General features: G+C 66.5%; 57 protein-coding genes and 1 riboswitch (1 of these 58 running past the window's edge). Of the genes, 24 read left to right on the top strand and 33 right to left on the bottom strand.

The genetic code is table 11. The annotated features are described in order from the left end of the window. Positions 1–107 precede the first annotated feature (107 nt). Complete coding sequence (locus tag ABIB26_RS16060) at positions 108–587, bottom strand: hypothetical protein (protein ID WP_354245201.1); 480 nt, start codon at positions 585–587, stop codon at positions 108–110. Between the two features lie 160 nt (positions 588–747). Between ABIB26_RS16060 and ABIB26_RS16065 the strand changes: the two genes are divergently transcribed. From ABIB26_RS16065 to ABIB26_RS16075, 3 genes are all read left to right on the top strand, one after another. Then, positions 748–1,044, top strand: coding sequence for a hypothetical protein (locus ABIB26_RS16065; protein ID WP_354245204.1), 297 nt, complete (start codon positions 748–750; stop codon positions 1,042–1,044). 151 nt (positions 1,045–1,195) lie between these two features. Continuing rightward, the gene (locus ABIB26_RS16070) at positions 1,196–1,426 is read left to right on the top strand and encodes a hypothetical protein (RefSeq protein WP_354245207.1); all 231 of its coding nucleotides are present in this window, start codon (positions 1,196–1,198) and stop codon (positions 1,424–1,426) included. Then, positions 1,423–1,833, top strand: a complete 411-nt coding sequence (locus ABIB26_RS16075) for a hypothetical protein (RefSeq protein WP_354245210.1) — start codon at positions 1,423–1,425, stop codon at positions 1,831–1,833. Before ABIB26_RS16070 ends, ABIB26_RS16075 begins: the two co-directional genes overlap by 4 nt. 676 nt (positions 1,834–2,509) lie before the next feature. On the opposite strand, the gene moeB is transcribed toward ABIB26_RS16075, so the two are convergent. After that, a complete protein-coding gene (gene moeB / locus ABIB26_RS16080; RefSeq protein ID WP_354245213.1) occupies positions 2,510–3,733 on the bottom strand; it encodes a molybdopterin-synthase adenylyltransferase MoeB in 1,224 nt (407 codons plus the stop codon). Positions 3,734–3,816: 83 nt separating this feature from the next. On the opposite strand from moeB, the gene ABIB26_RS16085 reads away from it, so the two are divergent. The 3 genes from ABIB26_RS16085 to ABIB26_RS16095 all read left to right on the top strand — a co-directional run bounded on the left by ABIB26_RS16085 (position 3,817) and on the right by ABIB26_RS16095 (position 5,148). Then, positions 3,817–4,485 carry a TetR/AcrR family transcriptional regulator gene (locus ABIB26_RS16085; RefSeq protein WP_354245216.1) on the top strand — a complete coding sequence of 223 codons (669 nt, stop codon included), beginning with the start codon at positions 3,817–3,819 and terminating at the stop codon, positions 4,483–4,485. Between the two features lie 59 nt (positions 4,486–4,544). After that, positions 4,545–4,769, top strand: coding sequence for a DUF3107 domain-containing protein (locus tag ABIB26_RS16090; RefSeq protein WP_354245218.1), 225 nt, complete (start codon positions 4,545–4,547; stop codon positions 4,767–4,769). 76 nt (positions 4,770–4,845) lie between these two features. After that, positions 4,846–5,148, top strand: a complete 303-nt coding sequence (locus ABIB26_RS16095; protein ID WP_354245221.1) for a hypothetical protein — start codon at positions 4,846–4,848, stop codon at positions 5,146–5,148. Between the two features lie 46 nt (positions 5,149–5,194). Here ABIB26_RS16095 and ABIB26_RS16100 read toward each other — a convergent pair whose 3' ends face one another. The 4 genes from ABIB26_RS16100 to ABIB26_RS16115 all read right to left on the bottom strand — a co-directional run bounded on the left by ABIB26_RS16100 (position 5,195) and on the right by ABIB26_RS16115 (position 8,379). After that, the gene (locus tag ABIB26_RS16100) at positions 5,195–5,869 is read right to left on the bottom strand and encodes a 4a-hydroxytetrahydrobiopterin dehydratase (RefSeq protein WP_354245224.1); all 675 of its coding nucleotides are present in this window, start codon (positions 5,867–5,869) and stop codon (positions 5,195–5,197) included. Between the two features lie 49 nt (positions 5,870–5,918). Then, positions 5,919–6,737, bottom strand: a complete 819-nt coding sequence (locus tag ABIB26_RS16105; RefSeq protein WP_354245226.1) for a thiazole synthase — start codon at positions 6,735–6,737, stop codon at positions 5,919–5,921. A gap of 5 nt (positions 6,738–6,742) precedes the next feature. Next, complete coding sequence (gene thiS / locus ABIB26_RS16110) at positions 6,743–6,979, bottom strand: sulfur carrier protein ThiS (RefSeq protein ID WP_354245229.1); 237 nt, start codon at positions 6,977–6,979, stop codon at positions 6,743–6,745. After that, complete coding sequence (locus ABIB26_RS16115) at positions 6,976–8,379, bottom strand: FAD-dependent oxidoreductase (RefSeq protein ID WP_354245232.1); 1,404 nt, start codon at positions 8,377–8,379, stop codon at positions 6,976–6,978. Before ABIB26_RS16115 ends, thiS begins: the two co-directional genes overlap by 4 nt. After that, positions 8,373–8,505: riboswitch (TPP riboswitch) on the bottom strand. It overlaps the preceding gene by 7 nt. Positions 8,506–8,531: 26 nt before the next feature. On the opposite strand from ABIB26_RS16115, the gene thiE reads away from it, so the two are divergent. Next, a complete protein-coding gene (thiE, locus tag ABIB26_RS16120; protein WP_354245234.1) occupies positions 8,532–9,263 on the top strand; it encodes a thiamine phosphate synthase in 732 nt (243 codons plus the stop codon). Between the two features lie 41 nt (positions 9,264–9,304). Here thiE and ABIB26_RS16125 read toward each other — a convergent pair whose 3' ends face one another. Next, positions 9,305–9,976: a ferritin-like fold-containing protein gene (locus tag ABIB26_RS16125; protein ID WP_354245236.1), complete on the bottom strand. Its 672-nt coding sequence runs from the start codon at positions 9,974–9,976 to the stop codon at positions 9,305–9,307. 41 nt (positions 9,977–10,017) lie between these two features. On the opposite strand from ABIB26_RS16125, the gene ABIB26_RS16130 reads away from it, so the two are divergent. The 3 genes from ABIB26_RS16130 to ABIB26_RS16140 all read left to right on the top strand — a co-directional run bounded on the left by ABIB26_RS16130 (position 10,018) and on the right by ABIB26_RS16140 (position 14,553). Then, the gene (locus tag ABIB26_RS16130; protein ID WP_354245239.1) at positions 10,018–11,526 is read left to right on the top strand and encodes an RNB domain-containing ribonuclease; all 1,509 of its coding nucleotides are present in this window, start codon (positions 10,018–10,020) and stop codon (positions 11,524–11,526) included. Positions 11,527–11,866: 340 nt separating this feature from the next. Further along, on the top strand, positions 11,867–13,672 hold the full coding sequence (locus ABIB26_RS16135; protein ID WP_354245241.1) for a DEAD/DEAH box helicase: 1,806 nt from the start codon (positions 11,867–11,869) through the stop codon (positions 13,670–13,672). An 8-nt stretch (positions 13,673–13,680) separates the two neighbouring features. Continuing rightward, positions 13,681–14,553 carry a DNA-methyltransferase gene (locus ABIB26_RS16140; RefSeq protein WP_354245243.1) on the top strand — a complete coding sequence of 291 codons (873 nt, stop codon included), beginning with the start codon at positions 13,681–13,683 and terminating at the stop codon, positions 14,551–14,553. Positions 14,554–14,620: 67 nt separating this feature from the next. Here the strand turns inward: ABIB26_RS16140 and ABIB26_RS16145 are convergent, their stop codons facing one another. Further along, on the bottom strand, positions 14,621–15,466 hold the full coding sequence (locus tag ABIB26_RS16145) for a PHP domain-containing protein (RefSeq protein ID WP_354245246.1): 846 nt from the start codon (positions 15,464–15,466) through the stop codon (positions 14,621–14,623). 71 nt (positions 15,467–15,537) lie between these two features. Between ABIB26_RS16145 and ABIB26_RS16150 the strand changes: the two genes are divergently transcribed. Then, entirely contained in the window at positions 15,538–17,121 is a 1,584-nt protein-coding gene (locus ABIB26_RS16150; RefSeq protein WP_354245249.1) for an aminopeptidase P family protein, read from the top strand. Positions 17,122–17,260: 139 nt separating this feature from the next. Here ABIB26_RS16150 and ABIB26_RS16155 read toward each other — a convergent pair whose 3' ends face one another. After that, on the bottom strand, positions 17,261–18,127 hold the full coding sequence (locus tag ABIB26_RS16155; protein WP_354245251.1) for a YflT domain-containing protein: 867 nt from the start codon (positions 18,125–18,127) through the stop codon (positions 17,261–17,263). A gap of 77 nt (positions 18,128–18,204) precedes the next feature. Between ABIB26_RS16155 and ABIB26_RS16160 the strand changes: the two genes are divergently transcribed. The 3 genes from ABIB26_RS16160 to ABIB26_RS16170 are packed head-to-tail and all read left to right on the top strand — an operon-like array spanning position 18,205 to position 21,426. Further along, positions 18,205–19,488, top strand: a complete 1,284-nt coding sequence (locus tag ABIB26_RS16160) for a magnesium transporter MgtE N-terminal domain-containing protein (protein ID WP_354245254.1) — start codon at positions 18,205–18,207, stop codon at positions 19,486–19,488. Beyond that, a complete protein-coding gene (locus ABIB26_RS16165) occupies positions 19,481–20,248 on the top strand; it encodes a DUF1003 domain-containing protein (protein ID WP_502913690.1) in 768 nt (255 codons plus the stop codon). The genes ABIB26_RS16160 and ABIB26_RS16165 overlap by 8 nt, the downstream gene beginning before the upstream one ends. 11 nt (positions 20,249–20,259) lie before the next feature. Then, complete coding sequence (locus ABIB26_RS16170) at positions 20,260–21,426, top strand: Mrp/NBP35 family ATP-binding protein (RefSeq protein ID WP_354245256.1); 1,167 nt, start codon at positions 20,260–20,262, stop codon at positions 21,424–21,426. Positions 21,427–22,035: 609 nt separating this feature from the next. On the opposite strand, the gene ABIB26_RS16175 is transcribed toward ABIB26_RS16170, so the two are convergent. The 3 genes from ABIB26_RS16175 to sigE form a co-directional block, all read right to left on the bottom strand. Beyond that, positions 22,036–22,434 carry a twin-arginine translocase TatA/TatE family subunit gene (locus ABIB26_RS16175; RefSeq protein ID WP_354245259.1) on the bottom strand — a complete coding sequence of 133 codons (399 nt, stop codon included), beginning with the start codon at positions 22,432–22,434 and terminating at the stop codon, positions 22,036–22,038. Positions 22,435–22,514: 80 nt separating this feature from the next. Then, positions 22,515–23,714 (bottom strand): hypothetical protein, encoded by a 1,200-nt coding sequence (locus ABIB26_RS16180; protein WP_354245261.1) that lies wholly within the window; start codon positions 23,712–23,714, stop codon positions 22,515–22,517. Between the two features lie 8 nt (positions 23,715–23,722). Further along, positions 23,723–24,346, bottom strand: a complete 624-nt coding sequence (sigE, locus tag ABIB26_RS16185) for an RNA polymerase sigma factor SigE (RefSeq protein WP_354245263.1) — start codon at positions 24,344–24,346, stop codon at positions 23,723–23,725. Between the two features lie 326 nt (positions 24,347–24,672). Here sigE and ABIB26_RS16190 point away from each other — a divergent pair, with 326 nt between their 5' ends. Next, positions 24,673–25,305, top strand: coding sequence for an O-methyltransferase (locus tag ABIB26_RS16190; protein WP_354245479.1), 633 nt, complete (start codon positions 24,673–24,675; stop codon positions 25,303–25,305). A 153-nt stretch (positions 25,306–25,458) separates the two neighbouring features. Here the strand turns inward: ABIB26_RS16190 and ABIB26_RS16195 are convergent, their stop codons facing one another. The 4 genes from ABIB26_RS16195 to ABIB26_RS16210 all read right to left on the bottom strand — a co-directional run bounded on the left by ABIB26_RS16195 (position 25,459) and on the right by ABIB26_RS16210 (position 28,589). After that, on the bottom strand, positions 25,459–25,626 hold the full coding sequence (locus ABIB26_RS16195) for a DUF3117 domain-containing protein (protein WP_354245265.1): 168 nt from the start codon (positions 25,624–25,626) through the stop codon (positions 25,459–25,461). A 232-nt stretch (positions 25,627–25,858) separates the two neighbouring features. Beyond that, the gene (locus ABIB26_RS16200) at positions 25,859–27,157 is read right to left on the bottom strand and encodes a putative hexosyltransferase (protein ID WP_354245481.1); all 1,299 of its coding nucleotides are present in this window, start codon (positions 27,155–27,157) and stop codon (positions 25,859–25,861) included. 89 nt (positions 27,158–27,246) lie between these two features. Beyond that, positions 27,247–27,603: a DivIVA domain-containing protein gene (locus ABIB26_RS16205; protein ID WP_354245268.1), complete on the bottom strand. Its 357-nt coding sequence runs from the start codon at positions 27,601–27,603 to the stop codon at positions 27,247–27,249. A gap of 44 nt (positions 27,604–27,647) precedes the next feature. Beyond that, positions 27,648–28,589 carry an LOG family protein gene (locus ABIB26_RS16210; RefSeq protein ID WP_502913691.1) on the bottom strand — a complete coding sequence of 314 codons (942 nt, stop codon included), beginning with the start codon at positions 28,587–28,589 and terminating at the stop codon, positions 27,648–27,650. Between the two features lie 182 nt (positions 28,590–28,771). Here ABIB26_RS16210 and ABIB26_RS16215 point away from each other — a divergent pair, with 182 nt between their 5' ends. The 4 genes from ABIB26_RS16215 to ABIB26_RS16230 all read left to right on the top strand — a co-directional run bounded on the left by ABIB26_RS16215 (position 28,772) and on the right by ABIB26_RS16230 (position 32,057). Beyond that, complete coding sequence (locus ABIB26_RS16215; protein WP_354245272.1) at positions 28,772–29,527, top strand: amino acid ABC transporter ATP-binding protein; 756 nt, start codon at positions 28,772–28,774, stop codon at positions 29,525–29,527. 60 nt (positions 29,528–29,587) lie between these two features. Beyond that, positions 29,588–30,475 (top strand): glutamate ABC transporter substrate-binding protein, encoded by an 888-nt coding sequence (locus ABIB26_RS16220; RefSeq protein ID WP_354245274.1) that lies wholly within the window; start codon positions 29,588–29,590, stop codon positions 30,473–30,475. Positions 30,476–30,570: 95 nt separating this feature from the next. Continuing rightward, positions 30,571–31,221 (top strand): amino acid ABC transporter permease, encoded by a 651-nt coding sequence (locus ABIB26_RS16225; RefSeq protein WP_056343998.1) that lies wholly within the window; start codon positions 30,571–30,573, stop codon positions 31,219–31,221. After that, positions 31,218–32,057, top strand: a complete 840-nt coding sequence (locus tag ABIB26_RS16230) for an amino acid ABC transporter permease (RefSeq protein ID WP_354245277.1) — start codon at positions 31,218–31,220, stop codon at positions 32,055–32,057. Before ABIB26_RS16225 ends, ABIB26_RS16230 begins: the two co-directional genes overlap by 4 nt. A 57-nt stretch (positions 32,058–32,114) precedes the next feature. Here ABIB26_RS16230 and dapE read toward each other — a convergent pair whose 3' ends face one another. Beyond that, positions 32,115–33,188, bottom strand: coding sequence for a succinyl-diaminopimelate desuccinylase (gene dapE / locus ABIB26_RS16235; RefSeq protein WP_502913693.1), 1,074 nt, complete (start codon positions 33,186–33,188; stop codon positions 32,115–32,117). Positions 33,189–33,411: 223 nt separating this feature from the next. On the opposite strand from dapE, the gene dapD reads away from it, so the two are divergent. Both dapD and ABIB26_RS16245 read left to right on the top strand, forming a co-directional pair. Continuing rightward, a complete protein-coding gene (gene dapD / locus ABIB26_RS16240; protein WP_354245282.1) occupies positions 33,412–34,458 on the top strand; it encodes a 2,3,4,5-tetrahydropyridine-2,6-dicarboxylate N-succinyltransferase in 1,047 nt (348 codons plus the stop codon). A 63-nt stretch (positions 34,459–34,521) separates the two neighbouring features. Continuing rightward, positions 34,522–35,373, top strand: a complete 852-nt coding sequence (locus ABIB26_RS16245) for a hypothetical protein (protein WP_502913692.1) — start codon at positions 34,522–34,524, stop codon at positions 35,371–35,373. 15 nt (positions 35,374–35,388) lie between these two features. On the opposite strand, the gene ABIB26_RS16250 is transcribed toward ABIB26_RS16245, so the two are convergent. Then, positions 35,389–36,000 carry a hypothetical protein gene (locus ABIB26_RS16250; RefSeq protein WP_354245284.1) on the bottom strand — a complete coding sequence of 204 codons (612 nt, stop codon included), beginning with the start codon at positions 35,998–36,000 and terminating at the stop codon, positions 35,389–35,391. Between the two features lie 48 nt (positions 36,001–36,048). Then, entirely contained in the window at positions 36,049–36,717 is a 669-nt protein-coding gene (locus tag ABIB26_RS16255; protein WP_354245286.1) for a TetR/AcrR family transcriptional regulator, read from the bottom strand. A 105-nt stretch (positions 36,718–36,822) separates the two neighbouring features. Between ABIB26_RS16255 and galE the strand changes: the two genes are divergently transcribed. Further along, the gene (gene galE, locus ABIB26_RS16260; RefSeq protein WP_354245288.1) at positions 36,823–37,836 is read left to right on the top strand and encodes a UDP-glucose 4-epimerase GalE; all 1,014 of its coding nucleotides are present in this window, start codon (positions 36,823–36,825) and stop codon (positions 37,834–37,836) included. A gap of 81 nt (positions 37,837–37,917) precedes the next feature. Here the strand turns inward: galE and ABIB26_RS16265 are convergent, their stop codons facing one another. From ABIB26_RS16265 to fdxA, 3 genes are all read right to left on the bottom strand, one after another. After that, positions 37,918–39,201, bottom strand: coding sequence for a citrate synthase (locus ABIB26_RS16265; protein ID WP_354245290.1), 1,284 nt, complete (start codon positions 39,199–39,201; stop codon positions 37,918–37,920). A 193-nt stretch (positions 39,202–39,394) separates the two neighbouring features. Next, complete coding sequence (gene dapC, locus ABIB26_RS16270; RefSeq protein WP_354245292.1) at positions 39,395–40,579, bottom strand: succinyldiaminopimelate transaminase; 1,185 nt, start codon at positions 40,577–40,579, stop codon at positions 39,395–39,397. A gap of 13 nt (positions 40,580–40,592) precedes the next feature. Further along, the gene (gene fdxA, locus ABIB26_RS16275) at positions 40,593–40,919 is read right to left on the bottom strand and encodes a ferredoxin (protein WP_354184727.1); all 327 of its coding nucleotides are present in this window, start codon (positions 40,917–40,919) and stop codon (positions 40,593–40,595) included. A 166-nt stretch (positions 40,920–41,085) separates the two neighbouring features. Here fdxA and ABIB26_RS16280 point away from each other — a divergent pair, with 166 nt between their 5' ends. After that, positions 41,086–41,322: a putative acetyltransferase gene (locus ABIB26_RS16280; protein WP_354245294.1), complete on the top strand. Its 237-nt coding sequence runs from the start codon at positions 41,086–41,088 to the stop codon at positions 41,320–41,322. A gap of 288 nt (positions 41,323–41,610) precedes the next feature. On the opposite strand, the gene ABIB26_RS16285 is transcribed toward ABIB26_RS16280, so the two are convergent. The 3 genes from ABIB26_RS16285 to typA all read right to left on the bottom strand — a co-directional run bounded on the left by ABIB26_RS16285 (position 41,611) and on the right by typA (position 44,995). Continuing rightward, positions 41,611–42,420 carry a type IV toxin-antitoxin system AbiEi family antitoxin domain-containing protein gene (locus ABIB26_RS16285; RefSeq protein WP_354245297.1) on the bottom strand — a complete coding sequence of 270 codons (810 nt, stop codon included), beginning with the start codon at positions 42,418–42,420 and terminating at the stop codon, positions 41,611–41,613. A gap of 232 nt (positions 42,421–42,652) precedes the next feature. After that, positions 42,653–43,030, bottom strand: a complete 378-nt coding sequence (locus ABIB26_RS16290; RefSeq protein ID WP_354245300.1) for a hypothetical protein — start codon at positions 43,028–43,030, stop codon at positions 42,653–42,655. A 36-nt stretch (positions 43,031–43,066) separates the two neighbouring features. Beyond that, positions 43,067–44,995, bottom strand: a complete 1,929-nt coding sequence (typA, locus tag ABIB26_RS16295) for a translational GTPase TypA (protein WP_354245303.1) — start codon at positions 44,993–44,995, stop codon at positions 43,067–43,069. 272 nt (positions 44,996–45,267) lie between these two features. Here typA and ABIB26_RS16300 point away from each other — a divergent pair, with 272 nt between their 5' ends. Next, a complete protein-coding gene (locus ABIB26_RS16300; protein WP_354245306.1) occupies positions 45,268–46,104 on the top strand; it encodes an SGNH/GDSL hydrolase family protein in 837 nt (278 codons plus the stop codon). Positions 46,105–46,241: 137 nt separating this feature from the next. Here the strand turns inward: ABIB26_RS16300 and ABIB26_RS16305 are convergent, their stop codons facing one another. The 8 genes from ABIB26_RS16305 to ABIB26_RS16340 form a co-directional block, all read right to left on the bottom strand. Continuing rightward, entirely contained in the window at positions 46,242–47,957 is a 1,716-nt protein-coding gene (locus ABIB26_RS16305) for an ABC transporter ATP-binding protein (protein WP_354245309.1), read from the bottom strand. An 11-nt stretch (positions 47,958–47,968) separates the two neighbouring features. Continuing rightward, complete coding sequence (locus ABIB26_RS16310; RefSeq protein WP_354245312.1) at positions 47,969–48,961, bottom strand: ABC transporter permease; 993 nt, start codon at positions 48,959–48,961, stop codon at positions 47,969–47,971. Beyond that, positions 48,951–49,880 carry an ABC transporter permease gene (locus tag ABIB26_RS16315; protein ID WP_354245314.1) on the bottom strand — a complete coding sequence of 310 codons (930 nt, stop codon included), beginning with the start codon at positions 49,878–49,880 and terminating at the stop codon, positions 48,951–48,953. The genes ABIB26_RS16310 and ABIB26_RS16315 overlap by 11 nt, the downstream gene beginning before the upstream one ends. A gap of 217 nt (positions 49,881–50,097) precedes the next feature. Further along, entirely contained in the window at positions 50,098–51,741 is a 1,644-nt protein-coding gene (locus tag ABIB26_RS16320; RefSeq protein WP_354245317.1) for a peptide ABC transporter substrate-binding protein, read from the bottom strand. Between the two features lie 279 nt (positions 51,742–52,020). Beyond that, positions 52,021–53,781, bottom strand: coding sequence for an ABC transporter family substrate-binding protein (locus ABIB26_RS16325; protein ID WP_354245320.1), 1,761 nt, complete (start codon positions 53,779–53,781; stop codon positions 52,021–52,023). Positions 53,782–54,299: 518 nt separating this feature from the next. Then, positions 54,300–54,596 carry a HigA family addiction module antitoxin gene (locus ABIB26_RS16330; protein ID WP_354245323.1) on the bottom strand — a complete coding sequence of 99 codons (297 nt, stop codon included), beginning with the start codon at positions 54,594–54,596 and terminating at the stop codon, positions 54,300–54,302. Positions 54,597–54,605: 9 nt separating this feature from the next. Continuing rightward, the gene (locus ABIB26_RS16335) at positions 54,606–54,887 is read right to left on the bottom strand and encodes a type II toxin-antitoxin system RelE/ParE family toxin (protein WP_354245326.1); all 282 of its coding nucleotides are present in this window, start codon (positions 54,885–54,887) and stop codon (positions 54,606–54,608) included. A gap of 362 nt (positions 54,888–55,249) precedes the next feature. Further along, positions 55,250–55,397, bottom strand: partial view of a type II toxin-antitoxin system VapC family toxin gene (locus ABIB26_RS16340; protein ID WP_354245329.1) — the end only. The gene runs 224 nt beyond the window's last position; only the last 148 of its 372 coding nucleotides appear in the window; the start codon falls outside the window, past its right edge; it ends in the stop codon at positions 55,250–55,252.

The raw sequence follows: 55,397 nt of genomic DNA on the forward strand, positions 1-55,397 counted from the left end.
GCCTCCTGTCCCTCATGGAGCCACCGTAACTGCCAATGATCTGGATGCCATAGCCTTGGGTCAGCGTTTCAACTGAGCTGCCCGGTGAAGGATCGTGCAGCGGGCGGTCAGGCCGGGTTAGCTGCAGAATTCGAGGCAAGGACGTCATTGCGGATTGCCCAACGCGCGATGGCTGCCGCTGCGCCAACGGTGGCCCATGGGATCAGTGGCCAGAGCTGCCAGCCGAGGCCCAGGACGCTTCCCAGTAGCCAGAACACGAAGGTGGGCACCGCGAAAAAGGCTCCGATGTGGATGCATTGGTTCCGGACGGGGCGCAAAAGATAGGCCAACACCCAGGCCAGTGGCGCCGCAAACACCAGGGAAACTCCGAAGCCATACAGAATCACCATGCCCAAAAAGCCCCATACGTGGCCGGCGTCGGTGCCGTCCCGCAAGGCGGGCACACCATAGCCTGCCGCCACCAGAAGAAGTAGCACGCCCACCCAGAGCGAGGTGGCGATGAGCCAGCCCTTGATGAACGCGTACGCATCCAGGACCACCCTGTGTGACGGAACTGCCTGCGACCGCGCCGCATCCCCCAATGCCATGGGCTTAGCCTACCGATGCGCAAAGACTTCCCGCCCGTGCCGAGGGTGCGGCCGTCCGATAGGGGATCGGTTAATGAGACAGGCGGTGGCTCGCCCGGGGCTCCAGGAGTTCCCGGCGCCACAAGGGCTGTGAATCGCCGCGGTATTTGGGCCGCATGTAATGGCGCTTTTTGACGCAACCAGTGCTGTAGGCTCCGATTCGAACCTTGGAGGACTGATGCTGAACTACTTTCGCGAGACGCAAGAGGCGCGATTTGCAACCCCTGCGCGCCGAATGTATGGCTATGTCTCGGCCGGCATCGTGGTTGCCGTCATGGCATTGGTCTTTGCGGGTCTCGCACCAATATGGATTTCCTGGGCCACCTTCGTCGCTTCTTGCGTTCTGGACGCCGTCCTGACCAGAAATTGGATCAGGGAAGACGCGCTCCAAGCCTACCGACGCGAATATCCCCGCTGACGTCGCTCCGGCTCGCGGGCAACGTAATGACAGCGGCTCCAACGACCATCATCGAAACAAAACGGGGGAAGCTTTGGACCAACGTCCGACACATCACACTGGAAAGCCACCGGTACTGTCCGTCGTCCATCTTGTCCTCAGCCTCTGCGCCTTGGCGACAACAAGCGCCGCGGCCATCCTGTGGAATCCGATCGACACAGACTTCATCACTCGCGCCGACAATGCGGGGTGGGACATGACCATGCTCCTGCCTCACCAAATGGAAATCTCGCTCGTCGTCAATGCGTCAGTTCTCATAACCTTTGTCCTCGTCGTGACCGCGTTCTATGGAGTGCTGGCATCACGCCGGCGGGCCAAAGACTCACACGGAGCAAGCGCATGAGCTACGAGCGGCGCCTGACCTTCAACCTAAGAATGCGTGGGTTGTCCGAAGCCGAGATCGCCGGAGTACTCGACGAGGTGCGGGCGCATGAGGCCGCCGCAGGGAATCTAGCTAACGCCGAATTCAGCACGGCCGAGGACTACGCGAAGCAGTTCCCCAGGAAGAAGAGGCGGACACGGGGAAGCGCCATCGTGGTCATCGGGGGAGTATTGGCGATCGCCTACATTCTCTTCGAGATCCTCCTCGCGATCCTCTTCAGAGTCGATATTCGAGAGTACGTCGGCCCGATCACGCTCTGGCCGGGGCTCGTATTGATCCTTGCTGGGACCTTGGCTGGATTCCTGACCGATTACTTCCAGCCAGCCGGAGCTCACGAGCCCGCTAAGGTTCCCCAAACGGGACGGTGACAACGCCAATCAGAGCTGCGAGTTAGCCGCCACTTACCGCTAACAGTCACAGCCAAACACGACTCGCGAGCTATAGGCGTCCCATTAAGGGTTCCCCTAACGGACCAGTGCTGGTGGCGATGCCTCAGGGATTCGACTTCGTACGTTGGTGGTCCGGCCGCCGACCGGCATATGGGACGAGAGAGCCGTCGACGGAAGCTGCAGTTAACCGCAATTCCCAGCTAACAGTCACAACGGTGGGCAGATCTTTCTCGGCGTGTCGGCCACCGCCAAAAGGCCGCCCGAATACTACCGTAACGGTCTGCTGTCGACGTGCCGCTACGGCGTCGAGGTGCACCGAGTGCGTCCCCGCCTGACTGACTGACTCACTCGACCGTTCATGCGTTTCATTCTTCCAGCAAGGACCCACATTCCTGCTTAGCAGTCACATCGACTCGGCCGCAGCATCTTGCAGCCCATCCCCTAACGGGACGGGTTATGTTCAGCGCATAATTACTCCGTTCAGGTCCAACAGGAAGCCGGGCGCCAGGAAGGGACCAGCAAATACCTTGACGCTGGACTGGTCCGCGAGATCCAGCTCCGTCAGGCTGACTTCCCCTTCAGACGTTCCGGCAGCCAACCCGGCCGCGTCCAGGACCTCATGACGGCGCCTTTCCGGGACGCGTTCAGTGCAGTTTCAGTACACCGGTTTCCCGGGTTCCACGTCCCGCACCCACGCCAGGATTCCGCCGTCGAGATGGCTGACCCGTTCGTAGCCGGCGGCGCGTGCCGCCGCGAGGACGGCGGCCGACCGGGTGCCGCCCTTGCAGTGGAACACGATGTCCATGTCCTGCGGCAGCTCGTTCCAGGCCTCCCCGGCCAGGATCCGGCCCTGCGGGATCAGCACGGCCCCGTCGATCCGGACGATCTCGTACTCCCCGCTCTCACGCACATCCACGAGGTGGAAGTCCTTGAGCCCGGCCTTGCGGGCGGCCAGCATGGTGGCGAGCTGGGTGGCTGTGACGGTGTGTTCGGTACCGGCGTCGGCGGCGGGGGTGATGCCGCAGAAGGCCTCATAGTCGGTCAGTTCCGTAATGCGATCCGCCTCCGGGTCCCGGGACACCTTGATTTCGCGCCAGGTTCCGCCCAGGGCGTCGAAGAGCGCCACCCGCCCCAGCAGAGAGCGCCCGACGCCGGTGATCAGCTTGACGGCCTCCGTCACCATGAGCGATCCGACGGCGGCGCACAGCATGCCGAACACCCCGCCTTCCCCGCAGGACGGCACTGAGCCGGCCGGCGGCGCCTCCGGGTACAGGTCCCGGTACGTCGGCCCGTGCTGCTCCCAGAAGACGCTGACCTGCCCGTCGAAGCGGAAGATCGACCCCCAGACGTAGGGCTTGCCGAGGATCGCGGCGGCATCGTTGACGAGGTAGCGGGTGGCGAAGTTGTCGGCGCCGTCGAGAATCAGGTCGTAGCCGGCGAACAGCTCCAGGGCGTTGGAAGCGTCGAGCCGGACGTTATGCAGCCGGACGTCGACGAGCGGGTTCAGTGCTGCAATGGCGTCGCGGGCGGACTCGATCTTGGGCCGCCCCACATCCGCGACGCCGTGGATCACCTGCCGCTGGAGGTTGCTCAGGTCCACGACGTCGTCGTCGATGATGCCCAGGGTCCCCACTCCGGCAGCGGCCAGATACAACAGCGCGGGTGAACCGAGGCCGCCGGCGCCGATGACGAGCACCTTGGCGTTCTTCAGCCGGCGCTGACCGATGGACCCGATCTCCGGAATAATCAGGTGCCGGGAGTAGCGTTCCACCTCTTCCGGGCTGAGGTCTCCCGCGGGTTCAACGAGTGGACCAGGCACCCGATCAGGCAGCGGTTCCGTGGGTGCGGGTGCGGCGGGTGCAGTGAACTTGGAAGCCATACTTCAATCTATGCCCGAAGATACCGCCAGGTCATATTACCCGCGCGTAAAGTGAACGTAACAGCAAGCGAAAGAAGGCCGCAGTGGTTCATCACGCACCGGTTGAACATGGTCCTGCCGGGAAGTCGGCGTCCGGGCAGGCCCGGAGCGGCGGACACCGGTCGGCGCGTCTGCCCCGCGACGAACGCCGGGCGCAATTGCTGGCTGCCGCCCAGGAAGTCTTCGTTGCCAACGGTTACCACGGTGCCGCGATGGATGAAATCGCCGAGACCGCGCATGTGAGCAAACCGGTGCTCTACCAGCACTTTCCCTCCAAGCGTGAGCTCTACCTGGCGCTGCTGGACAGCCATCTGAGCAAGCTCATCGATCTGCTGCTGGGGGCGCTGAACTCCACCACGGACAACGATGAGCGCGTCCAGGCCGTCATGCGGGCCTATTTCCGGTTCATCGCCAGCGACGACCAAGCCCACCGTCTCGTCTTCGAATCGGACCTGATCAACGATCCCGACGTGAGCGCCCGGCTGGAGAGGTTCAACAAGACTTTCGCCGACGCCGTCGCCGGGGTCATCGCCGAGGACACCAAGCTGCCCGAGCTTGAAGCCCAGCTGCTGGGCCGCGGACTCGCCGGAATGGCCCAGGTCAGCGCACGGTACTGGCTGGAAACTGACGGGAATCTCGATCTCGATGTGGCCAGCGGCCTGATCTACCGTTTAGCTTGGCGCGGAATCTCCCGCTTCCCCAAGGAGTCCTAGGCTACAAATAGAGATGACGCTTTGATTTATTCGACTTTGATTGGCTGGGAGGCCTTGCTGTGGAAGTAAAGATCGGCATTCAGAACATCGGCCGCGAAATTGTCCTGGAATCAGCGCAGGATGCAGACGCCGTGGCCAAGGTGGTTGCAGAGTCCCTCTCCAAGGGCACCGAGCTCCGCCTCACGGATGAGAAGGGCCGCCAGATCATCATCCCGGCGAATGTCCTGGGCTACGTTGAAATCGGCGCCGAAGAGCAACGCCGCGTCGGTTTCGGCGCCCTCTAGCCACCGCGGAACGCGGCTGCCATCCCCACCAGAAGGCAGCAGCACTGCCGTTCCCATCAGAAGTAGGAGTCCGAATATGCTGTCCCTGATTGTGGTTGCCATGGTGACCGTGGCCGCGGGCTTCGTGGTCTGGGCCAACGACAAGCGGCACGCCAAGTACGGCATCAGCGTCCCGGCGGGCGTTGCCCTCGCCGCCGGGATGCTGAGCTGGATCATTTTTATGGCGGCCGGGCTCGGCTACCAGCCGGGCCTGACCTGGATTCCGTGGATCCTGCCGATGGTCATCGGTCCGGCGGCCGCCGCCGCAGCGGTGCTGTACCTTGGCCGGCACCGCACCCGTAAGGACACGTCCCGGCTCACCGCCATCCTGCGTCTCTAACGCGCCGCCGGCCGGGCTACCAGACGGGGCCGGCCGGCGGCCGGCTTCAGGCCTTGGGCAGTTCCGGCCCGTGGCCTTCCTCGGTGCAGAGGCACAGCCTGTTTCCCTGCGCATCCGTGACCACCACCCAGTCGGGTGCGTGGTCATGGTTCATTAACGCCCCCGTGGCTGCCGTCTTCTCCAGCGCCGGCGCGGATTCGGCCTTGCTGCGGTGGATATCGAGGTGGAGGCGGTTGGCGTTGGGCGTGGACGTCTCCTGGAACCAGAGTGCCGGGCCGCGCCCGTACGGGTCCGTCAGGTCACCGGAGCTGCCCCTGCGGTAGCCAAGGGCCACCCGCCAGACCTCGGAAATCGCCGCCGGGTCCTCGGTATCGATGCCCACCTCGACGGTCCGGTGCAGGCCCGGCTCCGCGGTGGCGCCGAGCCGGGCTGCCGCCTCGCTGGCCGCCGCCGCGGCCGCGGTGTCCCGCGGCGTGACCTGGCCGCCGGCGTCGTGGGAGCTGTATCGGACAAATACCCGGTTGTAGCGCCAGTCCAGATCCGGGTGGTGGTCCTGCTGTTCGGCGGCCAGGCCGACGGCGGCGACCAGCTCAAGCGCCGCGGCCGACGTCGGCGCCTTGAAGACCGACACCAGCCCGCCGAGGCGGTATCTCCAGTCCGGCAGTCCGGCCAGGGCGGCATCGACCTGGCTCTGGCTGAGGACGTCGTCGGTGGTTCCCATATCGGCTCCCTTGCTGGCTGGGTTTGCGGGTCCGGGCCCGAAGCTGGGCCTAGAGGAATTCGGCCCGTCCTTCCATGGCGGAGGATGCGAGCGCGTGCTCCCGGCGCGGGATTCTGCCCGCCTTTTTCGCCAGCCTACCCGCCATGACCGCATGCTTGAAGGCCTCCCCCATGAGCGCCGGATTCTGGGCCCGGGTCACCGCGGTGGCCAGCAGCACGGCATCGCAGCCGAGCTCCATGGCCAGGGCCGCGTCCGAGGCGGTGCCGATACCGGCGTCCAGGACCACCGGCACCGAAGCCCGGGAGACAATCAGCTCGATGTTGTGCGGGTTGAGGATGCCGAGCCCGGTCCCGATCGGTGAGCCCAGCGGCATCACGGCGGTGGCGCCAAGGTTCTCCAGCCGGAGGGCCAGGACGGGGTCGTCGTTGGTGTAGGCGAAGACCTTGAAGCCGCGTCCCACGAGCTGCTCGGTGGCGTCGACGAGTTCCACGGCGTCCGGCAGCAGGGTGTGCTCGTCGGCGATGACTTCCAGCTTCACCCAGTCGGTTTCGAGAGCCTCGCGGGCCAGTTCGGCGGTCAGCACCGCGTCCCTGGCGGTGAAGCAGCCGGCGGTGTTGGGCAGCACGCGGATGCCGTGGTCCACGAGAAGCTGGAACAAGGAGCCTGCCTCGGTGGGCGAGTAGCGGCGCATGGCGACGGTGGTCAGTTCCGTGCCCGACGCCACGAGGGCCGTCCCGAGGCCGTCCAGGCTCGGCGCTCCGCCGGTCCCCAAGATCAGCCGCGAACCGAGCCGCACGCCGTCGATAACGAACGGATCGGCGGTGCCCGGCGATGCTTCCGGGGCTGCTGAACGTGTGGTTGCTTCCATGGCGCTCATCCTCCCTGTACTGCCGTGACCAGCTCGACGTCGTCACCGTCGGCCAGCGCGGTGCCGTGCCACTGGCTGCGGGGCACCACCTCGGCGTTGCGGGCCACAGCGACGCCGAGCTTCCGTCCATCCGCGGACTGGCCGTTCGGGGCCAGCGTCCGCCCGGTGACCTGGCTGACCAGGGTGCTGACGGAGGCACCGTCGGGAACGGTGTGCTCCGAGCCGTTGAGGCTGATGTTCATAGCGTTTCCTTGCTTTGTTCGGGATTGCTGTGTTCTGGAAGGGGACGGGTGTGGTGCGGGGTGGGGTGTTGAGCGGCGGCGGTGAACCGGTCGGGCCGGAAACGGGCCCAGCGCGGGTCTGCCGTGCCGTCCAGCAGCTGCCGGCAGATCCGCGCGGCCGCGGGGGTCAGCAGGATGCCGTGCCGGAAGAAGCCGGTGGCGATGATGAGTCCCCCGACGTCCCCGTCGCGGCCCGGAGACCGGTCCGTGACGCGGCCCAGCAGCGGGGCGTTGTCCGGTGTTCCGGGCCGCGCCCGGGCGGTGGCCTCCAGCAGTTCCAGCTCGGCGACGGCGGGGACCAGCTGCTGGGCGTCCCGCAGCAGCTGGTAGACGCCGCCTGCGGAGACGGCACCGGCGCCGGGCGCATCGGGCTCCGAGAGCGTGTCCTCGCGCTGGGTCGCCCCGATCACCACTGTGCCGTCCTGCCGGGGGACGATGTACACCGGCACGCCGCGGACCAGGCCGCGCACCGTGGAGCCCAGGAGCGGCCTCAGATGCGCGGGGACCCGGAGCCGGAGGATGTCGCCGTGGACCGGCCGCAGCGGCAGGTCCAGCCCCGCGGGCAGGCCCGCCAATGCCGCGGCGCCCAGCCCGTTGGCCACGATGGTCTCCCGGGCCCGGACCTTCCCGCCGCCGGCCAGGCTGACCCCGCCGACCCGCCCGTCCTCCCACCGAAGTCCGGCGGCGCGCCGGGGAACCAGGCAATATTGGCTGTCCGCCGCCAGCAGGGCCGCGATCCGGGCGATCAGGCGGCGGGGATCCACCTGGTGGTCGGCGGGGATGTCGAAGGCGCAGGAGATGCCCGGGCTCAGCAGTGGTTCGCGTCCGCGTGCCTCGCGGACCGTCAAGGGCTGCACCGCGAGTCCGCAGGCCTGCTGCACGGTCCGGAGATCGGCGAGCGCCCGGCGGTCGGCCGCGTCGGCGCCGACCACCAGGGTCGGCGTCGTGAGGTATCCGGTCCCGGCGGCTAGTCCGCGGTTCGTCCCGGCGGCTGCTCCGGCGGCAGTTCCGGCGGCGGTCACGCGGTCCGCGGGGACGCCGTCGTCTCGCTCCAGCCCCGCCGCAAAGTCAGGCCACAGCCGTGAGGATTCGAGCATGAGCTCCAGCAGGCCCTCCTCCTGGTAGTGGAGTTCACTCACGGGGGCGAGCATGCCGGCGGCTGCCCAGCTCGCGCCACTGCCGGGGGCGTCATCGATCAGGGCAACGGAACGGCCGGACTGCCTGGCGGCCCAGGCGATGCCATGGCCCACCACCCCGCCGCCGATCACGGCGACGTCGTAACATTCCCCCGCTGTGACGTCATCAGGCGCGTCGTCAGCGGGGTAACAGTTCGTGGGGTCATAACTGCCTGGGGTGCCCATGGAGGATTCCTTCCCTACGCCGGTACTAACCGGATCAGGTCAAGCGGTCGGCTCTGACGCCCTCTCAGCCCTCCGGCGTCGAACGCCAGTGGCGAACGGCTGCGGCGGGCTCCCGCGGTATGGCCCCAGTTTAGAGGAACTAGGCTGGGGGCATGAGCCAGGATGCCGTCCACACCACCGCCCGCCTGTACCTGTGCACCGACGCCCGCAAGGACCGCGGCGACTTCGAGGCCTTCGTGGATGCCGCCTTCGCCGGCGGAGTCGACATCATCCAGCTGCGCGACAAGTCCCTGGAGGCGGCGGAGGAACTCGAACTGCTCGAGGTCCTGCATCAGGCAGCCCACCGGCACGGCCGGCTGTGGGCGGTTAATGACCGCGCGGACCTCGCCTCGGTGTCCGGTGCGCCGGTGTTCCACATCGGCCAGAAGGACATTCCGCTTGCAGCCGCACGGGGCTTCCTCGGCAAGGACACCGTGATCGGACTCTCCAGCCACAGCCCGGATCAGGTGGATGCCGCCATTGCGGCCGCCTCCGGCCGGAGCGGGCTGGACTACTTCTGTGTGGGGCCGGTGTGGGCCACGCCCACCAAGCCCGGCCGCGCCGCCGTCGGTCTTGAACTGGTGCGGTACGCCGCGGAGGCGATCCGTCGGGCCGAGGCGGCAGCCCCCGGCACGGCCAACGGCACGGCCGACGGCACGGCCGACAGCACGGCTGACGGCACGGTGCCCTGGTTCGCCATCGGCGGCATCGACCTGGGGAACGTGGAGCAGGTGGTGGAGGCCGGTGCACGCCGGATCGTGGTGGTCCGGGCCATCACCGAGGCTGACGATCCCGCCGACGCCGCCCGCGCCCTGCTCGCCTCCCTCGACGCCGCGGAGTCCTGAGCGCGGAGACCTGATCCTTGGTCAGGGACCGCGCAGGCGGGCTACCCGGCGAGCCCCAGCTGCAGCATCCGGTGTGAGTGGTTGGCCGCAAGTTCGGCGGTCAGTTCGCGGACCAGCTCCCGGGACCGTTCCTCGTCCGCGCCGATCAGGCCGCCGAGGAACGCGTGCTCGAAGCTGACCCGCCGGGCCTGGGTCAGGGCCTCCCCCAGCAGACGCCTCGCCCACAGGGCCAGCCGCGACGCCAGCCGCGGGTCGTCGGCCAGAGCCGTCTGGAGCCGCTCACGGAGCACCGCCGTCGCCCCCTCATCGGCCTGGATCCGCTCGACCAGATCGCGCGTCGAGGCGTCGACATGGCGGGCCACGGCCCGGTAGAAATCGGCGGTGACGGTGTCGATCACGTAGGCCTTCATGAGCGATTCGAACCAGTCGGCCGGGCGGGTGCGTTCGTGGAAGTGGTCCACGGAGGGCTGGAAGGGCAGCATGGCGGCCTCCGGGTCCAGGCCCATGTCATCAAGCCTGGCACTGACCAGTTCATAGTGCTGGAACTCGATCACGGCAATCCTGCCCAGCACCGCACGGTCGTGCAGGGTGGGCGAGTAGCGGGCGTCGGAGGACAGCCGTTCGAACGCCGAAAGCTCGCCATAGGCCATCACGCCGAGCAGATCCCTGAGAAAGCTGTCGTAGCGGGCCGGATCGGCCGGGGATGTGCTCATGATCCAAGACTAATCGCGGGAATCGGGCTAATCTGATTTTCGTGTCACATCATCGCCTGACCCCCAGCGTCCACCGGCAAAACAGCCAACTCGCTCTGGCGCTGAACTCGCTGCGCACCACGCTGGAACTGCCCGGCGCCTTCCCCGAGGACGTCCTACGGGAGGCCAAGGAGGCCGTGGCCGGGCACGAACTGCCGGAGCTGGATTTCACCCACATCGAGTTCGTGACCATCGATCCGGAATCCTCCACGGACCTGGACCAGGCCCTCCATATCGGCCGCGCCGGTCCGGGCTACAAGGTGTACTACGCCATCGCCGACGTCCCCTCCTTCGTGATACCCGGCGGGGTGCTCGACGCCGAGACCCGCCGCCGCGGCCAGACCTTCTACACCCCGGACGGCCGCATCCCGCTGCATCCGGAGGTCATCAGCGAGGAAGCCGGCAGCCTGCTCGCCGGCCAGCTGTGCTCCGCCTTCGTCTGGGAATTCGAGCTGGATGCCGCCGCCGAGGTCTCCTCGGTGCTGGTGCGCCGGGCCCAGGTCCGCAGCCGGGCCAAGCTCAATTACCAGGGGGTCCAGGCGGAGCTCGACGCCGACACCGCGGCGCCCGTGCTGCAGCTGCTCAAGGAAGTCGGGATCAAGCGGGTGGAGCTCGAACGGCTCCGCGGCGGCGCCAGCCTGAACATGCCGGAACAGGAAATCGAGCAGCTGCCCGACGGCGGCTACCGGATCGTCGCGGCCCCGCCCCTGCCGGTGGAGGACTGGAACGCCCAGATTTCGCTCATGACAGGCATGGCGGCGGCCGGGATCATGCTCGAAGGCAAGGTCGGGATCCTGCGCACCATGCCCGCACCGGACGAGAACTCGCTGGCGCACTTCCACCGCCAGACCCGCGCCCTAGGCAAGCCCTGGGACGGCGAAATGAGCTACGGCGAATACCTGCGCACCCTTGACCCGACGGACCCGCAGCAGCTGGCGATCGTGCACTCGGCCGGCATGCTGTTCCGCGGGGCCGGCTACACCCCTTTCGACGGGACCGTTCCGGACGCCGCCATCCAGTCCGCCATCGGCGCCGCCTATGCGCATTCCACCGCGCCGCTGCGCCGGCTGATCGACCGATTCGTGCTGGTCATCTGCGAGGCGCTCAGCAACGGCGCGGACGTTCCCGCCTGGGCCCGCGCGGCGCTGCCTTCGCTGCCCTCGATCATGGCGGCCTCGGACCAGCTCGCCGCCAAACTGGAGCGCTTGTCCCTGGACACGGTGGAGGCGGCCTTGCTGAGCAACCGCATCGGCCAGGAGTTCGACGCCGTCGTCATCTCCGGTTCCAGGCCCGCCAAGAACGGCAACGGCGGCAGCAACGGCAAGCCGGGGAACGGCAAAAACGGGAACGGGAACGGCAACGGCAACGGGCCGTCCGGGATCGTCCAGATCGCCGAGCCGGCGGTCACGGCACGGTGCCCCGGCGAGCTGGAATCAGGCACCCAGGTACGGGTCAGGGTCCTGTCAGCCGACATCGCCAGCCGGGAGGTCCGGCTGGAACTGGTGGGCTGATCCCACGTTGTTCCGGCAGGCTTTCCGCGCTCCCTGCCGGCCACCGGCACGGTCAACGGCACGGTCAAATGCGCGGTCAGTCGAGGTTCCGGGCCGCGTACAGCTAGACTGAAGGGGTAGATATGGATGCCCGGTCGTTGATTTCATTGATTTTCGAATTCAACAAGCCCGCCCCTACGCGATCTTGAGATAGACCCGCTGGTCCCAGTGCCAGCATTTAGATAGCCCGCGATCGGCTTCCACTGGATTTGCTTGCGCGCCTGAGCGTGCTCCGGAACGGCCTCCCGGCCGGCCCCGTTGAGCAAGCAGCGCAGCCCAAAATGAATAAGGAAACTCCCCCGTGAGTGAATTGCACACGCACCAGCTTCTGACCGACGAATCCGGAACGGAAACGATCGAGCCGGAAGAGACCATCATCTCGGACGAAAAGCCGCACGAGATTGCCGAGAAAACTTTCGCCGACTTCAACGTCCGCGCCGACATCGTGGAGTCGCTGGCCGACGCCGGTATCACCCACCCCTTCCCGATCCAGGCCATGACCCTGCCGGTCGCCCTCAGCGGCCACGACATCATCGGCCAGGCCAAGACAGGCACCGGCAAGACGCTCGGCTTCGGCATCCCGGCGCTGCAGCGCGTCGTCGGACCGGACGACGCCGGCTACGACTTGCTGCCCGCGCCCGGCGCCCCGCAGGCCCTCGTGATCGTGCCCACCCGCGAGCTCGCCGTCCAGGTCGCCAATGACCTGCAGAACGCCGCCCGCAAGCGCAACGCCCGCATCACCACGATCTACGGCGGCCGCGCCTACGAGCCGCAGGTCGAGGCGCTGCAGAAGGGCGTCGAGGTGGTCGTCGGCACCCCCGGGCGCCTCATCGACCTCTACAAGCAGAAGCACCTCGTCCTGAAGAACGTCAAGATGGTCATCCTTGACGAGGCCGACGAAATGCTGGACCTCGGATTCCTCCCGGACGTCGAAACCCTCATCGCAGGCACCCCCGCCGTCCGCCAGACGCTGCTGTTCTCGGCCACCATGCCCGGTCCGGTCGTCGCCATGGCCCGCCGCTACATGACCAAGCCGACCCACATCCGCGCCGCCGACCCGGACGACGAGGGCCTGACCAAGCGCGACATCCGCCAGCTGATCTACCGCGCGCACAGCATGGACAAGATCGAGGTCGTGGCCCGCATCCTGCAGGCCCGCGGCCGCGGCCGCACCATCATCTTCACCAAGACCAAGCGCACGGCCGCCAAGGTTGCCGAGGAACTGGTGGACCGCGGTTTTGCGGCCGCAGCCATCCATGGCGACCTCGGCCAGGGTGCCCGCGAGCAGGCGCTGCGCGCCTTCCGCAACAACAAGGTGGACGTCCTCGTCGCCACCGACGTCGCCGCCCGCGGCATCGACGTCGACGACGTCACTCACGTCATCAACTACCAGTGCGTCGAAGACGAAAAGATCTACCTGCACCGCGTGGGCCGCACAGGCCGCGCCGGCAACAAGGGCACGGCCGTGACCTTCGTCGACTGGGACGACATGCCCCGCTGGGGCCTGATCAACAAGGCCCTCGGCCTGAGCGTCCCGGAACCGGTGGAAACGTACTCCTCCTCCCCGCACCTCTTTGAGGAGTTGGACATCCCCGCGGGCACCAAGGGCCGCCTGCCCCGCGACAAGCGCGTGCTGGCCGGCGTCGACGCCGAAGTCCTCGAGGACCTCGGCGAGACCGGCAAGAAGAACGCCCGCCCCAGCGGCCGCGACGGCGGACGAGACAGTGGACGCGACAGTACCCGCAGCGGCGGACGGGACAGCGGCAGTACCGGCAGTGGCCGCGGAGCCGGTCGTGAGTCCGGCCGCGGTGCGGAACGCGACAGCACCGCTGGCGGCGGCCGCAGCAGCCGCCGCAGTGGCGGCGAGTCGGCCGGGCGCTCCGGGGACCGCCGTCGTCGTCCGGCCGCCGAGGCTGAGGCAGCAACCGGCCAGGCTCCGGAGGCGGCAGCAACCGCGACGGCACCCGCCAGGGCCGCAGCGGCAACCACCGAGGTGGACCGCGCCACCCGTGCCCGCCGCCGCACCCGCACCCGCCGCCGCAACGGCGAAGTTGTCGCCGGCGAGGCGCAGCAGGCCAGCTCCCAGCCAAGCAACGCCGAGGCCTAAACCCCTTCATGGCTGACACCGTCTGGGCGCCCGAGGGCAGCAACCTGGTGGTACACGCGGACAACGCGGAGTACCTCCCCACGCTGCCGGACGGCGCCTTCACCCTGATCTATGTGGACCCGCCGTTCAACACCGGCCGGGTCCAGAAGCGCCAGGAAACCAGGATGCTGCTCAACGCCGGCGGCGAGGGTGACCGGGTCGGTTTCAAGGGCAGGTCCTACGACACGATCAAGGGCGCGCTGCACAAATACGACGACGCGTTCACCGACTACTGGTCCTTCCTGGAGCCACGGCTCGTGGAGGCCTGGCGGCTGCTCGCGGACGACGGAACCCTGTACCTGCATCTGGACTACCGCGAGGTGCACTACGCCAAGGTCATGCTGGATGCCATCTTCGGGCGCGAGTGCTTCCTGAACGAGATCATCTGGGCCTACGACTACGGCGCCCGGGCCAAATACCGCTGGCCCACCAAACACGACAACATCCTCGTGTACGTCAAGAATCCTGCCAGGTACCACTTCGACAGCGCCGAGGTGGACCGGGAGCCGTACATGGCGCCGGGCCTGGTCACACCGGCCAAACGCGAACTCGGCAAGCTGCCCACCGACGTCTGGTGGCACACCATCGTCTCGCCCACCGGCAAGGAGAAGACCGGTTACCCCACGCAGAAGCCCGAGGGCCTGATCCGCCGCGTCGTCGCGGCCTCCAGCAGGCCCGGCGACTGGTGCCTGGACTTCTTCGCCGGCTCCGGAACGCTCGGAGCCGTCGCCGCGAAGCTGGACCGCAGGTTTATCTGCGTGGACCAGAACCAGCCGGCCATCGACGTCATGGCCAAGCGCCTGGCGGCCCACGCCGACTTCACCGCGTTCCCGCCCAACTAAACCGCAGTAGTTGTCGTTTTGACGCCTCAAAACGACAACTACTGCGACCCAGTTGGGTCGACGAGCCTCACCGCACGACGGCGGATCCGGTGCCCAGCTCCTCGATCCGGGCGAAGACTTCCGGTGAGGTCAGGTTCTCACCGAGCAGGTTCGGTTTCCCCGTGCCGTGGTAATCCGACGAACCCGTCACGAGCAGCCCGTGCCGCTCCGCGAGCTTGCGCAGGAACGTCCGGCCCTCCTCCGGGTTGTCCCGGTGGTAGATCTCCAGTCCGGCAAGCCCGGCGTCGATCATTTCCCGGTAGGTCCGCTCCCCCACGATCCGCCCGCGGGCGGAAGCCACGGGATGGGCGAAGACCGGGACCCCGCCGGCGTCGCGGACCAGCTCGACAGCAAGCGCGGGGTCCGGGGCGTAATGCTGCACGTAGTAGCGCGAGCGCGAGGTCAGGATCGAGCTGAAGGCCTCGGTCCGGTCCGCGACCACCCCCGCGGCGACCAGCGCGTCGGCGATGTGCGGCCGGCCCAGAGTTGCCCCGGGCGCTACGTGGTGGATGACGTCGTCCCACGTCAGGGGGTAGTCCTCGGCGAGCAGGCTGACCATCCGTTCGGCCCTCGTGTACCGCGCATCCTTGGCCTTGGTGATTTCCTCCAGCAGCCCGGGATGGGCAGGGTCGTGAAGGTAGCTGAGCAGGTGGACGCTGATGCCTTCGGACGTCCGGCAGGAGATCTCCATCCCGGGGACCAGGGCGATGCCGTGTTCGCGGGCCGCCTGCCCGGCCTCGGCCCACCCGGCGGTGGAGTCGTGGTCGGTCAGGGCGACGACGTCGATCCCCGCCGCCGCGGCGGACGCCATCACCTCGGCCGGTGCCTGGGTACCGTCGGAAACATTTGAGTGGGCATGCAGATCAATCTTCACCCCACCAGCCTAGTAGATGGGCCACGGCAGCCTGTTGGCCTAAGCCGCGCCGCTGGTGAGACGATGGGACGGTGAACGATGCAGATAACACCCCAGTCTCCGCTTCCCAGCCCCTCGAAGAGCGCGTCAACAACCGCTCGCAGCGGCCCAGTTCCGACGCTTTCAAAGCGTTCATGGCCAGCAACTGGGCACCGTCCCAGCAGCAGCTCCCCGAACGTGACGTCGTTGCCGGCCACGCAGCCACCCGCCGCCGCGCCATCTCAGGACAGTTCAAAGGTGAACGCCTGGTCATCCCGGCCGGCCCGCTGAAGGTCCGGTCGAACGACTGCGACTACCGCTTCCGCCCGCACTCGGCCTTCGCGCACCTCACCGGCCTGGGCCTGGACCATGAACCGGACGCTGTCCTCATCCTGGAGCCCGCGGAAGAAGGAAAGGGCGACGACGGCGGCCACCACCACGCGACGCTCTACTTCCGCCCGCTGGCCGGCCGGGACACCGAACAGTTCTACGCGGACTCCCGCTCCGGCGAGTTCTGGATCGGCGCCCGCCCCACCCTCGCCGAGTTCAAGGCCCAACTCGGCCTGGCGACCGCTGACCTCAGCGAACTCGAACTCGCCATCACCAAGAATGTCGGAGCCCCGGAAATCGGCGGCATCTCGATCCGGCTGGTGCGCAAAGTGGACGACAACATCGACGCGCTCGTGGACACCGCCCGCTACAACACGGCCAAGGATCCGGAAAACCTGGACCTGGGCATCCTCGATGCTCTTGATGAGAAGCTCACCGAGGCCCTCTCCGAGCTGCGCCTGCTCAAGGACGAGTGGGAAGTCGAGCAGATGAAGCTCGCCGTGGCCGCCACCGTGGAGGGCTTCACCGAGGTGGTCAAGGCCATCCCGCGGGCCCTCACCCACCAGCGCGGCGAACGCGTCGTGGAAGGCGCGTTCTTCGCCCGGGCCCGGGAGGAAGGCAACGAGCTCGGCTATGACACCATCGCCGCCGCCGGCAACAACGCCACCGTCCTGCACTGGACCCGCAACACGGGCAAGGTCAACGCCGGGGAACTGCTGCTGCTCGACGCCGGGGTCGAGGCCGACTCGCTCTACACCGCGGACATCACCCGCACCCTGCCGGCCAACGGCACCTTCTCGGAGATCCAGCGCAGGGTCTATGAGGCAGTGCTCGACGCCGCCGACGCCGGCTTTGCCGCCGCGCAGCCCGGCACGAAGTTCCGGGACATCCACACCGCCGCCACCACCGTGCTGGCGGAGCGGCTGGCCGCGTGGGGCCTGCTGCCGGTGTCCGTGGAGGAAGCGATCAGCCCCGAGGGCCAGCAGCACCGCCGCTGGATGCCGCACGGCACCAGCCACCACCTGGGGCTGGACGTGCACGACTGCGCCCAGGCGAAGCGCGAGCTGTACCTGGACGGCGTCCTCACTCCCGGCATGGTGTTCACGATCGAACCCGGCCTGTACTTCAAGAACGAGGACCTCGGCATTCCGGCGGAATACCGAGGCATCGGCGTCCGCATCGAGGACGACATCCTGATGACCGCCGGGGGTCCCGTCAACCTCAGCGCCGCCCTGCCGCGCAAGGCGGACGACGTCGAGTCCTGGATGGCGGGCATCTACCAGGAAGCCGACGGCCAGCAGCCGTAGCCCACACCGCGCAAGCACGAGCTGGGATTCGAGAGCCCCGGCCCGGGGACGATCCGGGCCGGGGCTCTCTGATGTTGAAGTTCTCTGCTGTTGAAAATCTCTGCTGTTGAAGCGCAGCGGGATGTCAGATCAGCAGCAGCTACGGCTTGGAGCCGTCGTGCCGGGGTTCATGCTTGGGAGAAACCCGCACACCGTACTGCGGCCGGCCGTCGGGCAGGTCGGGATACCGGACCGCCGCCGGCGGGGCCGGTTCCTGCACGCCCTGGGGAGCCGTTTCGGCGGGCTGTCCGCCCGGGGCGCCTGGCTGCCGGGAGGGTTCGGCCGGCTGCTCCGCGGCCGGCCCGGGGCCGGCTTCCGTGCTGCGCTGGCCGTAAGGATCGTTCCAGCCCGCAGGGCGCTGCGGCGCATGGCCCTGCTGGCCCGGCTGCTGGGGCGCCTGCTGGCCCGGCTGCTGCTGATAGTCGTGCTGCGTGTAACCGGCCGGTGTGGAGGCGTCATGCTGGGTCATCGGCAGCTGGTGGAGCAGCCGCCGGGCCTCGTTGGCGGCCTCGAAGGACACCACGACGTCGTAGTTGGTCGCCACGACCTGGCTGGTGGAGGTGAAGTCACGCTTTCCGCGCTGCATCGCGTAGGTGACGATGCCAAAGAGCATGAAGAACGCCGCACCCATCAGCACTGACGTGATGATCGAGAAGTAACCCCCGGTCGGCGAGAAGAAGGACAGCATGACGCCGACGAAGAGGCCGAACCACATGCCGCTCAGCGCGCCGGACAGGGCCACGCGCGGGTAGCTGAGCCTGCCCGTGACCCGCTCCACCATCTTCAGGTCATTGCCCACGATGGAGACCATCTGCACCGGGAACTGCTGGTCTGCCAGGTAGTCCACCGCCTTCTGGGCATCCAGGTAGGAAGTGTAGGAACCGACCGTGTCGCCCTTGGGGACAGTGCGGGCCTCGTCCGGGCCGGTGGGGGCGCCAGCCCTGGGGGCACCAAAAATGTTTGACATATTCCCATTCTTACCTATCCGGCTGGTGTCCGCCTGTAAATTCAGCTAAAAGAGAGCAGACTCGGTAGCCTGTACAGGTGAGCACAAATCTTTCGCGGGTGTTTGTTGCGCGCCTCCTCGGACTGGATGTCTTCGACCCACTGGGCGACCGTCTGGGGCGGCTGCGCGACGTCGTCGTGCTCTCCCGCGGCAACCGCGGCGCCCCCCACGTGGTGGGCATCGTCGTCGAGGTCCCCGGGAAGAAGCGCGTCTTCGTACCGATGACCCGGATCACCTCGATCGACCAGACCCAGGTCATCTGCACGGGGCTCGTGAACCTCCGCCGCTTCGAACAGCGCGGCGCGGAGACCCTGGTGGTGGCCGAGATGTTCGACCGCCGGGTGACCCTCGCCGACGGCAGCGGGGACGCGACCATCGAGGACATCGCGATGGACAGGCACCGCTCCGGCGACTGGTTCGTCAGCAAACTCTTTGTCCGCCGTGGCCACTCCCTCTCGCCGCTGAGCAGGCTGCGCCGCAACGAGACCATGATCATCGACTGGGCCGACGCGCAGCAGGGTGCCCGGACCGAGCCCCAGGCCGCCACCCAGTTCGTCGCCACACACGAGGACCTGAAACCTGCCGACTTCGCCGAAGCCCTCCAGGAGATGAGCGACAAGCGCCGCTTCGAGGTGGCCAGCGAACTCCAGGACGAGCGGCTCGCCGATGTCCTCCAGGAAATGCGCGAAGGCGACCAGGTGGAGATCCTCTCCGCCCTGGACGTCAACCGCGCCGCCGATGTGCTGGAGGAAATGGATCCGGACGACGCCGCCGATCTCCTCGCCGAGCTCCCCAGCGCCCAGGCCGAGGAGCTGCTCCAGCTGATGGAGCCTGACGGCGCCGAAGACGTCCGCCGGCTGCTCGAATACGACGAGGACACCGCCGGCGGCCTGATGACTCCGGTCCCGGTCATCCTGCCCCCGGAAGCGACCGTCGCCGAGGCCCTCGCCCATGTCCGCCGCGAGGAACTCTCCCCCGCGTTGGCGTCCTCGATTTTCATTGCCCGGCCCCCGCTGGAGACGCCCACCGGCCGTTTCCTCGGCGTCGTCCACATCCAGCAGCTCCTGCGCTATCCGCCGCCCGAACCGCTGGGCAACCTCGTGGACAAGACCCTGGAGCCGGTCTCGGACCTGGCGCACATCAGTGAGGTGGCCCGGACCCTGGCCACCTACAACCTCAACTCGCTCCCCGTGGTCAACAGCGACGGACGGCTTGTGGGGGCGGTGACTGTTGACGACGTGCTGGATCACCTGTTGCCGGATGACTGGCGCGCCCACGAGGACGACGTCCCGATAAGGAAGCTCGGAGGCCGCATTGGCTGAGATCAGCACACCGCGGGGCTCAAGCAACCGCCCGGGCAGCCAGGCCACCGGCACAGGCGGCCTCGACACGCCCCTGAGCGGCCGTGCGCGGATCCTGCCCAAGTTCTCGCCAAACCCGGACGCCTTTGGCCAGACCACGGAAGGCTTCGCCCGGTTCATGGGCACGCCCCAGTTCCTCGTTTACATGACGGTGTTCGTCGTCGTCTGGCTGCTCTGGAACACCTGGGCTCCGTTGGACTGGCAGTTCGATTCCCGGGACCTCGGCTTCACCCTGCTGACCCTGATGCTCTCGCTGCAGGCCTCCTACGCCGCGCCGCTGTTGCTGCTTGCCCAGAACCGCCAGGACGACCGGGACCGCGTCTCGCTCCAGCAGGACCGGCAGCGCGCCGAACGCAACCTCTCGGACACGGAGTACCTCACCCGGGAACTGGCCTCGCTGCGCATTGCCCTGCGTGAGGTGGCGACCCGCGACTATGTCCGGGCCGAGCTGCGCAGCCTGCTGGAGGACATGCTGGAGGCGCAGGAGGAACTGCGCACCCATGACCCGTCGGCCGGTGCCCACGAGACCCCGCGGGAGAAGGTCAAGGAGAAACTGAAGGAACGTCGAGAGAAGCAGCGCAGCCCGCGGACCCAGCAGATTCCCCGGGTCAAGGCCGACGGCAAGCGGGACGGCAAGCGCGACGGCCCGCCGGAAAGCCCCGCCGACACCAAGCCGGAGAACACCGCTTCACCTGCACACCGCACCTTCCCCGAGAGCTGAGCATTCACCCCATGAGCACCACGCCGGACAGCGTCCCCCTGGACTCCCCTCTGGACTCTCCCCTCGAAAGGGACGTGCACGCGGCCCTCGCCACAGTGATCGACCCGGAACTGCGCCGCCCCATCACCGAGCTGGGCATGGTCGACGGAGTCGAGATCTCCGCTGCCGGCCAGGTACGGATCACCGTGCTGCTGACGATTGCGGGCTGCCCGCTGCGCGGCACCATCACCGCCGACTGCGAGGCGGCCCTGTTCGCCGTGCCGGGCGTCGCCGCCGTCGAGGTTGAGCTGAAAGTGATGACGCAGCAGCAGCGCGACGCCCTCAAGGAGCAGCTGCGCGGCGCCGGCGGGCAGCGAGGGATCCCGTTCAACCAGCCCGGCTCGCTGACCAAAGTGTATGCCGTCGCGAGCGGCAAGGGCGGCGTGGGCAAATCGTCCGTGACGGTCAACCTGGCCTGCGCCCTGGCCGCCCAGGGACTGCGGGTGGGCATCGTGGACGCGGACGTGTACGGTTTCTCCGTCCCGGCCCTGATGGGCATCACCCAGTCCCCCACCCGGGTGGATGACATGATCCTGCCGCCGGTTGCCTACGGGGTCAAAGTCATCTCCATCGGCATGTTTGTCACCGGGAACCAGCCGGTCGCATGGCGTGGGCCGATGCTGCACCGGGCGCTGGAGCAGTTCCTGACGGACGTCTATTTCGGTGACCTCGACGCGCTGTTCCTGGACCTGCCGCCGGGCACCGGTGACATTGCGATCTCGGTGGCCCAACTGCTGCCGAAGGCGCAGATCCTCGTGGTGACCACCCCGCAGGCCGCGGCCGCGGACGTGGCCGAACGGGCCGGCGCCATCGCCACCCAGACCGGCCAATCCGTGGCCGGCGTGGTGGAGAACATGTCCTATCTGGAGCTGCCCGACGGCGCCCGGATGGAGCTGTTCGGCAGCGGCGGAGGCGCCGTCCTCGCCGAACGGCTGTCCGCCACAGTGGGCACGGGCGTTCCGCTGCTGGGGCAGATTCCGCTGGACATCCTGCTGCGTGAGGGCGGGGACGCCGGGGTTCCGCTGGTGCTGGGACGTCCGGAGACGCCCGCAGCCGTGGCGCTGTTGGAGATCGCGGGCAAGCTCGCCGCCGTCCCGCGCGGGCTGACGGGGATGTCCCTCGGGTTGCAGCCGCGCTGACGGTCATTTTCGTTGGTTCGTCCGGGGGTTAGGGGGCCACGACCTCTTCGCGTCGGGAGGACATGCCCACTCTTCGGGCCCGGAACCGGACATAATCGCAATATGTCCATCCGCCGGCACCGGCGGATGGCATGTCCGGATCCCGGGGGTATGTGCGGGTGGCTCCGCTGCGGGGATCGGCTACTCTCCGGGAGGACCGCCCGGTCTTCGCGGCCGGGACCGGCGACACCGTGACGTTCCCAGGCCGGAAGCCGGGCACGTGGACGCGGGCAGTCAGCGGGGCGCTCCTTCCCGGTTGCTTGCCGCCCGACCCCCTGCCTGCCGTGGCGAACCCCGGATTCCCGCGGGCGGTTTGCGCGTGGCGCCGAAGCAACCGGGGAGGACCGTCACGGCATGGGCGCCTGGGGCTGGTCCCGTCAAGCGTGGGGCGTTTCCGGTGGCCGGACCGGGCGCCGGGCTACTCCCCGGGAGGACATGCCCAATCCTCGCGCCCGGGACTGGGCACAACCGGAATATGTCCGCCGGCCGACCCCGGCGCGGGGCATGTCCTTAAGCCCGGCCACCCCGCCGCCTGGACCTGAACCCCCGACGAACTAACGAAAATGCGGATTAGGTTGCTTCTGAGTCGAAGGGCGCAGGCTCGCCTTCGGGCAGGCGCTCGACGACGCGGGCCGGCCGCTGCTCCGCGGCGGACACCGAGGCGGCCGCGACAGCCGAAACCGCAGCCGGCGCCCCGGCGCTCACGGGTTTGCTGTCGTCCTCCAGCAGGGCTTCCTTGATGATCCTGCGCGGATCGTACTGCCGCGGATCGTACTTCCTCCAGTCGACTTCATCGATGTCGATGCCGACTTCTTCCTTGATCTGTTCCCGCGCGCCGGAGGCCATCCGGCGGACTTCCTTGACGATGTTGGCAAGTTTCTGGGTGTATTCGGGCAGCCTGCTGGGACCGATCACGAGAAGTCCGATGATCAGCAGAAGTAAAAACTCCGGTCCATTGATTCCAAGCACTTTAGGAAGATTACCCTCTCAATCGGAGCTGCGACGATTCCGCGGTGCGGCACGACCGCGGCTGCCCGCCGCGCCGCCGCTCACGTTGCCAGGAGCCCCAGAATTCTGCCCAGTCCGCGCTCGATCCGGGCCGTGATCCCGTCCGGGGTGGTTTCCTCCGCCGCCGGCGTTTCCCGCTGCGGCGCGGCGGGCATCCGCACCAGGGCGGCCACGCCTTCGCCGGCCTGCTCGGCGGGCTGGTCTGACACGTAGGTAAAGGTGCCGGCAGAGCCCTGGTAGATGGCGCGGAAGGGGGCCGCGGGGTTGATCCAGAGCGTGCCGTTTCCGGCCGGAGAGTGCCGTTCGGGCGGCGCGCCTGCCTGCAGGTCCGTGCCCTGCCCGCTGACCGCCGTGAAGCCGTCCGCCGTCGCGGTGTGGCCGGTGAGCACATTGACCGGAGGGGAGGCTGCGGGCTGTTGCAGTCCGGCCACGCCTCGCTGCGATGGCAGTGCGAGGTGCTGCTCCAGCACCGTGGCGAAATGGCGGCCGTCGGTGAGGCGCAGTTCCACAACGTCCTCACCGGCCACCTCGCCGCCCCGGGCCCAGACCAGGTGGAAGCCCAGCTCACGGAGTTCCGGAAAGGTCCAGCCCTGGGTCCGCAGGGCAGTGAGCTGCTCCGCGGTGAGCGCGCCGGAAGGCGTCATGTCCGGTTCGCCGGTCAGGTTCCAGCCCGGGTCCGTCCCGGCGCCAGGCGTCCCGGCGGCCGCCGCGGAGAGGCGCATGTCCTCCTGCAGGATGGCGGACGCGGTTTCCGCGGCTGCCACGGGAACCGGATGTCCGCCCAGCAGGTAGGCGAATCCTGCCATCAGGGCCACGGCAGCCGCTGCACCGCCGGCCGTCAGGGCCGCAAGCCGGATTGCCGGGCGCGCTCCGCCATGCAGCGCTCCGCCGTGCGCCTCGCCGCCGTACGCCGCGCCGTCGGGCAATTGCCCGTGCACCGGTGACGGCACCTGAGTGTCCCGCAGCGCGGCCGGCGGGAGGCCGCGGGCCAGTTCCTCGGTGCGGCCGAGCAGGCGCGCGGTCAGCTCGTCGCTGGCAGCGGGGACGGCGGCGCCGCGCAGCCGCTCCAGGTACTGCCGTTCCCTGCGCTCCCGCAGCCGGCATTCCTCGCACGTCTCGCTATGTTTCCGGCGCCAGTTCCGGGCCCCGGCCGCCCGCGGCGCGCCGGAGTTGCCCCGGCGGCCGGACCGGCCGGAGCAGCTGCACGGCAGGCCGCGCAGCAGTCGATTCAGCAGTCTCATCAACCTGTTCAGAGGAGACCGGCGATGCGCGGCATCTTGAGCCTCGGCTTGCGGGACTGCTGGGGGCGGGGGTCACGGTGCGCGAGTTTTTCCCGGAGCATGGTCCGGCCGCGGTGGATCCGGGACCGTACGGTTCCGAGCTTGACGCCGAGGGCGACGGCCACCTCGTCGTAGGACAGCCCTTCCAGGTCGCACAATACGACGGCCGCACGGAACGCCGGGGGCAGTTCCTCAAGGGCTGCCTGCACGTCGATGTCAAGGTTGTTGAATTCGAAGCTTTGTTCCGGGCCTGGCTCGCGGCCGGGAATCCGGGACTCAGCGTCCTCGGCCAGCGCGTCGAAGCGGATGCGGCTCTTGCGCCGCGCCTGGTCAAGGAAGAGGTTGGTGGTGATCCGGTGCAACCAGCCGTCCAGGGTGCCGGGCTTGAAATTTTCGAGCGAGCGGAAGACCCGGACAAACACTTCCTGGGTGAGGTCCTCGGCGTCGTACTTGTTGCCGGTGAGCCGGTACGCGAGCCGGTAGACCTTGGCGGAGTGGTTGGTCACCACTTCTTCCCACGTCGGCCGGACCCACTCGGTTTCCGTGGCGGGCTGGGACTCTTCAGTTTCAGGGACAGCTGTCAGAACCGACATCGTCCGCTCCCCTCGTGATGGCACTTACGCCGTGGGTGGTGCTTGCCGGTGCAAGCTCCTGCACCCTTAGTTCGGTGCACCCTTAATTGGGGTGCACCCTTGATTGGTTGCAACCTTAATTCGGCGCCGATCACCACGCGGATGACCGGATACCCATCATTTCAAAACAAGCTGGGAATTTCCTGACGCGGGCTGCCCTTCCGCCCACGGCGGAAACGGCGGCTTCGCCGCCGTCGCGGCCACGGCAGAGGTGCCTCCCGGCCCCGCCCGGCCCGACACAGTAGGCTGTAATGAACACTCCCCCTGCCGCCCAGAAAGCGATACCCATGAGCGCCGACAAGTCCACGAGCTGGTCCTACGCAGAAGATCTGCCTGCCGAGGATGAGGTCCTGATTCACGCGCGCGAACGGTCCTTCGAGCTGGGCGTCACCCCCATCGGCCCCGGCGTCGGCGCAGTGCTCACGGTGCTGGCCGCTGCCTCGAAGGCGCAGACCGCGGTGGAGATCGGAACAGGAGCCGGGGTCTCGGGCGTGTGCATCCTGCGCGGCCTGGGCCCGCACGCCGTGCTGACCACCATCGACGTCGACGTCGAACACCTCAAGGCAGCGCGGGAAGCATTCCAGGAGGCCGGCAGCCCGGCCAACCGGACCCGTACCATTTCCGGCCGGGCCGGCGATGTCCTCCCCCGACTGACTGACAGCGCCTACGATCTGGTGTTCATTGACGCCGACAAGCCGAACTACCCGGGCTACGTCGAGCAGGCCATCCGGTTGCTGAAACGCGGCGGCCTGCTGGTGGTCAACGATGCCCTGGACAAGGACCGCGTCGCCAACCCCGCCGCCCGCGAGGCCACCACGGCGGTGCTCCGGCAGGTGGGCAAGTCCATCCGCGACGACGACCGCCTCGCGTCGGCCATGCTTCCCACCGGCGACGGCCTTTTAATCGCCGTCAAGAAATAGCCCGGGAGAGGCTGGCCCCGGCGCGGCGGCCCCTGAAGTGGGGCCCTGAAGTGGCGGGACGGACAAAAAAGCGGTACAGAAAAAGGGCGGGACCTGCAGTCAACCGACTGCCGGCCCGCCCTCTCGAATTCTGGTGTGAAGCCGTCTGCGAAGCTACTCGGTAGCGCCGACGAGGCATTCCTTCAGGTTTGTTGCTTCGACCGAATTCAGCTCGACGACGAGCCGCCCCCCGCCTTCGAGCGGAACCCGCATGATCAGGCTTCGTCCCTCTTTGGTAACTTCCATCGGGCCGTCGCCGGTGCGTGGTTTCATAGCCGCCATAAGGAATATCCCCTCCATTAGTCCAGTGACTTACCAGCCCGGCCGGGCTGCGTCCGCTTAGTCAATCAAGCTGCCCGGCGGCCGTGATGGGAGCCATCAGGGCCATAAACTCAGTTTGCTTCTTGTCCTTGCTTAGCATCTATTATCGCGTAACAACGCGACTGTAGCTAATCGTTGGACTTTCCGACGCGCCGCGTCACACCGGGCCGCCAGTCATTAAAGATGCTGCGCGTCACGGCGGATAGTCCCCTCCGCCGGGCAACGGCGCCCAGGCCCACAGCCAGACGATCCAGACGATTTGAAGCAGCAGGAACATCAGGACCACGGCGCCGCGGTAGGCCCGGGACCGGGAGATGAGGGCCGCGCTGAGGGCCAGCGGGAAGAGCGGCAGCAGCATCCGGAAGGTGCTGGTCTGTGGGTGCAGGAAGACCAGCAGATAGCCCATGTAGCAGCTGCACCACAACCGCAACTCGGTACCGAGCGCGGCTACGGGCCGGGACATCATGAACAGGGCGAAGAGCGCAACAAAAACGAAGGGCGCCAGGATCCCCAGCGCGGGTCCGAAGAGCTGGATGCCCGTGTCGAACCAGGGCTTGAAGGGCACGAGGTCACGGCCCCGCCAGACAGTTTCGGTCTTGGTGTAGGCCTGGATGTTGCCGGTGGCAACCCAGGCGATGACGGGCCACAGCAGGGCCCCGATCCCGCTGACTGCCGTCAGGCCGGCCAAGGACCACAGCCCGGAACTGCCATGCGGGGTGGTGCCGTCCGGGGTGGTGGATTGCGCTGTGGTGCCGTGCGGGGTGGTGCCGTGCCCGGCGTCGGCCGCTGCATATTCCGCCTGCCGTCCTGCCGCGCGCCGCTGCCAGAGGCGGTAGAGGAAAAGCAGCCCCGCCATTGCCGCGAACGGCACCCCGGTGGGGCGCGAGAGACACATCAGCACGACGACGGGCATCGCCCACAGGTAGCGGCGCCGCACCACCAGCAGCAGTGCCGTGGCGAGCAGAAGGAGGTTTAGCGACTCGGCATACGGCACTTGCAGCACGGGCGACACGGGAAACGTGGAAAAGAGCACAGTCCCCCACAGGGCCGTGGTGTGCGTGGCCTTCTGCCTGAAGAGGCTGTAGACCACAAGCGCCGCGCCGAGGCCGCAGAGCACCGCGATGAGCGTCAGGGCAGAGGCGGGGTGCATCCCGGTCAGGCCGGCAAAAATCCTGCCCAGCATCGGAAACAATGCGTAGAAGGCCCAGGCGTTTTCCTGGACGTTGCCGGCCGCATCCGTCGGCAGGACCTCCGGGTAGCCGTTCTGCAGGACCTCGCCGTACCAGCGGGCGTCCCAGATGTTGATGAAGGACCAGTAGTCGGGCTTGGGTGGAAACCAGGGATTGACGCCCTGATGCAGGGCCGCGGCCGAGAATATCCACGCACTGACCAGCCGGGCGGCCAGGTACAGCCCGCCCACCTGGACCCACCACGGCCACCCGGATACGCGGGCCCCGGCGGAAGTCAGGCGCGCCCGCACGGCAGCGTACAGGCCCGGCGGCGCAGCGGAATGATCCGGTGCTTCCGCCGTGTCCGCCCTGCCCGGTGACTCCTGGTTCAGCGGCCCGTCCGCCGGCTTGTTCACCGGCCCTGCCCCGAAGCCTGGCGCAGGTGTCCCAATTCCTCCCCGAGATCCGCGATCTTCCTGTCCTTGGCGGCAAGCTGATCCCGCAGTTCATCCAGCACCTGGTCCACCTGGTCCATCCGGTAGCCGCGCAGTCCGATCGCGAAGCGGAGGTGGTCGACGTCGGACGGGACGGCATCCTCCGGCAGGAGAACGGGAGGCAGGGATGCCACCGGCTCGTCGAAGCCGTCGTCGTAGGGCTGCGCTTCTCCCCGGCCCCGGCCTCGGCGGGAGAGTCTCGACGCGGCACCGGTGCCCAGCAGGACGGCGACGCCGATCAGCACGATCGCCAGGAAAATCAGGAAAAAGCTCACCACCCCATCGTGCCAGAAGCCGGCTGGGTAGTCGGTACGCCGGCTTACCCAGCCGGGTTCGCTTTCGCCCGCGTGCCGCCTTCGCGGTTGTTGCCGCCGCCGTTTGTGCCGCGGGTGGTGCCGCTGCTGGTGCTGCTGTTGGTGCCGCTGTTGCTGGCCGGCGCGCCGCCGGTCGGGTTCCGGTGCCGGGCCGCCCCCTCCACCACGAGTTCCACGGCGAGCGCCGGATCGTCCACCACCTGAATCAGGTCAAGGTCCTCCTCCGACACCATGCCCTCGGAGACCAGCGTGTTCTGGATCCATTCGACCAGCGGGCTCCAGAACGCGGTTCCGACGAGCACGATCGGGAAGGATGTCACCTTCCGGGTCTGGACCAGGACCATCGCCTCGAAGAGCTCGTCCAGGGTTCCGAGCCCGCCCGGCAGCACGATGAAGCCTTGGGCGTATTTCACGAACATGGTTTTGCGGGCGAAGAAATAGCGGAAGTTGATGCCCAGGTCCACCCACTGGTTCATGCCCTGTTCGAAGGGCAGCTCGATGCCGAGCCCCACGGACACCCCGTTTCCCTGGACGGCGCCCTTGTTCGCGGCTTCCATGGACCCCGGGCCGCCGCCGGTGATCACGGCCAGGCCCGCTTCCGCGAGTTTCCGGCCCACCTCGACGCCGAGTTCGTAGTTGGGGCTGCCCGGCACGGTCCGGGCCGAGCCGAAGACACTGACCGCCGGGCCCAGGTCGGCGAGTGCGCCGAAACCTTCCACGAACTCGCTCTGGATCCTCAGGACGCGCCACGGGTCGGTGTGCACGAACTGCCCGGGACCTTTCGTGTCCAGCAGGGTCTGGTCGGACATGGTGACCTTGGCCTGCTTTCGCCGCAGCTCCAGCGGGCCTTTGTGGCGTATCCCGTTGACAGGCGGCGCGTCGCGCCTTTCGGTTGCCGGCTTTCCACTGGGGTCCTGGCCTGGGCTGTGCTTCGGATCGGTACTCATGCCCACAGGGTAGCGCGGAATTCCGTGGGTTCCCGGCGGCGCGTGGCGCGCCGCCGGACGCCGCTGCCGCGCGCTGGAGGCCGCCGCAGGCAGTCTGACCTGCAGGTATCTCTTGAATCACGATCTGCAGGAACTGGGGGTGATTGCGGTCATGAACCGCTAATGTTCGCTAGATTCTTCTTATGACTACTCAAGTGCCCGGCGATGCGCTCGTCTCCCTGAATGCCGTGAACAAGCACTACGGCCAGTTGCACGTACTGAAGGACATCAACCTGAATGTCCGCAAGGGCGAGGTTGTGGTTGTCATCGGGCCGTCGGGCTCGGGTAAATCGACGCTCTGCCGCGCCATCAACCGTCTCGAGACCATCGACGACGGCGTCATCAAGATCGACGGCAAAGAGCTGCCTGAAGAAGGCAAGGAACTTGCCAAGCTCCGGGCCGACGTCGGGATGGTGTTCCAGTCGTTCAACCTCTTCGCCCACAAAACGATCCTTGAGAACGTCACGCTCGGACCTATCAAGGTCAAGGGCGTCTCCAAGACCGAGGCGGACAAGGACGGCATGGCTCTCCTGGAGCGCGTCGGCGTCGGACATCAGGCCCCCAAGTTGCCGGCCCAGCTCTCCGGCGGCCAGCAGCAGCGCGTGGCCATTGCCCGCGCCCTGGCCATGAAGCCGAAGGTCATGCTCTTCGATGAGCCCACATCCGCGCTGGACCCCGAAATGATCAACGAAGTCCTCGACGTCATGATCCAGCTGGCCAAGGAAGGCATGACCATGATCGTGGTCACCCACGAGATGGGCTTCGCCCGGAAGGCCGCACACCGCGTCGTGTTCATGGACGAGGGCCAGATCGTGGAGGACGCAAAGCCTGAGGAGTTCTTCACCAATCCCAAGAGCAGCCGGGCGAAGGACTTCCTGTCCAAATTGCTGACCCACTGAGCCCCTGACGAGTTCGCACCCTTGGCCGCCGCGAGGTGGCCATCCAATGAAAGGAATGTCATGAAGGCATTTTTGACCCGAAGGAAATCTCTTCTGGTTGCCGCATCCGCAGCTCTGGCCCTCAGCCTGAGCGCCTGCGGCGGCAGCGGTACCGGCACCACCAGCAACCCCCCCGTTGCCGAGAAGCCGACGTTCGCTGCTGGCAGCACCATGGCTAAACTCTCCTCCGCCGGAACCATCAAGATCGGCACCAAGTACGACCAGCCGCTGTTCGGCCAAGTGGGCCTGGACGGAAAGCCTGTTGGCTTTGACGTCGAGATGGGCAAGCTCATCGCCGCGAAGCTCGGAATTGCCGCCGACAAGATCGAATGGTCTGAAACTGTTTCGGCCAACCGCGAACCGTTCATTGAGCAGGGCAAGGTGGACCTTGTCATCGCCACATACACCATCAACGACAAGCGCAAGCAGGTTGTCAGCTTTGCCGGCCCGTATTACGAGGCCGGCCAGGCTCTGATGGTCAACAAGGACAACACGTCCATCACCAAGCCGGAGGACGTCAAGGGCAAGAAGGTCTGCTCAGTGACCGGCTCCACCCCGGCAGCCACCATCGTGGAGAAGTACGGAGCAGAACTCGTTCCGGCTGCGACCTACTCCGCCTGCCTTGAGCCGCTCCGCAACAAGCAGGTTGAGGCGGTCACCACAGACAACGTGATCCTCGCCGGATTTGTGGACAAGGAGCCGGATGCCTTCAAGCTGGCATCCGACCAGACCTTCACCAAGGAGCCGTACGGCATCGGCCTGAAGAAGGACGACACCGAGTTCCGCAACTGGATCAACGACCAGCTGGAAGCCTTCGCGAAGGACGGGTCCTACAAGAAGGCCTGGGAAGCCACCGCCGGCACCGTCATCAAGACAGCCCCGGATCTCCCTGCCATCAACCGCTACTAGGTAGCCACGGCGGCTTCCGGGGAATTCGTTGAACGAGTTCCCCGGAAGCCGCCAGCCTGCTTTTTGACCCCCTGCGCCCAGAGCCGAAGGATCCTATGGAAGTCATCATTGAAAACCTCCCCCTTTATTGGGAAGGCCTTCTCCGCACCCTTTTCCTGTCCGTCGTCTCCGGGATCATCGCCCTTATCCTCGGAACACTCCTGGCGGCAGCCCGCGTTTCCCCCGTTGCGGCCCTCCGGGGATTCAGCACCGTCTACGTGGAAATCCTCCGGAACACTCCACTGACCATTGCCTTCTTCTTCGCAGCGATCGTCCTGCCCCGCCTCGGCGTGACATTCCAGCAGTTCGAGGTCGCAGCAATCATCGCCCTCAGCGCCTATACAGCGGCCTTCATTGCTGAAGCCGTACGTTCAGGCGTTAACAGCGTCCCGCTCGGCCAGGCTGAGGCCGCGCGCAGCATCGGCATGAACTTCGGCCAGGTCCTGAATCTCATCATCCTGCCGCAGGCGCTTCGGACCGTGATCCCGCCGCTGATCAACATCCTGATTGCCCTCGTCAAGAACTCCTCCGTCGCCGGCGCGTTCTTTGTCCTGGAACTGTTCGGCTACGGCCGCCAAATGGCCAACGCCAACGGTGACCAGGTCATGGCAGTACTCCTCGGCGTAGCGTTCTTCTATCTGCTCCTCACCATTCCGCTGGGCATCCTTGCCAGCACGGTGGAACGAAAGGTGGCGATTGCCCGATGACTTCAGTCCTCTACGACGTTCCCGGCCCCAAAGCGCGCCGGGTCTCGCTGATCGCTTCCGTGGTTGGAACCGTGCTGATCCTGGGACTTCTGGCATGGATCGTGATGACCCTCGCCCAGCAGGGCATTTTTGAAGGTCGCCGCTGGGCGATCTTCACGCGGGGCGACGTCTGGAAACTGCTCGGCAATGGCCTCGGCGCCACGCTCAGTGCCGCCGCCCTCGCCGCAGTGATCGCGTTCCCCCTCGGCCTGATGTTCTGCCTGCTTCGCATCTCGCTGGTCGCCTGGATCCGGATTCCCGCCCGCGTGGTCCTGGAATTCCTGCGCGGCATGCCGGTTGTCCTGATGATGCTCTTCGTTCTGCTGGTATTCGGGACGAGTTCCTTCGTCGCAGTGGTGACGGGGCTCGTCCTCTACAACACCGCTATCTTCGCGGAGATCATCCGTGCCGGCATCCAATCACTGCCGAAGGGACAGCGAGAGGCGGGCCTGACCATCGGCCTGACCAGTTTCCAGTCCCGGATGCTCATCGAGCTGCCGCAGGCTGTCCGCCGCATGATGCCGTCGCTGGTCGCCCAACTGGTGGTGCTCCTGAAGGACACCTCCCTGGGCTACATCGTGGCGTACGGCGAACTTCTGCGCGCAGTGCAGGTCATGGCGGACTTCCTCGGGAACGCGTTCCTGTTCCCCATCTTCTTTGTGGCGGCCGCCATCTACATTGTGATCAACATCTGCGTTTCCCGAATTGCCATCTGGATCGAGCGCCGCGGGTCCAATAAAACCGCTGGCGGCGTGGCAAAGGCTGAAGCTGCAGCCGTGGAGGCCTCCGCGAAGTAGCCCTGGATATACAAAGGCCCGGATCCGCCAGGATCCGGGCCTTTCGTTTTGGACAGGTCAAGCCGCGAGCCAGCTCCGCAGCGCCCGCAGGCATTCACGGATCGCATCGGCATCGACGTGCTCATTGTCCCTGTGCGCCAGCAACGGGTCTCCTGGCCCGAAGTTCACCGCCGGGATGCCCAGTTCGCTGAAGCGCGCGACGTCGGTCCAGCCGTATTTCGGTTTCGGCTCGGCCCCCACGGCGGCCACAAAGGACGCGGCGGCCGGGTGGTTCAGCCCGGGACGCGCACCGGCAGCGGCGTCGGTGCGGACGACGTCGAACCCTGCCAGCAGCTCCCGCACATGGTCCTCCGCCTCATCCGGCGTCTTGTCCGGGGCGAAGCGGTAGTTGATTTCGACGACGCAGCGGTCCGGAATGACGTTGCCAGCGGTGCCGCCGTTAATTTTCACCGCGTTGAGGCTTTCCCGGTAGTCCAGCCCGTCCACGTTGATGGTCCGCGGCTGGTACGCGGCCAGCCTGGCCAGGATCGGTGCCGCCGCGTGGATCGCGTTGCTGCCCATCCACGCACGCGCGGAGTGCGCTGCCTCGCCCACCGTGGTGGCCTCAAAACGGCTGGTGCCGTTGCAGCCGCCCTCCACCGTTCCGTCCGTGGGCTCCAGCAGGATCGCGAAATCCCCGCCCAGCAGGCTGCCGTGGTTGCGGACCAGCCGGCCGAGCCCGCTCTTGACGGCCTCGACTTCCTCGTGATCGTAGAAGACGAAGGTGACGTCCCTGGCCGGCTCCGCGCCGCCGTCGAATATTGTGGCCGCCAGCGCCAGCTGCACCGCGACGCCGCCCTTCATGTCGGTGGCGCCCCGGCCGTAGAGGATGCCCTCGCCGGGGGCGCCGGATGGCCAGTAGGAGGGAACGGAGCCCAGGGATCCGTCCGTGGCGGGCAACGGCACGGTGTCGAGATGTCCGGCCAGGATCACGCGTTCGCGGCGGCCGAGGTTGGTGCGGGCGATGATCGAGTCGCCGTCGCGGACCAGTTCCAGCTGCGGCACCGAGCGGAGGGCATGCTCCACGGCGTCAGCCAGCTCCGTTTCGTTGCCGGACACGCTGTTGATATCGATCAGTGCGGCGGTCAGCAGCGCAACATCCTGGCGGAGGTCAAGGTGGGGGTCAAGGTGGGCGGCACGGGGGCGGGGGTTCTGGGCGGTGGATTCCGGGGCAGTCACGGTTCCACTTTATCCGCTGCCCTCCCCAACTAGATCGCAGTTGTTGTCGTTTGGCGCGCTCCAAACGACAACAACTGCCGGTCACTTGGGCGTCTTGAGTTTCAGCCACTGCGGGCGCCCTCTATAGACTTGATGCATGACTGAGACCGCTTCTTCTGCTGTGCCCGCCGACGCCCGCTCCGACGCCCGCTCCGACGCCCGCTCCGACGCCCGCTCTGCCTATGGCTTTGGTGTCGCCACCGTTTCCACCCGCAACGGCGCGGCCACCGTACTGGACGTGTGGTTCCCGGCGCCGGCCCTCGGCATTGCGGCGGAGCACCTCCGCGACGCCGCCAACGCGGACCAGAGCCTCAGCGACATTGCGGCCAACGGCAGTGACGCGGACCGCGGCACGGAGCAGAAGGTCGTCTTCGTCCAGATCCACCTCGACGAGGCACCGGCTGATACGGCCGACGCCTATCTGCGCCTCCACCTGCTCTCCCACCGGCTCGTCCAGCCGAACAGCATCAACCTCGACGGCATCTTCGGCAAGCTCCCCAACGTGGTGTGGACCAACTTCGGGCCGGCCGCGGTCGAGGACTTCGAGCTGACCCGCGCGCGGCTGCGCAAGCGCGGCGCCGTGACGGTCTACGGGGTGGACAAGTTCCCGCGGATGGTGGACTACGTCATCCCCTCCGGCGTGCGGATCGCCGACGCCGACAGGGTCCGGCTCGGCGCGCACCTGGCCGAAGGCACCACGGTCATGCATGAGGGCTTCGTCAACTTCAATGCCGGGACGCTCGGCACCTCCATGGTCGAAGGCCGTATCTCCGCCGGTGTGGTCGCCGGTGACGGGTCCGACGTCGGCGGCGGCGCCTCGATCATGGGCACCCTGTCCGGCGGCGGCAAGGAAAAGATCGCCCTCGGCGAGCGGGTGCTGCTGGGCGCCAACTCCGGCGTGGGCATCAGCATCGGCGACGACTCCGTGGTCGAAGCCGGCCTGTACGTCACGGCCGGCACCCGGGTCCGCCTCGTCGGGCCCAGGGACGACGACGGTGAGGACACCAGCCGGATCGTCAAGGCCGTCGAGCTTTCCGGCGTCCCCAATCTGCTGTTCCGCCGCAACTCGTCCACCGGCGAGGTTGAGGTCCTCCCCCGCAAGGGGCAGACTGTCGAACTCAATGAGGCCCTGCACGCCAACTAGGGTGGTGACGGCGAGCCGAACGGCTCACGAGTGGACTGGCCTGCGGGCCTGAGGGGAAGTTACGTGGCACGCAGAGGCAGTTGGCGGCGGCGGATAGTGCTGCTGCTGGCCGTTGCGATGGCCGCCGGCGGGGTCTACACGGCGGTGGCGTTCATCGACCGCTCGGAAACGCTGATCACCGAACGCTGCACCGCGGTGGGCGGCGGCGACACCGCACTTGCCACCGACCAGGCAGCGAACGCCGCCCTCATCACCGCGGTTGCCGTCCGGCGGGGGCTGCCCGCCCGGGCCGCCAGCGTCGCGCTGGCCACGGCCATGCAGGAATCCAAGCTGCGGAACATCGGCCACGGCGACCAGGCCGGCCCCGACTCCCGCGGGCTCTTCCAGCAGCGGCCGTCGCAGGGCTGGGGCACCGCAGAGCAGGTCATCGACCCGTACCACGCGAGCAACGCTTTCTATGATGCGCTGGTGCAAGTCTCCGGCTACCAGTCGCTGGAGATCACCGATGCCGCACAACAGGTCCAGCGCTCTGCCTACCCGGCCGCCTACGCCCAGCACGAGGCGATGGCCCGCGCCTTCGCCTCCGCGCTGAGCGGCCAGACCGCCGCCGGCCTGGACTGCACGCTGCGCGCTCCGGACGCGGCCGGAGACCCCGCTGCCGTGCAGGTGCGGCTGTCCGCGGCCTTCGGCAATCTCCCGGTTTCCGCGGAGGGCGGCACACTGCTGGTCGAGGCCGGGGGCGCGCAGGCCTGGGCGGTGGCGCAGTGGGCCGTTGCCAACGCGAAAGGGCTGTCCATCGCCGAGGTCCGGGCGGACGGCCGCGGCTGGACCCGGGACGCCCGCAACGGCTGGCGGCCAGCCGATGTTCCGGCCGGACAGGTCAGGATGACGCTCGCCGGGGCTCCGCCGCGCTAGCCAGCCCGGACCGGATCACACCAGCAGGTCCACCACGGGCTGCACGTAACTGCGGAACAGTTCAGGCTCGGACAGCAGCTCGCGGCTCATGATGATCTTGTCCGGCTCCAGGTACCACGCCCGCGGCTCCGCCAGCGGCAGCTCGATGATGGTCAGGCTGAAATCACGGGCGGCACGGCCCACCTCCAGCAGCCTGTCCTCCACCATGTCGGCCAGTAACTGCACACCGCCGCCGGCTTCGCGCTCCGCCTCGAGGGCAACGTACTCGCCGCGCCGTTCCCTGGCCCAGGACAATGCCGCGCCAAAGTGCGCCTGCAGCACGCGCCGCAGTGCTGGGGAATTGCTGAAGGCACGGAAGCCGGGCGGCCCCAGTTCGGGCGACATCTCCGGATGCGCTTTGAGGAGCTGCTCCCACCACGCCTCCCACTCGGTCTTGAGCGCGCTGAGACCGCCCGCTTCCGCGATGAGGTGGGTGTGGTCCGAGGGCCGGATTTTGGGTGCCACATGGCAAAGTGCCGGCTGCCCAGCGCTGTTCAGGCCGGCGGCGTCGCGCACGTAAAGCGCAATGAGCATGGGTCCCGAAGTGTCCATGGTGATCCGCCAGCCAGGTCCGCCTGTGTGGTGCATCCGATTGCCTCCCTTGGCAAGACGTACTATTCCAGTGTATTCCTCAAGCTAACGCAGGTTAATGGCGGGCAACTTGCTTGCCAGGCCCGCCAGATGGGCCTCCAGAACGTCCCGGCACATCTGGGCAGTCATCCACTCGGGCTGCAACAGTGCGTGCATGGTAAGCCCGTCCAGCGTGGCGAGCAACCTTTCGGCCTCGATGACCAGCCTCTCCTGCACCGCTTCCGCCTCGCTTGGATTCTGCGGACCGTGCCCGCCAGCGGCGGTGGAAAGCTCCAGCACGAGCCGGCCCACCACCGCGGCCACGGCTCGGTGGCTGCGGTCTGCTTCCGGCGCCAGGAACGGCCTCGTCCTGGCTGCATTCTTGAAGGCCATCCAGACACACGCGTCGACGGCCCGCTCCTGGTCCAGCGGCAGGAATTCACCCAGCAGGGTTAATACGCCCTGGTGGTGGTCCGCCGTTCCCGGCATCAGCCCGCCAAGCCGTTCGTCGGCTGCCGCAAGCCGGCCGACGATCCGGTCCACGACGACGCCGAAGGAGTGGGCGAGAAGGTCATCGCTGCTGGCGAAGTAGTGCCGGACCGATCCGACTGCGAGGTCCGCCGCGTCGGCAACTTCCCGCAGTGACGCCCGTTCGAGTCCGTCTGCTGCAACGATCCGGAAAACCGCTTCGACCACTTCCTGGCGCCGTAATGCGGCGTCGACAAATTTGGGCATTAGTCCTTTTTAGCACCTATGCGCCCGCACGACGGCGGGGCACACCGGCCGCGGCAAGGCCTGCCTCCGCAAGAGCGGTACGGGGCGTGCGATAGCCTAAGACACATGAGAATTCTGGTTACTGGCGGCACCGGTTACATCGGTTCGCACACCGTACTGTCCCTGCAGGAAGCCGGCCATGAAGTGGTGGTGATCGACAACCTGGTGAACTCCAGCGAGGAAGCCCTGCGCCGGGTCGCGGAGCTCAGCGGCACCGCCGCGGTCTTCCACCACGTGGACCTGGTGGACGAGGCCGCCGTCGACGCCGTCTTCGCCGAACACCCGATCGACGCCGTCATCCACTTCGCCGGGCTCAAGGCCGTCGGCGAATCCGTCCGCGAACCCCTGCGGTACTACCACAACAACCTCACCGGCACGCTGAACCTGCTCCGCGTGATGGACCGACACGACGTCCGCTCCATCGTCTTCAGCTCCTCCGCCACGGTCTACGGCGAGCACAACCCCAGCCCGTACCTGGAGAAGATGGAGATCGGCGCGAACAACCCCTACGGCCGGACCAAGGAACAGATCGAGGACATCCTCGCGGACCTCGGCGCCGCCGACCCCCGCTGGCACATCGCGCTGCTGCGCTACTTCAACCCGGTGGGCGCGCACTCCTCGGGCCGGATCGGCGAGGACCCGCAGGGCATCCCGAACAACCTCGTCCCGTTCATCGCCCAGGTCGCCGTGGGCCGGCGCGAGAAGCTGATGGTCTTCGGCGGCGACTACGACACCCCGGACGGGACCTGCCAGCGCGACTACATCCACGTCGTCGACCTCGCCGAAGGGCACGTCGCCGCGCTGGGGCACATCGCCGGCCGGGCCGGGGTGTACCGTTGGAACCTCGGCTCCGGCACCGGCTCCTCCGTGCTGGAAGTGCTGCGCGCCTTCGAAAAAGCCGCCGGCAAGACCATCCCGTACGAGATCACCGCCCGCCGGCCCGGGGACCTGCCCGCCTTCTGGGCTGACGCCTCCTCCGCCCTGGCCGACCTCAGCTGGTCCGCCACCCGCACCGTCGACGAAATGTGCGAAGACCACTGGCGCTGGCAAAAAAACAACCCCCAGGGCTACAACGCCTGACGGGTACCGCTGAGAAGTAACGACGCCGGCCGCGCCCCTCTTGAGGAGCGCGGCCGGCGTCGTACTGCTGTTGTCAGTGCACTACACCGAAGGGTAGTTGCGCTCCGGCTCGCCGATGTAGAGCTGCCGCGGGCGGCCGATCTTGGTGTTGGGATCGCCGATCATTTCGCGCCACTGGGCAATCCAGCCCGGCAGGCGGCCGATCGCGAAGAGCACGGTGAACATCTTCTCGGGGAAGCCCATGGCCTTGTAGATCAGGCCGGTGTAGAAGTCCACGTTTGGGTAGAGCTTGCGCTGGATGAAGTAGTCATCGTTCAGGGCCTTCTCTTCGAGGCGCATGGCAATGTCCAACAGCTCGTCGTTGCCGCCGAGTTTGCTGAGGATCTCGTGGGCCGTGGCCTTGACGATCTTGGCGCGCGGATCGTAGTTCTTGTAGACGCGGTGCCCGAAGCCCATGAGGCGCACGCCGTCTTCCTTGTTCTTGACCTTCTCCATGTAGTCCTCGGGCTTGGTGCCGTCGGCCTGGATCTGGCGCAGCATCTTGAGCACGGCCTCGTTGGCGCCGCCGTGGGCGGGGCCGAAGAGGGCGTTGATGCCGGCGGACACGGAGGCGAAAAGGTTGGCGTTGGAGGAACCGACCAGCCGGACCGTGGAGGTCGAACAGTTCTGCTCGTGGTCCGCGTGCAGGATGAGGAGGAGATCCAGCGCCTTGGCGATGACCGGGTCCACCTCGTACTGCTCGGCCGGCAGGCCGAAGCTCAGGCGCAGGAAGTTTTCCACAAGATTCATGGAGTTGTCCGGGTACAGCATGGGCTGACCGATGCTCTTCTTCAGGGCATAGGCGGCGATGACCGGCATCTTCGCCATCAGCCGGATGGTGGACAGCTCCACCTGCTCCGCGTTGAACGGGTCCAGCGAGTCCTGGTAGAACGTGGACAGCGCGGACACGGCCGAGGACAGCACCGGCATCGGGTGGGCGTCCCGCGGGAAGCCGCCGAAGAAGCCCTTGAGCTCCTCGTGCAGCAGCGTGTGGTGGCGGATGTTCTGGTCGAACGCTTCCAGCTCGGTCGGGGTGGGGAGGTTGCCGTAGATCAGCAGGTAGGAAACTTCCAGGAAGCTGGAATGCTGGGCGAGCTGCTCGATCGGGTACCCGCGGTAGCGCAGGATTCCTGCGTCGCCGTCGATGTAGGTGATGGCCGATGTGGTGGCGGCGGTGTTCATGAAACCGGGGTCAAAGACAACGGCGCCAGTCTGCTTGAGCAGCTTGGAAACGTCGTAACCTTCGTTTCCTTCGACAACCTTGATGCGCGGGAGCTCGAGCTCGCCGCCGGCATAGCGCAAGGTTGCGCTGGTGTTCTCAGTCATGGAGTCTCCTCATGAGGCGTCGGGGCCTCTGTGTAGAAAGCTGGTCCAACCTCTGGTGAATCGGCCTGCGGAACCTGTCCGGAGACGGATTTCAAAGGCTGCGCTGCCTTCTTGTGGAAAGCCACCATTGATAGTCAGTTAAAAAGTACCGGCACTTCGCGGGTGGCACTAATCCGCGGGCGCCCGGAACTGCCTAAAACGGGCCAGTTGTGGCACGTGTCACAGCATTGTTACGGCCGGCGGCCAGCCGTGCCGCTGCGGCGTCTATCCGCTCATCCGTTGCGGTCAACGCGACCCGGACGAACCCGTTGCCGGCGTCCCCGTAGAAGACCCCGGGCCCGACGACGATTCCCCGGTCCGCCAGCCGGCCCAAAGTGTGCCACGTGTCCTCGCCGGCGGTGGCCCACAGATACAGCCCGGCCCGGGACTCATGGATCGTCAGTCCGAAGCCTTCCAGCGCCGGTATGATCCGTTCGCGGCGCCCCCGGTAGAGGTCCTTCTGCGTCTGGACGTGCGCGTCGTCGCCGAGGGCCACCCGCATGGCCTCCTGCACCGGGTACGGGACGATCATGCCGGCGTGTTTGCGGCTGTTGACCAGGTTCGCCATGATGGCCGGATCTCCGGCGACGAAGGCGGCGCGGTAGCCGGCGATGTTGGACTGCTTGCTCAGCGAGTACACCGCCAGCAGGCCTTCGTGCGAACCGTCGGCGACCTCGGGATCGAGGATGCTGGGCACCGGGGTGCCGCCGCGCTGTACGTCCCATTCGCCCCAGCCGAGTTCGGCGTAGCATTCGTCCGAGGCCACCACGGCCCCGAGATCACGGGCCTGGGCGACGATGCGTTTGAGTGATGCTTTGTCCCGCACGCTGCCGGTGGGGTTGGCCGGGGAGTTGACCCAGACCAGGCGGACGCCTGCTCGGGTGGCGGGGTCGAGCTCGTCGAGGTCGTCCGCGGCGATCGGTTCGGCGCCGGCGAAGGTGGCGCCGATGTCGTACGTGGGGTAGGCGACGGTGGGCCGCACCACGACGTCGCCCGCTTTGAGACCGAGCAGAAACGGCAGCCAGGCGACGAGTTCCTTGGAGCCCACCGTGGGCATGACGTTCTGCGGATCCAGGCCGGGCACGCCGCGGCGGCGGTCAAACCACGCCGCGATGGCGTCGCGCAGGGCCGGGGTGCCGTGGACCGTGGGATAACCGGGGGCGTTGGCCGCGGCCCGGAGCGCGTCCCGCACCACCTCCGGCGTCGGATCCACCGGGGTCCCGATGGAGAGGTTGGCGGCTCCCCCGGGGTGTTCGGCTGCCCTGGCAAGGTACGGCGCCAGGGCCTCCCACGGGTAGTCGGGCAGGCTGAGGCCGAAACTGCGCAACGCGGATGTCACCGGAGCGTCCGCCCTAGCTTTCTTGGTTCTGCGGCGGCAGGGCGGCAATCATGGGGTGGTCCGTGTGCGTGTTGCCGATCTTCGCGGCACCGCCCGGAGAACCCAGAACGTCAAAGAACTCGACGTTGGCCTTGTAGTAGTCCGCCCATTCCTCCGGGGTGTCGTCCTCGTAGTAGATCGCCTCCACGGGGCAGACCGGCTCACACGCACCGCAGTCCACGCACTCGTCCGGGTGGATGTACAGCGAACGCTCACCTTCGTAGATGCAATCGACGGGGCACTCTTCAATACATGCCTTGTCCTTGACATCTACACACGGCTGCGCGATTACGTACGTCACGTCCCTGGCCTCTCCACGTTGGTTCCGGCGACCGGCCGGAGGTTGCTCCGGCCTGAGCGCCGGACTGCTGACTTCTGAGCCTATTATCTCCCAGCCCGTTCCCGCGAACCTAGCCGGACGTCACACTGGGCCGGGTCGTTGCGTGAACTGGTCCTAGGATGAACTGGTGAGTTCGCCAATGCCCGTGCCGCAAAAGTTCCTTACGGGTGCCCGGCTGGGCACCCGCGTCGTGGTCCGGTACCGGATCGAGGGCGGCCTGACGGATGCGCTCGGCGAGCTGGTGGGACAGGCTGACGGCGAGTGCACCGTCCGCACCCGGCACGCCGACGTCGTGATTCCGCTGGCGCTCGTGGTGGCCGCGAAGGAAGTCCCGCCCGCCCCGCCGCGCCGCGCCCCGCGGTAGCCCGGCTCTGGCCCTGCCCTGACCCGGCCCGCTGGCCACACCCGGAGGCCTGACCAGTGGACATGCTCTCCCCTGGCCACCCGCTGAGCACACCCGGAGACCTGACCGGTGGACATGCTCTCCCCTGGTGGCGGGCGATGGACATTTCAGCAATTTGTCCATCCCTGGCCGCAAGAGTGGGACATGTCCAGTGGTCCTGACCGTGAACGTGGGACATGTCCATGGTGGGATTCGAGAACTGGACATGCACTGCGGATGGCGCAGGGCTGCGGGGGGACATGTCCAGTGCTACGCGGCGGCGGAGAGCCTGTTCAGCGTGTCCCGGACCAGGGCGATGAACTCCTGCGGATGATTCTTGAGCAGGGGATAGCTCACCACCAGGGTCGGGATTCCCAGCCTGGTGGTCACGTTCCACCGCCGGCGGTCTTCCTCGAAGCTTTCCTTGTCCATATGGAAGCCTGCACCGTCGGTCTCGATGCCGAGGCGCCCGTCGACCATGAGGTCGAGATGCCCCATGCCCGGGATATTGACCTGCGATTCGACGTGGAATCCAGCGCGCCGCAGCTGGAATCTGGCCAGGCACTCGATGATGGACTGCGACTGCGGGACGATCCCTGCCACGATACGTCGCTCCCGCGCGTCGTTCCGGCCTGCCAGCCGGCGGCGCAGCGCCGCGAGAGGGAGGCCCTTCAGCACGACGGCGGATTCGGCGATGACCAGTCCGTCGAGTTCCGGCAGGCACCGCAGGCTCTGCACAACCGAGTCCAACAGGGTCGGCGGTGCGGGCGATCTGTGGCAGACGAAGCCCGGATAGTTACGGCTGTGCGGCATCGCGACATGCGGCTGCGCCGGTGGCTCCAAGACCCACAGCCCCTGCAACTGGGCCGCGCTGACGCAGCCAGGCTCCGCCGGCAGGGAGCGGATAGAGACCAGCCCGGCATCCGCGGCGGGAAGCGCGTACACGCCGCGGGCCACCCGGAAAACGGCGCCGCTGGCCATGGCGGTCTTGAGCTGGAAATCCGATACCCCCGCGGCGGCGAGGTGTTTGGCGCGGGCCACGCCGTCGTAATTCACGAGAACCTCAACAATGTTGACCATGCGGCTATCGTGCGTGCGGAAGGGGCCGCAAAAACAGCTCACTCCCCCGCTATGTGGATATACGCATGTGCTATTTGCCAAGCCTGCGCGGAGCATGTCCAGCGGTCAGCAGTGGACATGTCCCCTGTCCCGGGCGAAGGACGGACATACGGCCATTATGTCCATCCTCGCGGCTGGAGAATGGGCATGTCCCCCGGGGGGATCGGGAAAGCAGGCTCCGGACGCTACCCCGCTACCCCTTCGCGGCGCGGTAACGCCGGCACCAGACGAGCACCGCGAGGGTGACAACGGCGGTGCCGAAGATCCAGAGATTCCCGGCGGTGTCGGCGATCACGAGGCGTTTTCCGTTCTCCAGGGTGGACCACCAGCCGGTAAGGGCGTAGCAGAGAACCCCGCAGACCGCCGTCGGGACGCTCGAACGGAAGGCCGCCCCGAGCCACAGCTGGACGGAGCCCACCAGCACAAGCGCGGCGACGGCACCCCAGGGAACGTCGACGCCGGAGATCAGGACGCCGTGCCCGTGCAGGGCGGTACCCGCCAGGGCAACAAAAAGAGCTGCCGGCACGGCGGCGGCAACACCGCCTGCCATGCCGGCAGCTCTCTTATTCACGAGTTATCCGTTGCCGAGGCCAGGGACACGCCGCAGCTAGGACTTGGCGCGGGCCCGGTTGGACTTGGCACGCTGGTTGACGTCCAGGATGAGCTTCCGGATGCGGATGGACTCCGGGGTGACCTCGACGCACTCGTCTTCGCGGGCGAATTCGAGGGACTCTTCGAGGGTCAGGTCGCGCGGGGGCGTCAGGTTCTCGAAGGTGTCGGAGGACGCTGCACGCATGTTGGTGAGCTTCTTTTCCTTGGTGATGTTCACGTCCATGTCGTCGGCGCGGGAGTTCTCGCCGACGATCTGGCCTTCGTAGACCTCGGAGGTGGGCCGGACAAAGAAGGAGCCGCGCTCCTGCAGGTTGATCATGGCGAACGGCGTCACAACACCGGCGCGGTCCGCGATCATCGAACCGTTGGTGCGGTACTCGATCGGGCCGGCCCAGGGCTCGTAGCCCTCGGAGATAGAGGCCGCGATGCCGGCACCACGGGTGTCCGTGAGGAACTTGGTGCGGAAACCGATCAGGCCACGCGCCGGAACGATGAACTCCATGCGGCACCAGCCGGTGCCGTGGTTGGCCATGTTGGTCATGCGGCCCTTGCGGGCGGCCATGAGCTGCGTGACGGCGCCGAGGTATTCTTCGGGCACGTCGATGGTCATGTGCTCCATCGGCTCGTGGATCTTGCCGTCGACGGTCCTGGTGACAACCTGCGGCTTGCCGACGGTCAGCTCGAAGCCTTCGCGGCGCATCTGCTCAACCAGGATGGCCAGCGCAAGCTCGCCACGGCCCTGGACTTCCCAGGCATCCGGGCGCTCGGTGGGGAGCACCTTGATGGAGACGTTACCGATCAGTTCCTTGTCCAGGCGGTCCTTGACCTGGCGGGCCGTGACCTTGGCGCCCTTGACCCGGCCGGCCAGCGGCGAGGTATTGATACCGATGGTCATGGAGATGGCCGGATCGTCAACAGTGATCAGCGGCAGCGGCTGCGGGTTGTCGACGTCGGTCAGGGTCTCACCGATGGTGATTTCATCAATGCCGGCGACGGCGACGATCTCGCCCGGTCCTGCGGAATCGGTCGGAACACGGTCCAGGGCCTTGGTGGCCAGAAGTTCGGTGATCTTGACGTTCTTCAGTTCGCCGTTGGCACGTGCCCAGGCGACGGTCTGGCCCTTGCGCAGGGTGCCGTTGTAGATACGCAGCAGCGCGAGGCGGCCGAGGAACGGGGAGGCATCCAGGTTGGTGACGTGGGCCTGCAGGACGCCGTCCGGGTTGTAGGTGGGCGCCGGGATGTGCTCGATGATGGCCTGGAAGAGCGGCTCGAGGTCCTCGTTCTCGGGAGCCGAGCCGTCGGCCGGCTGCTCGAGGGACGCACGGCCCACCTTGGCGGCGGCGTAGACGACGGGAACGTTGAGGATCTTGTCCAGGTCGAGGTCCGGAACTTCGTCCGCGAGGTCCGACGCCAGGCCGAGGAGCAGGTCCATGGACTCGTGGACAACTTCTTCGATCCGCGCATCGGGGCGGTCGGTCTTGTTGACCAGGAGGATCACCGGCAGGTGCGCGGCGAGGGCCTTGCGCAGCACGAAGCGGGTCTGGGGCAGCGGGCCCTCAGAAGCGTCGACGAGGAGGACGACGCCGTCGACCATGGACAGGCCGCGCTCCACCTCGCCACCGAAGTCGGCGTGGCCGGGGGTGTCGATGACGTTGATGGTGATGGTCTCGCCCTTGGAGGACGGTCCGTTGTAGGCCACGGTGGTGTTCTTGGCCAGAATGGTGATGCCCTTTTCACGCTCGAGGTCACCGGAGTCCATGACACGGTCTTCGAGGTGGTTGTGCGCGGCAAAAGAGTTGGTCTGCTTGAGCATGGCGTCGACCAGCGTAGTCTTGCCGTGGTCAACGTGGGCCACAATCGCGACGTTGCGCAGATCACTGCGCGATGCAGTGGCTACCGCGGTGTTGGTGGTGGTTTCAGACATGCGTTATTGCTCGATTCAGTGGTGAAGTCAGCTGTTGTATCGCGACATTTCCAACCGGAACGCACGACGTATGAGTCCCTTTGGCACAGGGCACCTTATACAAGTCTAAGCGCTAGGTCATTTATTGGCCTAAAATGCCCAATCCGCCGCCCAGCGGCAGCGGCGGCCAGCGCACGGGTTTGAGCGGCGGGCTGTGAGCAAAGTCACTGGATTTTCGGGCGTTGATGCCCCATGATGGCTGTGATAGCAGCAAGCCAGCCCGGAGATTCTTCATGCGGAACGCCTCGGCTCTGTTCCGTTTCCTCGCACCGATGATCGCCGCAGGCGCACTTCTAGGCGGCTGCGGGCAGACCACACCACCCCAGCCCTACAACCCTGATGTGTGCGGCGCGTCGACGCTCACCACTCCCACCGCCACAACCCCCACCGCGGGGCAGGATCCGGCCACCATGCCGCCGTGCTCGGTCTACCGGAATCCCGCCACTGGCCGGGAAGAAGTCGTCGTGAAGGACATCGGACACACCGCCCTGCTGATCGGCGACTCCCAGTCCGCCCCGGCGGCCGGGTGGCCACGGCAGGGACTCACCGCGCTGGGCTACCACGTCTATTACTGCGGCGCGGGCGGCACCGGGTTCGTGGCGGCGAACGGCAAGACGGGCAACTACATCAATGCGCTGGAGCGCGGCGACTGGCGACTGCCCTATGCCTCGCCCCCGCTGGTGGTCATCCAGGGCGGCGGGAACGACGCCGGCACCGGTGCCAGCGACGCGACGATCACGGCCAACGCCGAAAGGCTGATCAGCACCCTGCGGCAGCGCTACCCCGGGGCAACCCTCGCCATGATCGGCACCCTAGCCCTCGGCTCCGACCATGGCGGCGGGCGCCGCACCGAGGTGGACACCCTGCTGGGCACCGTCGCCGCGAAGCACGGCATCCCGTTCGTCAGCGTCGGCGACTGGATGACGAAATACGAGCTGTTGAAGTTCGCCAAGGACCGCGTGCACCTGGACACCGAAGGCCAGCACACGCTCGGCGCCATCCTGGGCACGAAGCTCAGGGACCTGGGCCTGCAGGCCAAGGACGTTCAGACCCAGGCCAAGAACGGTTAGACGCCGGACGCCCGTTAAGCACCGGGAGCCGGCGCCCGCCCCGCAGGGTAGGCGCCGGCTCCCGGTGCTACGGCTCCCGGTGCTACGGCTCCCGGTGCTACGGGCAGCACACCGGCTGCCGTTCAGGAACGGGCCGGTCAGGCAACTTCCGGGGGCAGCATGAGGCGTGCACCCGGGATGGCGTTGAGCAGCGCCTTGGTGTAGTCCTGCTGCGGCGAATCAAAGACCTCGTCCGTGGAGCCGGTCTCCACCAGCTTGCCCTGCTCCATCACGCACACGTGGTCCGCGATCTGCCGGACCACGGCCAGGTCATGGGTGATGAACAGATAGGTCAGGCCCAGGCGGGACTGCAGGTCGGCGAGCAGGTTCAGCACCTGCGCCTGCACCAGGACGTCCAGCGCGGAGACTGCCTCGTCACAGATGATCACCTCGGGATCCAGTGCCAGCGCCCGCGCAATGGCGACACGCTGGCGCTGGCCGCCCGAGAGCTCGTTGGGGTACCGCCGCATGGTGGACTGCGGCAGTGCCACCTGGTCCAGCAGCTCGCGGACCTTCTTTTCGCGGCTGGCTTTGTCCCCGATCTTGTGGGTCCGCAGCGGCTCCTCGATGGTCCGGAAGATGTTGTACATCGGGTCCAGGGAGCCGTAGGGGTCCTGGAAGATCGGCTGCACCCGCCGGCGGAAGGCGAAGATTTCCTTGCTGTTCAGCGTGGACGTGTCCACGCCGTCGAACACGATCCTGCCGGCGGTCGGCGTCAGGAGGTTCAGCACCATCTGCGCAACGGTGGACTTGCCGGAACCCGACTCCCCCACGATCGCCGTCGTCGTTCCCCGCCTGACGCTGAAGGAGACGTTGTCCACCGCGGTAAAGTCCGTGGACCGGCCGAATCCGGAGCGCAGCTTGAAGACCTTGCTCAGGTTCTCGACGTGCAGCACCTCCTCGGGCAGGGACGGCGCCACCACGGCATCATCAGTGGGTGCGAGGAGATCCTCGCTTTCCACACCGAGTTCCTTGGCGACCTGGATGCGCCGTGACGCCAGCGACGGCGCCGAGGAGACCAAGCGCCGGGTGTACGGGTGCTGCGGGTTCTGGAGCAGTTCCAGCGACGGTCCGGATTCGACAACCTGGCCGCGGTACATGACCACCACCTTGTCGGCACGCTCGGCTGCCAGGCCCAGGTCGTGGGTGATCAGGAGCACGGCGGTTCCGAGTTCGGTGGTCATCGTGTCCAGATGATCGAGGATCTGCCGCTGGACCGTGACGTCCAGGGCGGACGTCGGCTCGTCGGCGATCAGCAGGCGGGGCTGGCAGGAGAGCCCGATCGCGATCAGCGCACGCTGGCGCATGCCGCCGGAGAACTCGTGCGGGTACTGCTTGGCCCGCCTCGCGGCGTCGGGCAGTCCCGCCTCGGACAGGACCTTTGCGACGTCGTCCGTGCCGCTCGGCAGTCCGTTGGCCTTCAACGTCTCGCGGACCTGGTAGCCGATCTTCCACACGGGGTTCAGGTTGGACATCGGGTCCTGCGGGACCATGCCGATGCTGTTTCCGCGGAGTTCGATCATCCGCTTCTCGCTGGCCTGGGAGATGTCCTCGCCGTCGAACAGGATCTGCCCCGCAGAGACGCGGCCGTTGCCCGGAAGCAGCCCGATGGCGGCCAAGGCCGTGGTCGACTTGCCGGAACCGGACTCGCCCACGATGGCCACCGTCTCGCCGGGCATGATGGTCAGGTGCGCGTTCCGCACGGCCTGGACCTCGCCGTTGCTGGTGGCGAAGCCGATCGCCAGGTCCTTGATTTCAAGCAGCGGGCGCACTGTGGCTTCTTCCGCTTCCCGGATTTCAACAGAGGCGTTCATGGCGTCCCCTTTCATCGCTTGCGCGCTTTGGGATCGAGAGCATCACGCAGGGCGTCGCCCAGCATGATAAAGCTCAGGACGGTGATGGACAGCGCGATGGCCGGGTAGAGCAGCGGCATCGGGTTGGACCGCAGCGAGGCCTGCGCCGCCTGGATGTCGTTGCCCCACGACATGACGCTGGGCGGAAGCCCGATGCCGAGGAAGGACAGCGTGGATTCTGCCACGATGAACGTGCCCAGGGAGATCGTGGCGACGACGATGATCGGAGCCAGCGAGTTCGGCATGACGTGGCGCATGAGCGCACCGAACTTGGAGACGCCCAGGGACCGGGCCGCGGTGACGAAGTCGGCGTTGCGGACCTCGATCACGGCTCCGCGGGTGATGCGGGCGATCTGCGGCCAGCCGAAAGTGACCAGAATCAGCACCAGCGTCCAGGCCGTGCGGTTGGTGCGGAACATCGGCAGCTGCATGAGCACAATGGCGCCCAGGATCAGCGGCAGGGCGAAGAAGATGTCATTGATGCGCGCCAGAATGGCATCCACCCAGCCGCCGTAGTAACCCGCCAGGGCACCCATGATGCCGCCGATCAGGAGCACTCCGATGGTGGTGAACAGGCCCACGGTCACCGAGGAACGCGTGCCGAAGATAACGCGCGCGTAGACGTCGCAACCCTGCTGGGTGAAACCCAGCGGGTGGCCGGCGGCCGGGCCGCCGTCGGAATTCGCCAGCTGGCAGGCCTCGGAGGTGGGATCGATCGGGGAGAACAGTCCGGGGAACAGCGACACCGCCACGACGACGAGGATCAGGAACGCCGAAACCAGGAACAGCGGCTGCTTGCGCAGGTTCCGCCAGGCCTCGCCCCAGAGGCTCAGGGGCGCCTTGTCCTCCTTGACCCGGTCGGTGGCCTGGAGGGGCGTCTCTGAGACGTCTGCAACGAAATGATCTTTGTGGCGCTGCACGGGAGCGGCGGTTCCGTGCTCTGAGGTGTTGTAATCAGGAGTCATAGCGGATCCTCGGGTCAAGCCAGGCGTACAGCAGGTCAACGAACAGGTTGGAGAGGCAGTAGATCAGCACCAGCACGGTGACGATCGAGACCACCGTCGGGCCCTCCCCTGACAGGACGGCCCGGTAGAGCCGGTTGCCGACACCCGGCACATTGAAGATGCCTTCGGTGACGATCGCGCCGCCCATCAGGGCGCCGAGGTCCGCGCCGAGGAACGTGATGACGGGGATCAGGGAGTTGCGCAGGATGTGCACCCGGACCACCCGGAAGCGGGACAGGCCCTTGGCCGTGGCCGTGCGCACGTAGTCGGCGCTCATGTTCTCGATCACGCTGGTCCGGGTCAGCCGGAGAACATAGGCGAAGGAGCCCAGGCCCAGGACGATGGCCGGCAGGATCAGGTCCTGAACGGTCGCGGCCGAGCTGACCGTGGGTTTGGCCCAGCCGAGCTGGACGCCGATGGTGAACTGCAGCAGGAAGCCGAGGACGAAGATCGGAATACCGATGACGATCAGCGATGCCACCAGCACGGTCGAGTCGAAGAACTTGCCCTTGCGCAGACCCGCAATGAGGCCAAAGACGATGCCGAAGACAGCCTCGAAAACGAGGGCCATCACGGCCAACCGTGCCGTGACCGGGAAGACTTCGCCAAGCACCGCGGCGATGGGGCGCCCGGAGAAGTCCTGACCGAGGTCAAAGGTGAAGATGCTCTTGAGGTAAAGCAGGTATTGGATCCAGAATGGCTGGTCCAGGTGGTACTGGGTCCGGAGCTTCGCCGCCACGGCCTCATTGACCGGCTTGTCGCCGAAGAGCGCCACGATGGGGTCGCCGGGGAGACTGAAGACCAGGAAATAGACCAGCAGCGTCGCGCCCAGGAAGACGGGAATCAGTTGGAGGAATCGCTTGAGGATGTATGTCGCCATCAGCGCAGCACACCCCCGTCAGCAGGCATCCGGTCCGGGGATGCGGTGGAGTTGTTCATCAAAGAACCTTTTCACTATTGATGCAGGGCGACGCCGGTTTACTCACGGCGCGCGGCCTGCGAAAAGTTCGCCCGAAGACCCGGGCTGTTAGATATGTGTGGAGGCAAAACGACGGCGGAGGCCCCAATTCTGGGCAGCCCCCGCCGTCGTTGTGGTGTTACTTGCCGGAGATGTTGTAGTACAGCGGAACGCCGTCCCAGCCGTAGTCAACGTTGGTTACCTTGTCGCTCCAGCCGCCCTGGGCGACCTGGTACCACAGGGGGATGGCAGGAAGGTCCTGAAGCAGGATTTCCTGGGCCTTGTTCATGGCCTTGTTCCCGTCGCTGACGGACGAGGCGTTCAGGCCATCGGAAACGGCTTTGTCGAAAGTCGGGTTCGCGTAGTCGGCGTCATTGGAACCGGCACCGGTCTTGTAGATCGGGCCGAGGAAGTTGTACAGCGACGGGTAGTCCGCCTGCCAGCCGGCGCGGATGGCACCGGTCAGGGTTTTGGCGGTTGCGTCGTTGCGGACTTCCTTGAAGGTGGCGTACGGCTTGCCTTCAACCTTGATGCCGAGCGTGTTCTTGAGCTGGTTTACGACAGCCTCAACCCATGCCTTGTGTCCGCCCTTGTCGGCGTTGTAGGCAATGGTGAAGGTCTTCTCGGCATCCCACTTCTGGATACCGTCGGCCTTGGTCCAGGCTTCCTTGGCCTTGGCGGCATCGAACTTGAGGTTCTCCGAACCCGGGATCGAATCGCTGTAGCCGTCAAGTACGGGGGCCGTGAAATCCTTGGCCGGCTGGCGGGCACCGCTGAAGATCACCTTGGTGATTTCGTCACGGTTGATGGCCATGGAGATTGCCTGGCGGCGGAGCTTGCCGGCCTCACCGCTCCATTCCGGCAGGTATTCCGGGATGGCGATGGTCTGGTTGCCGGCGTACGGCTTGTTGATGGTGCGGTCGCCGAGGTCAGACTTGAAGTTCTTCAGCGCGCTGGTGGGGATAGTCTGCAGGATGTCCAGGTTGTTGGACAGCAGATCCTGGTACGCCGCGTCGTCGTTCTGGAAGATCTTGAACGTCACGCCGGCGTTCTTGGCCTTGCGGGGACCGTTGTAGTCCGGGTTCGGGACAAGCTGGATCTGCACGTTGTGCTGCCAGCCGCCGTCGGCCATCTTGTACGGACCGTTGCCAACCGGCTTTTCGCCGAAACCCTTCGGGTCAGCGAGTGCACCGGACGGGACCGGAACGAAGGCGGTGTACCCGAGGCGCAGCGGCCAGTCGGACTCCGGCTGCTTCAGCTCGACAGTGAACGTCTGGTCGTCAACGACCTTCAGGCCGGACATGGTGTCAACGGTCGAGCCTTCGGCACTCGTCTCGTCGTAGCCCGTGATGCTCTCGAAGAAGCCACCGCTGAGCTGCGCGTTCTTGGCTGCCGCACCGAAGTTCCAGGAATCAACGAAGGACTTGGCCGTGATGGCCTCGCCATTGGTGAACTTCTGGTCCTTCTTGACCTTGATGGTGAAGTGCTGGCCATCCTTGCCCTCAATGGACTCAGCGAGTTCGTTGACGGGCTTGCCGCTGGGGTCGTAGCTGACGAGGCCCGCGAAGATCATGTCGATGACTTTGCCGCCGCCGACCTCGTTGGTGTCGGCCGGCATCAGGGGACGCTGGGGCTCGGAACCGTCGGCCAGAATGACTTTGCTGGTGTCGCCACCGGTGCTGCCGCTACCGGTCGCGGTGCCGCCACCGGCACCGCAGCCGGTCAGGGCGAGAGCGGCGATAGCCACCATGCCCAGTGCTTTGGAAGTGCGCGAAAAACGCATTCCGCCTCCTATGAGTTGTGGGAGTTCGTGAGGGAAAAACTTATGCTTCCCCGCAGGCAGGCACAGAGGTATCCCTGTGACGTGGCCTACATATGGAAGTAGCCTAGCCCCAAAACGTCCGAATGGTGGAACCCTGTTGCCAAACCGTGATCCGACAATAGTTTGACAGCTGTAGTCAATCGCGATGTATTACAGGTCACACGTTACTGGCTGGTACGATTCGCCGCAACGGCAATCCCGGTTATCCCGGATTAACTCCGGTCAGCTGCCATCTGCCGCCTACTTGACCTGCCAGTCCCAGACGTTCCACCAGATGCCGCGCTCGCCCGGACTGGACTTCACGCCGGTGATGCGGCCGCTGAAGGCGGCCAGACCTACGGCCTGGAACAACGGCAGGCCGTAGGCCGTGTCCCACACCCTTTTGTCGACCTGGGCGATCAGGTCGTCCTGCTTGGCCTTGTCGGTGGTGACAATGAGTTCGTCCATCAGCCTGTCGGCCTCCGGATCGGAGAAGCGGTTATAGTTGCTGCCGCCAGTGGACTTGAAGACCTGCGGGACGCCGGTGACGCCGACACCCGCATTGATCCAGCCGAAGATCGCGGCGTCGTAGCTGCCACCACCCAGCGCACTGCCCCAGTCCGCCTGGCCGACGCCGCCGTCGACGATCCTGAATCCGGCTTTGGCGGCTGATTCCCGGATCAGCGAGAAGGCGTCAACCCGGTTGGGGTTGTCCTTGTCGTACATGATCCGGACTTCCGGGGTGGCCCCGGCAAGGAGCTTCTTGGCGCCCTCGATGTCCGCGCCCTGGTACTTGGCGGATCCGTTGGCCTTGGCCGCGTCCGCATACTTGGCCTCGGCGGGGAGGAAGAGCTGCGAATCGAGCGGTTTGGCGCCCGGGTCGAGCTTCTTGACGATCTTCTCGACGATGTCCTGCCGCGGAACGGTCAGCATGAACGCCTCCCGGACGTTCTTGTCCGCAAACGGCCCGGTGTAGTTGAGATCCAGGTGGTCGTACGCGAGCTTCCCGTACGTCTCGGTGGTGACCCCGCCGCTCTCCAAGGCCTTCAGTTGCTCGAGAGTGTCAGCGGACGGCTGCGGCGCAATGATGTCGGCTTCGTGGTTCTTGAGGGCCTGGACCTGGGCCGATGCGGAGCCGACGTAGCGGATGGTGATTTCATCCAGCTTTGCCTCGGGGCCCCAGTTGTAGTCCTTGTTCTTGACCAGGGTCATGGAAGCGTCCTGGCCGATGTTCCTGACGATGTAGGGGCCGCTGGAGAGGTACAGCGACGGGTCGTTTGGCAGGGTCTTGGTGTCGAAGCCGGTATTCCAGAAGTCGGCGACCTTCTTCAGCGCGTTGTTGACGGGCCTGGGTGCCCTGGAATCGCCCCGTGGCGTGCTCTTGAGCAGTTCGATGAGCGCCTTTTCGTCGGCGAGACCGGCCTTCGCGGCCACGACGTGCGCAGGCATGTCGACGTCGAACGCTATTTCCCATTCAGCGTAGGGCCGGGCGTACTTCAGTGTGATGGACCGGCCGTCCGCGCCGACTTCGGGGAATTCCGTTGTGTTCAGACCGCTGGTGTCCGCGGCAGGGGTGAAGTAAGTGGTGCCGGTTGACGCTCCGGCGTCGTCGTAGTGGCCGGAGTTCACGGCCCATGAAAGGAGCAGGTCGCCGGCGTCGATGGCCTCGCCGTCTGACCACTTGACCCCCTCGTTGACCGTGTACCGAACGGTCAAGGGGTTGTCGGCGATCTTCTCGTACTTGCCGAACTTGTCGTTGTGAACCACTTTGAGCAAGGCATCCACATAGTAGAAACCCGAGTGGGTGATGTAACCGACGTTGCCGTTGACATCAACGTTTCCTTCGGCGGTGAACGGGTTGAACGAGCTGAAGGCATTCACTTCGGCCACGGTGGCCTTGCCACCCGTCTTGCCTGCAGCATTTGTCGGGGTTGAACCACCGTTGCCGCTGGCGCATGCGCTCAGGGCAAGAACAGCCGCTGCTGCCACGCCCACCGCTTTGGGAATACGGCCCAAGCGCATTGCGCCTCCTTGTTTCTGCGGTGTTTCCGCGGTGGATGAGACCGACGGGGTAGGCGGCCCGACGGACGTCCACACTCGCCGGCGACAGTTTGGCGCGCCCCACATGGGATGAAGCTTAAACCCGAACGCGAACCGCGAGTGGGGAAACATAACACCTTGTAAAGTTCGTTACTGAGCTGCAACATTTGACCGGCACGCCGGTCCAGATGCCCTGCGAAATCCGCAAAAACTCCCCAGAATCATTGACGGCCGTTTCGCCCCGCTCTGAAGGCGGCGGACACGCGAGGGGCCCGCCTCAGAAATTCGGGGTTCCTCGCGTTAATCGTTAATTACTGGGCGAATTCCAATTGCTCAGACGTTGAAGCGGAACTCCACTGCGTTCCGTAGCGGATAAACCCCTGCTGGACTACCGCCCCCCTGACGCGGGTCAATCATCCGGCCAGCAGCCCACGCTCCCTCCAGCGCGCGGAGCGGAGTTCCCGCGCCACGCCGCACGACGTTCGGACTCGGTCTGATCTTCACGCGCGCTTCAATGGGCGGATCGCGTCGAGCGAATCACCCAGCGCGTCGAGTTCCATCTCCAAATCGTAGTGCGACTGGAGGTTAATCCAGAACTGTGCGCTCGTGCCGAAGTAGCGGCCGAGCCGCAGCGCCGTGTCGGCCGTGATCCGCCGCTTGCCGTGGACGATCTCATTGATCCTCCGCGGCGGTACGCGGATCGCCACTGCAAGACGGTTCTGAGTGATCCCCAGCGGCTCGATGAACTCCTCCTGGAGGATCTCTCCGGGGTGGATCGGGGCCAACTTCTCCGTCACGATTCTCTCCTAGTGGTAGTCGACGATCTCAACTTGCTCGGGTCCGGCGTCGGTCCACACGAAGCAGATCCGCCACTGGTCGTTGATTCGGATGCTGTGTTGCCCTGATCGGTCACCTCGCAACGCCTCCAGACGGTTGCCCGGCGGCGAGCGGAGATCGTCGAGCGCGACGGCCGCATCTAAAATCCACAGTTTGGCCAGAGCCTTCCGCAGAATCCGGGAGTCGAGTCGCTTCGTCGGCTGGCGTCGAAAAAGCCGCAGGGTCTCTCGATCCGCGAACGACCTAATCACGAGACAATGCTATAACGCGACACGTCAATAACGCTAGACGTTAAACCGGAATTCGACTGCCTTCCGCAGCGGAATAACCTTAGGAAACTCGCCACAGGCCGGGGAACGCGTTGCGCGACGACGGGTCGGCGACTGAGCCGATTTGCGAGATGCTGGGTTGAGTGCCGACCGAGCAATGCTGACCGCCCTGCCGGTGTCTCCGCTGCTGGGATGCTCGGAGCGAATGCCCGGCCCGATGAATCGGCCCACAATTCGACGCACCGCGAAACCCTGCCGGGACAGTTCCAGCCGTGTGGTCAACGTCGATTCAGACTGCTGAGGCGGCAGGAGATCGCCATGCTCCACAATCCGCGAGGGCAACCTTACGGCTCGTCGAGGTAGCCAACACCGACGTCGCGGCATGCCCCGATCAATCGCTTGTCGCGCGTCCAAAGCCGAGCCCCGCCGACCAACGCGACCGCGCCCAGGAGATGCCCGTCCACTGCACTGAGACCGCGTCCCCAGAGTCGC

The sequence above is a fragment of the Arthrobacter sp. UYEF20 genome (assembly GCF_040546335.1).
Classification (GTDB): domain Bacteria; phylum Actinomycetota; class Actinomycetes; order Actinomycetales; family Micrococcaceae; genus Arthrobacter.

Bases quoted from the DNA above. Each gene is read 5' to 3' on its own strand.
- ABIB26_RS16215 (WP_354245272.1), top strand. From the start codon at position 28,772: ATGACTACTCAAGTGCCCGGCGATGCGCTCGTCTCCCTGAATGCCGTG.
- ABIB26_RS16060 (WP_354245201.1), bottom strand. From the start codon at position 587: ATGGCATTGGGGGATGCGGCGCGGTCGCAGGCAGTTCCGTCACACAGG.
- ABIB26_RS16220 (WP_354245274.1), top strand. From the start codon at position 29,588: ATGAAGGCATTTTTGACCCGAAGGAAATCTCTTCTGGTTGCCGCATCC.
- ABIB26_RS16325 (WP_354245320.1), bottom strand. From the start codon at position 53,781: ATGCGCTTGGGCCGTATTCCCAAAGCGGTGGGCGTGGCAGCAGCGGCT.
- ABIB26_RS16285 (WP_354245297.1), bottom strand. From the start codon at position 42,420: ATGGTCAACATTGTTGAGGTTCTCGTGAATTACGACGGCGTGGCCCGC.
- dapD (WP_354245282.1), top strand. From the start codon at position 33,412: ATGACTGAGACCGCTTCTTCTGCTGTGCCCGCCGACGCCCGCTCCGAC.
- thiS (WP_354245229.1), bottom strand. From the start codon at position 6,979: ATGAACATCAGCCTCAACGGCTCGGAGCACACCGTTCCCGACGGTGCC.
- ABIB26_RS16320 (WP_354245317.1), bottom strand. From the start codon at position 51,741: ATGCGTTTTTCGCGCACTTCCAAAGCACTGGGCATGGTGGCTATCGCC.
- ABIB26_RS16255 (WP_354245286.1), bottom strand. From the start codon at position 36,717: ATGCCCAAATTTGTCGACGCCGCATTACGGCGCCAGGAAGTGGTCGAA.
- ABIB26_RS16075 (WP_354245210.1), top strand. From the start codon at position 1,423: ATGAGCTACGAGCGGCGCCTGACCTTCAACCTAAGAATGCGTGGGTTG.
- moeB (WP_354245213.1), bottom strand. From the start codon at position 3,733: ATGGCTTCCAAGTTCACTGCACCCGCCGCACCCGCACCCACGGAACCG.
- ABIB26_RS16305 (WP_354245309.1), bottom strand. From the start codon at position 47,957: ATGAACGCCTCTGTTGAAATCCGGGAAGCGGAAGAAGCCACAGTGCGC.
- ABIB26_RS16105 (WP_354245226.1), bottom strand. From the start codon at position 6,737: ATGGAAGCAACCACACGTTCAGCAGCCCCGGAAGCATCGCCGGGCACC.
- ABIB26_RS16100 (WP_354245224.1), bottom strand. From the start codon at position 5,869: ATGGGAACCACCGACGACGTCCTCAGCCAGAGCCAGGTCGATGCCGCC.
- ABIB26_RS16140 (WP_354245243.1), top strand. From the start codon at position 13,681: ATGGCTGACACCGTCTGGGCGCCCGAGGGCAGCAACCTGGTGGTACAC.
- ABIB26_RS16300 (WP_354245306.1), top strand. From the start codon at position 45,268: ATGCGGAACGCCTCGGCTCTGTTCCGTTTCCTCGCACCGATGATCGCC.
- galE (WP_354245288.1), top strand. From the start codon at position 36,823: ATGAGAATTCTGGTTACTGGCGGCACCGGTTACATCGGTTCGCACACC.
- typA (WP_354245303.1), bottom strand. From the start codon at position 44,995: ATGTCTGAAACCACCACCAACACCGCGGTAGCCACTGCATCGCGCAGT.
- thiE (WP_354245234.1), top strand. From the start codon at position 8,532: ATGAGCCAGGATGCCGTCCACACCACCGCCCGCCTGTACCTGTGCACC.
- ABIB26_RS16250 (WP_354245284.1), bottom strand. From the start codon at position 36,000: ATGCACCACACAGGCGGACCTGGCTGGCGGATCACCATGGACACTTCG.
- ABIB26_RS16155 (WP_354245251.1), bottom strand. From the start codon at position 18,127: ATGTCAAACATTTTTGGTGCCCCCAGGGCTGGCGCCCCCACCGGCCCG.
- ABIB26_RS16180 (WP_354245261.1), bottom strand. From the start codon at position 23,714: ATGAGACTGCTGAATCGACTGCTGCGCGGCCTGCCGTGCAGCTGCTCC.
- ABIB26_RS16195 (WP_354245265.1), bottom strand. From the start codon at position 25,626: ATGGCGGCTATGAAACCACGCACCGGCGACGGCCCGATGGAAGTTACC.
- ABIB26_RS16225 (WP_056343998.1), top strand. From the start codon at position 30,571: ATGGAAGTCATCATTGAAAACCTCCCCCTTTATTGGGAAGGCCTTCTC.
- ABIB26_RS16190 (WP_354245479.1), top strand. From the start codon at position 24,673: ATGAGCGCCGACAAGTCCACGAGCTGGTCCTACGCAGAAGATCTGCCT.
- ABIB26_RS16125 (WP_354245236.1), bottom strand. From the start codon at position 9,976: ATGAGCACATCCCCGGCCGATCCGGCCCGCTACGACAGCTTTCTCAGG.
- ABIB26_RS16210 (WP_502913691.1), bottom strand. From the start codon at position 28,589: ATGAGTACCGATCCGAAGCACAGCCCAGGCCAGGACCCCAGTGGAAAG.
- ABIB26_RS16170 (WP_354245256.1), top strand. From the start codon at position 20,260: ATGAGCACCACGCCGGACAGCGTCCCCCTGGACTCCCCTCTGGACTCT.
- ABIB26_RS16230 (WP_354245277.1), top strand. From the start codon at position 31,218: ATGACTTCAGTCCTCTACGACGTTCCCGGCCCCAAAGCGCGCCGGGTC.
- ABIB26_RS16065 (WP_354245204.1), top strand. From the start codon at position 748: ATGGCGCTTTTTGACGCAACCAGTGCTGTAGGCTCCGATTCGAACCTT.
- sigE (WP_354245263.1), bottom strand. From the start codon at position 24,346: ATGTCGGTTCTGACAGCTGTCCCTGAAACTGAAGAGTCCCAGCCCGCC.
- ABIB26_RS16115 (WP_354245232.1), bottom strand. From the start codon at position 8,379: ATGGGCACCCCAGGCAGTTATGACCCCACGAACTGTTACCCCGCTGAC.
- ABIB26_RS16315 (WP_354245314.1), bottom strand. From the start codon at position 49,880: ATGGCGACATACATCCTCAAGCGATTCCTCCAACTGATTCCCGTCTTC.
- ABIB26_RS16310 (WP_354245312.1), bottom strand. From the start codon at position 48,961: ATGACTCCTGATTACAACACCTCAGAGCACGGAACCGCCGCTCCCGTG.
- ABIB26_RS16265 (WP_354245290.1), bottom strand. From the start codon at position 39,201: ATGACTGAGAACACCAGCGCAACCTTGCGCTATGCCGGCGGCGAGCTC.
- ABIB26_RS16095 (WP_354245221.1), top strand. From the start codon at position 4,846: ATGCTGTCCCTGATTGTGGTTGCCATGGTGACCGTGGCCGCGGGCTTC.